Source organism: Enterobacter sp. P82 (assembly GCF_037053385.1).
Taxonomy (GTDB): Bacteria; Pseudomonadota; Gammaproteobacteria; order Enterobacterales; family Enterobacteriaceae; genus Enterobacter.
Genome location: NZ_JBALHX010000006.1, coordinates 56,839 through 113,474 on the forward strand (window position 1 = coordinate 56,839; position 56,636 = coordinate 113,474).

Consider the following 56,636-nt stretch of genomic DNA (forward strand, 5'->3'; position numbering starts at 1 on the left):
CATCCGACGCCATCCGGAAGGCGTTACTCGATATTCTGGATCTGCTCGCGCATTTGCTCAATCAGAACCTTAAGTTCAATCGCTGAGTTAGTTACCTCGGCATTGATCGACTTAGACGCCAGGGTGTTCGACTCGCGGTTGAACTCTTGCATCATAAAGTCCAGACGACGGCCCACAGCTTCTTTCTTCTTCAGGATGTTGTAGGTCTCTTTGACGTGCGCTTCCAGACGATCCAGCTCTTCAGCTACGTCAACGCGCTGCGCCATCAGCACCAGCTCTTGTTCCAGACGGTTATTTTCCAGCTGAACTTCGGCTTCTTCCAGTTTGGCGACCAGGCGCTCGCGCTGCCATTGCAGCACTTCCGGCATATGGGTGCGCACTTTCGCTACTTCAGTGCTAACGCCTTCAAGACGCTGCTCAATCATCGCCTTCAGTGCCTGACCTTCGGTTTCGCGGGCAACGATAAAGTCATCCAGGGTGCTGTCAAGGGCACTGAGAATTTCAGCGGCAATGGCATCCAGGTCCTGCTCACCGGCGGCCATGACGCCTGGCCAGCGCAGAATATCAACCGGGTTGATTTCGCCTTCATCGCTCTGCATTTTGACCCAGTTCGCTGCATTAACGAGCTGTTTTGCCAGTTTTTCGTTGAGGATCAGTTCGCCCTGCGCGCTGGCATCAGGCTCAAAACGCAGGTTACATTCCACTTTACCGCGCGTCAGACGAGTACGAATACGCTCACGTACGACTGGCTCAAGGCTGCGGAACTGCTCCGGCATACGGAAATAGGTTTCCAGATAGCGCTGGTTTACCGAGCGCATTTCCCAGGTAGCGCTACCCCAGCTACCCTTGATTTCACGCCGGGCGTAGGCGGTCATACTGCGGATCATAGATATTCCCGTTTTTAAAGGAGAGATGGGGGGATTATAGCTTTCGGGGGCTTCTCAGGATAGGAATAAGCGTCCTTTATCCGTATAATGCGCAGCCACATTCGTTTCAAGCCGGAGAATTCATCATGCGTCCAGCAGGTCGTAGCGCCAATCAGGTGCGTCCCGTCACCCTGACCCGTAACTATACAAAACACGCTGAAGGCTCCGTGCTGGTTGAGTTTGGTGACACTAAAGTGCTGTGCACCGCGTCCATCGAAGAAGGCGTTCCGCGCTTTCTGAAAGGTCAGGGTCAGGGATGGATCACGGCTGAATATGGCATGCTGCCGCGTGCGACCCATACCCGTAATGCCCGCGAAGCGGCAAAGGGTAAGCAAGGCGGCCGTACCATGGAGATTCAGCGTCTGATCGCGCGTGCGCTGCGCGCTGCCGTTGACCTGAAAACCCTCGGTGAATACACCATTACCCTTGACTGTGACGTGATTCAGGCAGACGGCGGTACGCGTACGGCGTCGATTACTGGCGCGTGCGTAGCGCTGGCCGATGCCCTGAATAAACTGGTTGCAGCCGGTAAGCTGAAAACCAATCCAATGAAAGGGATGGTCGCAGCCGTTTCCGTGGGTATCGTTAACGGTGAAGCGCTTTGCGATCTGGAATACGTGGAAGATTCCGCTGCCGAGACGGACATGAATGTGGTGATGACCGAAGACGGTCGCATCATTGAGGTGCAGGGCACTGCAGAAGGTGAGCCATTCACCCATGAAGAACTTCTTACCTTGCTGGCTCTGGCCCGAGGGGGAATCGAATCTATCGTAACGACGCAGAAGGCGGCGTTAGAAAATTGATTTTAAAGGCGACTGATGAGTCGCCTTTTTTTTGCCTGTAAGACAGAAAAACCAAAGGAGCAAATCCATGAAATCGTATCAGCGCCAGTTTATTGAGTTTGCGCTTAACAAGCAGGTACTTAAGTTTGGCGAATTTACGCTGAAATCCGGGCGTAAGAGTCCCTATTTCTTCAACGCCGGGCTGTTTAATACCGGGCGCGATCTGGCATTGTTAGGCCGTTTCTATGCCGAAGCGCTGGTGGATTCCGGGATTGATTTTGACCTGCTGTTTGGCCCGGCCTACAAAGGCATTCCGATTGCGACCACCACCGCGGTGGCACTGGCAGAACATCATGACCGCGACGTGCCATACTGCTTTAACCGCAAAGAGGCCAAAACCCACGGTGAAGGTGGGAATCTGGTCGGCAGCGCGTTGCAGGGCCGCGTGATGCTGGTCGACGATGTAATCACCGCAGGTACAGCAATTCGTGAATCAATGGAAATTATCCAGGCCAATGGCGCGACGCTTGCAGGCGTGCTGATTTCTCTGGATCGTCAGGAACGTGGTCGCGGTGATATCTCTGCCATTCAGGAGGTGGAGCGCGATTACAACTGTAAAGTGACGTCGATTATCACCCTGAAAGAATTGATTGCGTATCTGGAAGAGAAGCCTGAAATGGCGGACCATCTGGCAGCGGTACGCGCATATCGCGAAGAGTTTGGCGTGTAATGTTATTGCCCGGAAGCGCTACGCTTACCGGGCCTACGGCGTTACTGCAACTGGGCAGTCACTAACGGCCAGCGGGCGTCAAAATCGTCCGTTGGACGGTATTTGAATTCGCTACGTACAAAGCGGGAGAGCATCCCTTCACAAAACGCCAGAATCTGGCTTGCCAGCAGCGTCTCATCCGTGTTGTAACCTTCCCCCTCACGCATTTTCTTCTCGCGCAGAACCTGGCGCAGTTGCGCTTCAATACGCTCGAAAAGTTGGTTAATGCGGCCCTGCAGTCTGTCCTGCTCAAACATCAGGGCATGACCGGTCAGGATACGGGTTAAGCCCGGATTGCGTTCACCAAAGCCCAGGATTAACAGCACAATCAGACGCAGACGCGCAGTGGTGTCTTTTTCGTCTTTCAGAATCAGGTTGATGCGCGTGATCAGGCTGTCTTCGATAAACTCGATCAGACTGTCAAACATCCGGGTTTTGCTGGGAAAATGACGATACAGCGCCGCCTCAGACACGCCTACAGAGGCGGCCAGTTTCGCGGTGGTGATGCGTTGACTGCCATCGCTGGATTCAAGCATCAGAGCCAGAGATTGAAGTATTTCTTCGCGACGATTCCTTTTCGCGGTTTGTTTTTCTGCCATGTTACAAAATACCCCTGAAAATAAGCACTTGCCAGGCTGGCATCCACACAGCGACCGCAAACTGAGGCTTGCGGTTTGTTATTGCATTATGGCGCTGTGGGACGCGTATTTATTGGGCGATTATTTACGCCCGGAATGGCCGAAGCCGCCTTCGCCACGGTCGGTGGCGTCAAAGTCTGCCACCAGGTTAAATTCTGCCTGTACCACAGGTACGAAGACCATCTGCGCGATACGCTCGCCAGGTTCAATGGTGAAGCTGTCCTGACCACGGTTCCAGACGGAAACCATCAGCTGACCCTGATAGTCGGAGTCGATCAGGCCGACCAGGTTACCCAGCACAACGCCATGCTTATGGCCCAGGCCAGAACGTGGCAGGATCACTGCGGCGAGTGATGGGTCAGCAATGTGGATCGCCAGACCCGTCGGGATCAGAGTAGTGGCACCCGGAGCCAGTTCTACGGCGTCATCGAGACAGGCTCGCAGGTCAAGTCCGGCAGAGCCGGAGGTGGCATAGGTTGGCAGCGGAAATTGCTCGCCAACACGCGGGTCCAGAATCTTAACGTCGATTTTTTTCATCATAACGGGTAACGATCTCGTCCAGTAATTGTTGGCCCAGGAGTTCCTTGCGCTCAAGCGGTAAGACTTTATCTCCATCCTGCCAGAAAAGGTGCAGTGCGTTGCTGTCGCTGTTAAATCCTTGCGTGGCCAGCGATACGTCGTTCGCGCAAATCAAATCGAGGTTTTTGCGGGTACGTTTTTGCCGGGCATATTCTTCCACATTATTTGTTTCTGCGGCAAACCCAACAACGTAAGGTCGATGGCTTTTTAGTGCGGCGACACCGGCAACGATATCCGGGTTTTTCACCATTTTTATTGTTAATTCATCACCTTGCTTTTTGATTTTAGCCTCGGCGATGGTCTCGGCGCGATAATCTGCGACGGCCGCACAGCCGATAAAAATCTGTTGGTTTTGCGCATGTGCTTGTACTGCGGCTTCCATTTCCAGCGCGGTAGTCACATCAATGCGCTGAACAAACGGCGGTGTAGGTAATGAGACCGGGCCGCTCACCAGCGTAACGTTCGCACCGCGCTTTGCCGCCGCTGCCGCAATCGCAAAGCCCATTTTACCGGAGCTGTGGTTAGTGATGTAACGCACCGGATCCAGCGGTTCACGCGTTGGGCCCGCGGTAATCATGATATTGAGATGTTGCAGATCGTTGACAGGGGAAAAATGGGCTGCAGCCATATCAACAATAGTCAGCGGGTCGAGCATACGTCCTGGGCCGATATCGCCACAGGCCTGACTGCCGCTATCCGGTCCCCAAATTAACAGGCCACGAGCGGCCAGCGTCTCCAGATTATGCTGGGTGGCGGCATTGCGATACATCTGCTGGTTCATCGCGGGTACGACGGCGACGGGGGCAGGCGTGGCCAGGCAAATGGTTGAGACCAGGTCATTTGCCATGCCGGCCGCCACACGAGCGATTAAATCCGCTGTCGCTGGGGCAAGAATAACCAGGTCAGCCCATTTCCCAAGCTCAATATGACCCATCGCAGCTTCAGCTGCCGGATCAAGCAGGCTGTCAGATACCGGATATCCTGAAACGGCCTGCAGACTCAATGGAGTGATAAAGGCTTTACCGCCTTCGGTGATCGCGACCCGCACATCGGCCCCGCGCTCACGCAGACGACGCACCAGTTCCGGCGCTTTATAAGCAGCAATACCGCCGCTCACGCCAAGAACGATTTTTTTACCGGCCAGGCTCATCATGATTCTTTCCTGTTGGGGGTTCACCAGAGAGCGGGCATTTTATCACAATCCCTAATATGGGGTGATTTTGTCCTTCGGACACTTTGCGAGGCGTTACGCAAGACTGCAACGTCGCCGTCGAGCGCCTGTCTGGCTTGTGGCAGCATGAGAGGAAAAGGGAGAAAGAGCATGGAAGAAGAGGATGAGCAGTTGCTGCCGCGCGAAAAACTGCTGCGTTATGGAGTAACCCTGTTAAAAGACGATGAGCTCCTGGCGCTCTTTTTACGTACCGGCACGCCCGGAAAAACGGTATTTACGCTGGCAAAAGAGCTGATAGGGCATTTTGGTTCACTGTATGGCTTGTTGACTGCCGATCTGGCTCAGTTTAAGCACGTCGAGGGGATCGGCGTGGCGAAATATGCTCAATTGAGGGGCATTGCCGAGCTTGCTCGGCGTTTTTACAATGTCCGTCTGGAAGAAGAGGATCCGGTTCTGACGCCAGAAGGCGCGCGTGAATTCTTGCAAAGCCAGCTGGCCGATGCGGAGCGTGAGATCTTTATGGTGATCTTTCTCGACAACAGAAACCGGATACTGAAACATAGCCACCTCTTTTCGGGCACATTGAGCCACGTTGAGGTACATCCGCGTGAAATTGTGCGGGAAGCGATAAAAGTGAATGCAGCCGGCGTGATCCTCGCGCATAATCACCCTTCTGGCTGTGCACAACCGAGCAAAGCTGACAAAGAAATCACCGAACGCATTATCAAATGCTGTCAATTCATGGACATTCGTGTGCTGGACCATCTGATAATTGGCCGCGGAGAGTACATTTCTTTTGCAGAACATGGCTGGATTTAGGCTATTTCTCGCGATCCATCGGGATCTTTGTCTGTTCGGGACTTGAGCACACCGCCGAGTCAGCGTATACTACGCCACCTTTGAGAATCTCGGGTTTGGCATTTGGGCCTGGCAATCGAGAGTTCACTTAGAACTATGCGATGACCGGGCTGTAAAGCCTGACGAGGCGCCGATACCCCATACGAAGCTCGAGCTAATTTGATTTTTGGAGAATAGACATGTCCCGAGTCTGCCAAGTTACTGGCAAGCGTCCGGTGACCGGTAACAACCGTTCCCACGCACTGAACGCGACTAAACGCCGTTTCCTGCCGAACCTGCACTCTCACCGTTTCTGGGTTGAGAGCGAGAAGCGTTTTGTCACCCTGCGTGTATCTGCTAAAGGTATGCGTGTAATTGATAAGAAAGGCATCGATACAGTTCTGTCTGAACTGCGTGCCCGTGGCGAAAAGTACTAAGTACTTAAAGAGGAAATAAATCATGGCTAAAGGTATTCGCGAGAAAATCAAGCTGGTTTCTTCTGCTGGTACAGGTCACTTCTACACCACCACGAAGAACAAACGTACTAAGCCGGAAAAACTGGAACTGAAAAAATTCGATCCAGTTGTACGCCAGCACGTACTGTACAAAGAAGCTAAAATCAAATAATTTTAGTCTCCTTGTATTGAAAAACCCCGCAACTGCGGGGTTTTTTGCATTCTGTATCTCAACGGAGGAACCATGCCAGAATTACCAGAGGTAGAGACCAGCCGCCGCGGTATTGAGCCGCATCTGGTCGGTGCGACTATTCTTCATGCGGTTGTCCGTAATGGGCGTCTTCGCTGGCCGGTTTCCGATGAGATCCATGCGTTAAGCGACAAACCGATCCTCAGCGTTCAGCGTCGCGCCAAGTATCTGCTGCTGGAGCTGCCCGACGGCTGGATTATTATCCATCTGGGGATGTCCGGTAGCCTGCGTATCCTCACTGAAGAACTGCCAGCGGAAAAGCACGACCACGTCGATCTGGTAATGAGCAACGGCAAAGTGCTGCGTTACACCGACCCAAGACGCTTTGGTGCATGGTTATGGACTAAAGAGCTTGAAGGTCACAGCGTGCTGGCACATCTGGGGCCAGAACCCCTCTCAGAGGCGTTTAATGCGGAATACCTGAAAGAGAAGTGTGCGAAGAAGAAGACCCCGATTAAGCCCTGGCTGATGGATAACAAGCTGGTGGTCGGCGTGGGGAATATCTATGCCAGTGAATCACTGTTTGCTGCCGGGATCCATCCTGATCGGTTGGCCTCTTCACTGTCGGCGCAAGAGTGCGAGCTGCTGGTGAGGGTGATTAAAGCGGTGCTGCTGCGTTCCATTGAGCAGGGTGGAACAACGTTGAAGGATTTCCTGCAGAGTGACGGTAAGCCGGGGTATTTTGCTCAGGAACTACAGGTGTATGGCCGTAAAGGTGAGCCATGCCGCGTGTGCGGAACGCCGATTATCGCAACGAAGCACGCCCAGCGCGCTACGTTTTATTGCCGTCAGTGCCAGAAATAGGGCTATTTTAATTTTTCCATCAACGCCTGATGGACGTTAACCGGCAGGAAATGGGTCACATCACCGTGATGACGTGCAACTTCTTTCACCAGCGTAGAAGAGATAAATGACCACTCTTTGGAAGGCATCAGAAACACGCTTTCCAGCTCCGGCATCAGGTGGCGGTTCATGTGCGCCAGCTGCATCTCGTACTCAAAATCTGCTACTGCGCGTAAGCCACGGATCAGGATATTAGCCTGCTGGGCGCGGGCGAAATTAGCCATCAGGTCACTGAAGCCCACCACCTCAACGTTCGACAGATGAGAGACCGCATCGCTGGCGAGCGCCACACGTTCGTTGAGATCAAACATTGGTTTCTTGCTGGGGCTGGCGGCTATCGCCAGAATCACCTTGTCGAACATACTTGCCGCACGGGTGATGATATCAAGATGACCGTTAGTGATCGGATCAAAGGTACCTGGATAAATCGCTCTTGTGCTCATGGCTCACGTTTTCTCTGAGTAGCCGCGGCTAAGCGCCCACAGCTCGGTGTATTTGTTGAAAGTATACTGGGCATTCACCACCGCCAGTAACCACCCCTGTTTACCATCCAGCACACCACCACGTAGCAGGAGCGTTTTCAAGAACGCGCCCAGCGTGTGGGTGAAGATACCGGTCAACGTGGCCTTCTTGCCGCGCTGATGACGCTCCTGCGCCCATGCAGTGGCATAGTTGAGTTGTTTGCGCTGGAAGCTGGAGAAGTCGCGGCAGGTCAGGTGCAAGAGATCGCCCGTCAGAGGAACGACAGTCGCGTTATCGCATGCCAGGGATTCATGCACCAGGTTATCGTTGTACTGATAACGCTCGCGCTCGTACAGGCGCATCACGCGGTCAGGGTACCATCCGCTGTGGCGCATAAACCGGCCGAGAAAGTAGTTACGACGCGCGATGCTGTACACCGCACCTGGCTGCGGCGCAGAGAGCACACTCTGAATCGCCTGCTGGAGTTCTGGCGTGACGCGCTCGTCGGTATCGAGCATCAGGACATAATCGCCGGTGGCATACTCCTGCGCGCGCTGGCGCTGGATGCCATAGCCTTGCCAGTCTGTGTCGATAAAGACCTTTGCGCCCGCAGCACGGGCAACATCCACCGTGTTGTCCGTGCTGCCGGAATCAAGCACGACAATTTCGTCAGCCCAGGCGACAGAGGCCAGGCAATCGGGAAGCAGGTCGGCGGCGTTTTTGGCGATCATCACGACCGACAGACGCTGAGACATTAGTGGCTCCGCTGAGGCAGATAAGGTTGCAGAAGCTGCAGCAGACGGGTCAGTGCGCCCTGGTTCTGATGCAGCACTTCGACGGCATGGCGACCGTACCACAGACGGTAATCTTCGTCGGTCAGTAAGGTCGAAACCTCTTTGACCACCGAGTCCGCATCGGTCACGGTAATTAAACCATCGGCTTGCTGCAATTTAGCGCAGATATCTTTGAAATTAAATGTATGCGGCCCCATCAGCACCGGAATTGCATGTGCCGCAGGTTCCAGCGGGTTATGACCACCGCGCTCGACCAGACTACCGCCGACAAAGGCGAGGTCGGCAATGCCGTACAGCAGCATCAGTTCGCCCATCGTATCGCCAATCACCACCTGGGTGCTGCTAGACGGGATCTCGCCGCTGCTACGCAGGGTGAAACTGAAACCGCCTTTTTGCACCATCTCGCGGGCGTCTTTGAAACGTTCCGGGTGACGAGGCACCAGAATGAGCAATAAATCCGGGAATTTTTCCAGCAGCTTACGGTGTGCTTGCAGGATGATCGCTTCTTCGCCGTCGTGGGTACTGGTCGCAATCCAGACCTGACGACGCGGCGCCCACTGGCGGCGCAGTGTCACCGCTCGGGCAGCGAGTTCAGGTGTGACCGAAATATCGAATTTCAGACTGCCGGTTACCGCGAGCTGATTGCGCTTAAGACCAAGAGAGACAAAGCGTGCGGCATCTTCTTCATTTTGCGCGGCAATCAGCGTGATCTGGCTCAGCAGGCGGCGCATAAATTTGCCCAGCTTGCCGTACCCTTTCGCCGAGCGTTCTGACAGGCGCGCGTTGGCAATCACCAGCGGAATTTTACGGGCGTGCAGGGCGGAAATCATGTTTGGCCACAGCTCGGTTTCCATCACGATCACAAGCTTTGGGCGAACAGTTTCGAGGAAACGGTTCATGGCGCAGGGCAGGTCGTAGGGCAGATAGACGTGATGCACGTCTTTACCAAATGCGGACATCACGCGCTCAGAGCCGGTTGGGGTCATGGTGGTGACGGTGATCGGCAAAGAAGGATAACGATGGCGCAGGGCGCGTACCAGCGGAATAGCCGCCAGCGTTTCGCCAACGGAAACGGAATGCAGCAAAATACCGTCCGGCGCGACTTTATTGCGGCAGAAGCCATAGCGCTCAGCCCAGCGTTTACGATACGCAGGTGCTTTACGGCTACGAAGCAACAGTCTCAGCCACACCAGTGGCTGAATGATGTAGAGCAGGGCGGTATACAACAATTCCAAGCGATTATCCGTTTTTTTAGTTTCGGCGGGCAAATTCTAAGCATTTAAGCCAGGTAAAGCTATCTCTTATGCCAGATACCGCTTTAAACGGAAATAACGGCGACCCAGGCGCCAGTGCTGGCGAAGCCCACGGGCGTTTTTCCAGATAAGCGTCCAGATCCCGCGATCGAACAGTTCCTGAATAATTTCACGCTTTTTGGTGGCATCACCAATGTTGTTAATCGCGTGCAGGATACCCAGACCCTCTTTCGCGATTTGCCACTGACAGGCAGGTACACGGCGTACGGCATCCGGGTAGCGCTGGTTGATAACGTCCAGCATCTCAAGGATTTTCATATAGTGACGCGCGTTACGCATCCGCGTGTCATCCGTGCCTGGCGTGTGTGATACCGAGGCGGAATGGATGAGATAGTCGTAGAACGTTTCGTCGGTGTACTGAACGCGTTTTGCGGTAAGCAGCACTTCGGTCGTCCACGGGATATCCTGATGACGCAGTCCATGCTCAAACGTGAACCCCTGCGCTTTAATAAAAGCGTGGCGGTAAATATTCAGCCAGGTCACATGCAGGAATTTACGCGAAGCCAGCGCGCGCTGAAGCCAGGTTGGGCCGTCCAGCACGTCGGTGGATTGCAGCTTGTCGGACGGGAAGATTTTTTTCGACGGTCTACCGTCATCATAAATATAGGTGCCGTTACAGGTGGCAACGTCGAGATCGTTTTTCTTCGCCATCTCAAGCAGGCGTGGGTACATTCCCGGATAGATCACATCGTCGATGTCCGGAAACGCGATATATTCGCCAGTTGCCTCTGCCAGACCGGTGTTACGGGCGGCAGAGACGCCCTGGTTGGCCTGTTCGATAACCTTGTAATACGGGAATTCACTGGCATATTGCGCAATGATGGCCGCAGAGTTATCGCTTGACCCATCGTCCACAACGACCAGTTCCAGACTGTCCAGATGTTGAGCTTTGATGCTGTCGAAAAATGCACTCAGGAATTTTTCACCGTTATAGACGGCGACTACAAGGCTCAATAAAGGTGTGTCGGACATGCTTTCTCCGTTGTGTTCAGGGCAGGCCACCCATGTTGGTGGTACCATTCGTGCTGTATTATATCCAGTGGATACTAAAAACATATGCCTGGGGGGACAAAGATCCCCTCAGGCGGCAAATTAGCGTCATGCTGGCGAGATTCTTAACAGGAAATGTATGCATATTGTTCACACTGAAGCAGACGGCGGCAAAGGCGGACAGCCTCTGCGCATTATTAACGAATCGCTCGGGATGATTCAGCGTGGCCATCAGGTGACCCTTCTTTGCCCGGAAACTGCTCCGCTGCATACGCTGGCGCGTGATGCTGGGTTGACGGTTGTCACGATGCCGTTGAAACGTAAGAACCTTAAAAACCTGCAGTTACTGCGCCGCTGGCTGAAGGATAACCGTCAGTCTATTGATGTCATCAATAGCCATAACTCTGCCGATACCTGGCTGGTGGCGCTGGCGAATCTGACGCTCTCTAATCCTGTGCCGCTGGTGCGTACCCGCCATGCTTCAGGCGTACCGCGTAATAACTGGACGACGCGCTGGCTGTTCCGTAAAGCCTGTGCGCATATCGTGACAACCGGCGAAGCGCTGCGTCATCAGGTGGCGAATATTGGTGTTCCGATGTCCCAGAGTACGTCGGTGCCAAGCGGTGTCGATACGCAGCGTTTCCGTCCGGGAGATAAGCACGAAGCCCGTGCGCATTGTGGTTTGTCGCAGGAGGATTTCTGGCTGGGTGTGGTGTCGCATCTGCGTCCGAACAAAGGCCATAGCGTACTGCTTCGCGCCCTGGCGAAAATCGACAATCCGCAGATTAAGCTGGCGATCGTCGGTGAAGGTCCGCATAAAGCGACGCTGGAACAGGAAATTGTCGCGTTGGGATTACAGCAGCGTGTGGTGATGGCGGGGCATCAAAGCGATCCGGAGAGCTGGTTCCCGGCGTTTGATATTGCGCTGAGCCCTTCACACGATATGGAAGGTGTACCCCAGGGCGTCCTGCAATCGCTGGCATCTCGCATTGCCACCATCGCGACCGATGCCGGCGGGACGGGTGATGCGGTGATTGATGGCCAGACCGGGATTCTGGTCGCACAGCGTGATGAAAATGCGCTGCACGATGCCATCGTTAAGCTGTATGACGACGCATCCCTTCGCGAGAAGCTGGCGCAGCAGGGTTATGATTACCTGAGCACCCACTTTACTCGCGAATGTATGCTGGACGCGATGGAGAAAGTCTTCTCTGAAGCGGCTCAGCGCAGCAGATCGCGATAAAGCGCCTGTAACTCTTTTGCCATTCTGTCCAGGGTGTAGGGTTCAGCTGTTGCGCGCGCCGCCGCTGAATAATCAACACCCTGGTCACGGCCTTTCAGCCACTGGGCGATAGCCTGCTGGTAGCCTTCACTGTCCAGCGCATCACGCACCCAGCCGTTCTGTCCTTCAGTTATCCACTCTGCCGCGCCGCAGCCATGGCTGGTGAGCAGCGGCAGACCGCAGGCCAGCGCTTCCACGCAGACATTCGGGAATGGATCGTAGAGCGTCGGCAGGATCAGCGCGTCCGCCGTGCCGTAAACTTCCCGCACATCCGCAACCGGCCCCAGGAAACGCACGCGTGATGCAACGCCGAGCGTCTGTGCCAGCTTTTCAAATTTGCGTGCGTGCTTATCGCGACCGGCAACCAGTAGCCAGACGTCAGAATGCGGGACAATAGCCCGTAGCGCGGTGGTCACGCCTTTACGGCTGAAGCCAGACCCGACATACGCCAGCACTGGCGCATCCTCCGGGATGCTGAGCGCAGTACGCTGCGATAACGAGCGGACATTCGGGCTGAAATGCGCCGTATCCACGCCGTTGTAGATAACGGTCAGTTTGTCATCCGTCAGCGCGAAGCGGCGGGCGATGTCATCGCGCACCATCTTTGAGTTACAGATCACCTTGCGCAGTTGCGGATGGGTAAACATCTGCGCTTCCGCCTGCAAAATATAGCGGTGGTAACGGCTGAATGACTGCGCCCAGCGCGCCAGCGGCGACAGAATGCGGCCATACTGCTCAAGCCAGGTGGCGTGTACGCCGTCGCCTGCGCGGAAAATAGTTGCCCCGGGAATACGCTCATGACTTTGCACAATATCGAACTGAGCAAAATGCGAGGCCGCTTCCACCGCAAACCCGGATTCACGGGCGATACGGTTACGAAACGGCGGATTTACCGTCAGCGTTTTCCAGCCTGACGCATCTTCCCACTGGCGGGCAATCAACGTGACATCCAGGGTGGTGTCCTGGGCCAGCACGTTTAAGGCGCGGGAAACGAAACGCTCCGCGCCGCCGTTGGGGTTGTAGGTCTGTCGGACGATCGCCAGCTTCATGCCGGATATTCCAGCAGAAGGGTATCAATGGCGCTCAGCACCTGTTGCGGGGTAATGGCGGTGATGCAGTCGGAAACGCCTCCATCACCGCAGCCCGCCTTACCGCAAGGCTGACAGGTAAATCCGGCTGTGATCACGCGGTAATTTACCCCCCACGGCGACCACTTGATTGCCCCGGTTGGGCCAAAGATAGCCACGGTCGGGGTCCCCACGGCACTCGCGAGGTGCATCGGCATGGAGTCAACGCCGAAGTAGATACGCGCGTGCTTCATCAGCGCGCCCAGCTCTTTCAGGTTCAGCTGTCCGCTTAAATCAAACACCGGCTGGGTAAGCGCAGCGCGCAGCTCATCCATATACGCGGTTTCTTCTTTCGACGGCGCGGCAGAGAGGATGATCGGCAGGCCACGAGACGCCAGATTATCAATCGTAGCTGCCAGTTTTTTGATATCCCAGGCCTTAAACATCCAGCGCGACGTCGGGTGTACCAGGATGTAGGATTTACTCTCCAGGCCAAACCCGGCCAGTTTCTCAGCGACGGAGGTTTCCGCCGCATCGCCCGGTACAAACAGGGTATGTTTGTCTTCAGATGACTGCGGGTGGATCCCGATCCGGCGCAGGGCGTCCAGGTTCACTTCCACCATATGACGGCTGTTATCCTGAATCGCCGGGTAGAGCGTAGTGAAGGATTTCACCCAGCGACGACGTGCCAGGCCACTGCGTTTATCCGGCTTAAAGCCAACGGAGATGCGCGGCTTCAGTCGACGCGCCAGACGCGCGCCATGCCAGTGTTCGGTCAGGTTAATCAGCACATCGTACTGACGCCCTTTGAGCGTATTGACCAGGACGCGATACAGACGGAATTGCTCGAACCAGCCCTTTTTGCGCCAGTTGCGACCAATGGTATGTACCTGATCGATATGCGGATGGCTGGTCAGCATCGCCTGCGTGTCGTCGTAGACCAGCGCGTCGACTTCAACGTTTGGCCAGTTCTTTTTCAGTACGGTAAAGACCGGTGAGGTAAGCAGCACGTCACCGTGGTGACGCAGCTTAATGATCAGCACGCGCTTCGGTGGGCGCTCCGCTGAGAAAAAATCAGACATAGGCTCTCTCTGCTGCCAGCAAAGGCTCTAATTGTGCAAATACCGCAGCGGCACTAAGGTCGCTCAGCTGCGATGAATGTTCCGGGCGGCAGACATGTTGATTTTTTCCGTAGCCGCCGATAAGACCCGGGTCCGTTGGGCCGTAAAGCGTAATATTAGGTCTATCCAGCGCGGCCGTCAGGTGGCTCAGGCCAGTATCAACCGATACCACTGCCGTAGCCCCCGCCAGCTCTTGTGCCACGCCGTCGAGCTTCATGCGTGGCAAGACGTCCACATAATCAAATCCTTCCGCCAGGCGTCTGGCGCGCGCTTCTTCATGCGGAGCCCCCCACGGCAGTTTGATGCGCAAACCTGCTGTGCACAGTAAACCAATCAGCTCACGCCAGTGGGTTTCCGGCCAGTGTTTGTCATCCCGGGTAGTTGCATGGAGGAAAATCAGATAAGGGGAGCTATTTTGCCGTGAATTGTGAAGAAAATGCTGTGAAATGGCGTAATCACCCTGCACTTCAGGTTTTGTATAGCCCAGGCTTTTGGCAAACAGTTCACGGGTGCGTTCCACCGCGTGCTGCTGCTTTGCGATAGCGTGGCGACGGTTATAGAACAGGCTCGCCAGCGGTTCACGGGCGCTGTGCCAGTCCATGCCGTGCTTTACGCCGCGTGCCAGTCGTGTTACCAGCGCGGCGCTTTTGACCAGCCCTTGCGCGTCGATAATGGCATCGTACTGCTGAGCCTGCACTGCATCGCGAAACGCTTTGCGTTCGGCTTTAATCGGTGCCGAGAACCACGCCTTACGCCAGCGGCGGATAGCCACCGGGATCACACGGTCGACCGCTTCATGCCAGGTGGGGATCTGCGCGAAGCCTTCTTCCACCACCCAGTCAAAACGAATGCCGGGAATGGCCAGCATGGCATCCGTCAGGGACGGCAGCGTATGCAGAACATCGCCCATCGAAGAGGTTTTAACGATCAATACCCGCATCCGTTATCCTTCTTCGCTCAACAGCAGTTCGTTAAGCTCTTCCTGCACGCGTTGTGGCGTGATGTCGATCAGGCTCTGGTGATAGCCTTCCGCCGCATCGCCTTTACGCACTTTGTGGTAGCCGGTGATCAGGCGAATGACACGCGCTTTGTGGGACAGCGGCGGGGTAAAGTCCGGGCTGCTTGGGCCATACAGCGCAACCAATGGGCGATTTAGCGCTGCGGCGACGTGCATCAGACCGGAATCGTTAGTGACCACGGCTTTACAGGCGGCAATCAGGATAACTGCCTGTTCAAGTTGAGTTTCTCCGGCCAGATTACGACACCAGGCCTGTTGTTCAGTGCTGAGCGCGGCGAGGATTTCGTTACCTGCTTCGTGGTCTTTTGCCGAACCGAACAGGACAATTTGATAGCCTTCGTCAATCAGCTGTTTTGCCAGTTCTGCGTAGTGATAGTGCGGCCAGCGTTTTGCCGGACCGAACTCTGCGCCAGGACAGAAGCCGATCATCGGACGTTCAGACGAAATGCCAAAGGCGTTGCAGGTCTGGGATTTTTCACCGTCATTAACCTGCAACTGTGGCCACAGCAGTGGTTGTGGCAGGTCTTTCGCACTGCGCATCACGCCTTTGTCGTAGGCCAGTGCCACATAGCGCTCCACCATCAGCGGCCAGGCCTCTTTATCCAGCACCCGGGCGTCGTTCAGTAGACCGTAACGCATTTCACCACGCCAGCCGGTGCGATGAGGCACGCCTGCAAAGAAGGGCACCAGGGCAGATTTGAAGGAGTTGGGCAGCACGTAAGCGCGATCGTAGCGCTTGTCGCGCAGGCTATGGCCGAGCTTGCGGCGTTCGCCGATTTCCAGCGCCCCGTGGCCGAGCGGCATCGGGATCGCCTCGTTAACTTCCGGCATACGCGATAACAACGGACGGCACCATGCAGGTGCCATCACGTCGATTATCGCCTGGGGATAGCGCGCCTTGAGCGTGCGATAGAGACTTTGCGACATCATCATGTCGCCCACCCATGACGGGCCGATCACCAGTATCTTCATGCTTGTTTCTTACGCGTCGCGGTTCAACCAGACCATATATTCCGTTACGCCTTCGGCAACGGTCTTGAACGGCTTGTCGTAGCCTGCTGCGCGCAGGTTAGTCAGATCAGCCTGAGTGAACGCCTGATAGCGGCCTTTCAGTTTATCCGGGAACGGAATGTACTCAATGCTGCCTTTTTTGTGGTACGCCAGGGTAGCGTCTGCAACAGCCTGGAAGGATTCCGCACGGCCCGTACCCAGGTTAAAGATGCCAGACACGCCGTTTTCCCAGAACCACAGATTCACTGCGGCAACGTCGCCTACGTAGACGAAGTCACGCTTGAAGCCGTCGCTGCCTTCGAACAGTTTCGGACTTTCACCATTATTCAGTTGGGTGTTCAGATGAAACGCGACGCTTGCCATGCTGCCTTTATGCCCTTCGCGCGGCCCGTACACGTTGAAGTAGCGGAAGCCTACAATCTGGGAGTTCGCTTCAGGCAGAACCTGACGAACGTATTCGTCGAACAGGAACTTAGAATAACCGTAGACGTTCAGCGGCTGCTCATATTCGCGGGATTCGATGAAGTCTGACGTGCGACCGCCGTAGGTTGCTGCAGAAGAGGCATACAGGAACGGAATTTCACGCTCCAGGCAGTAGTGCAGGATCTCTTTAGAGTACTGATAGTTGTTGTCCATCATGTACTTGCCGTCCCACTCGGTGGTGGAAGAGCATGCACCTTCGTGGAAGATAGCTTCGATTTCGCCGAACTCTTCACCTGCCATAATTTGGATAAGGAAGTCTTCTTTATCCATATAGTCAGCGATGTTCAGATCCACCAGGTTGACGAACTTGGTGCCATCTTTCAGGTTGTCAACCACCAGGATGTCGGTGATGCCTTTGTCGTTGAGAGCCTTAACAATATTGCTGCCGATAAAGCCTGCGCCGCCGGTAACGATGATCATAACTGTACCTTTGAAGTGTGGGGCCCGGGGACAATCCCGGACGCTAATGTGCTTATCATATCATTAGTATGGCTGCCCTTCAGCCATTCACCGACATAGCGCAAGGGTACACGTGATTTATGCTGCAAAAACGAGAAGAGATAATGTGTCATCTCGTCATGAACTATAGGTTTGGGTAATATGTCCCGAAATTTGCCGAGTCTGGAGAATTGCAATGCGTGGTGATTTTTACAAACAGTTAAATAGCGACCTCGAAACTGCACGTGCAGAAGGGTTGTTCAAGGAAGAGCGTATTATCACGTCTGCTCAGCAGGCGGACATCACCGTTGCCGATGGCAGCCATGTGATCAACTTTTGTGCGAATAACTACTTAGGTCTTGCGAATCACCCTGAGCTGATTGCCGCTGCGAAAAACGGCATGGACACCCACGGTTTCGGTATGGCCTCCGTGCGCTTTATCTGCGGCACACAGGACAGCCACAAGCAGCTTGAGAAAAAGCTGGCGAGCTTCCTCGGAATGGAAGACGCGATTCTGTACTCCTCCTGCTTTGACGCCAACGGCGGTCTGTTTGAGACCCTGCTCGGCGCAGAAGATGCGATTATCTCCGACGCCCTGAACCACGCATCCATCATCGACGGCGTTCGTCTGTGCAAAGCGAAGCGTTTCCGTTACGCCAACAACGACATGGTTGAGCTGGAAGCGCGCCTGAAAGAAGCGCGTGAAGCGGGCGCTCGCCACGTGCTGATCGCCACCGACGGCGTGTTCTCCATGGACGGCGTGATTGCCAACCTGAAAGGCGTGTGCGATCTGGCGGATAAATACGATGCGCTGGTGATGGTTGATGACTCTCACGCGGTCGGTTTTGTCGGCGAAAATGGTCGTGGTTCCCACGAATACTGCGACGTGATGGGGCGTGTGGACATCATCACCGGTACGCTCGGTAAAGCACTGGGCGGTGCGTCTGGTGGCTATACCGCTGCGCGTAAAGAGGTGGTTGAGTGGCTGCGTCAACGCTCCCGCCCGTACCTGTTCTCCAACTCCCTGGCACCAGCCATTGTTTCTGCCTCCATCAAAGTGCTGGAGATGGTGGAATCAGGCGCTGCGCTGCGCGACCGTCTGTGGTCCAACGCCCGTCTGTTCCGTGAAAAAATGAGTGCCGCAGGCTTTACCCTGGCCGGTGCTGACCACGCGATCATCCCGGTCATGCTGGGTGATGCGGTAGTCGCACAAAACTTTGCCCGCGAATTGCAAAAAGAAGGGATTTACGTCACCGGGTTCTTCTTCCCGGTGGTACCAAAAGGTCAGGCGCGTATCCGCACCCAGATGTCTGCGGCGCATACGCCTGAACAAATTGAACGTGCGGTGGAAGCCTTTACCCGCATCGGAAAACAGCTGGGCGTAATTGCCTGAGGACGTGTGATGAAAGCGTTATCCAAACTGAAAGCGGAAGAAGGGATTTGGATGACCGACGTGCCGGAGCCGGAAGTCGGTCATAACGATCTGCTGATCAAAATTCGTAAAACGGCTATCTGCGGTACTGACGTTCACATCTACAACTGGGACCAGTGGTCGCAGAAAACCATTCCGGTACCGATGGTGGTGGGTCACGAATATGTCGGCGAAGTGGTGGGTATCGGCCAGGAAGTAAAAGGCTTCAAAATTGGCGACCGCGTCTCCGGTGAAGGCCATATTACCTGCGGCCACTGCCGTAACTGCCGCGGTGGGCGTACGCACCTGTGTCGTAATACCATTGGCGTGGGCGTAAACCGTCCGGGCTGCTTCGCGGAATACCTGGTGATCCCGGCGTTTAACGCGTTCAAAATCCCGGATAATATCTCTGACGATCTGGCCTCCATCTTCGACCCGTTCGGCAACGCGGTACACACGGCGCTTTCATTTGACCTGGTCGGTGAAGATGTGCTGGTTTCCGGCGCAGGCCCAATCGGGATTATGGCGGCAGCGGTGGCGAAGCACGTTGGTGCGCGAAATGTCGTGATTACCGACGTGAATGAATACCGTCTGTCACTGGCACGCAAAATGGGCGTGACCCGCGCGGTGGATGTCTCTAAAGAGAGCCTGAGCGACGTAATGGAAGAGCTGGGCATGACCGAAGGCTTCGACGTAGGCCTGGAGATGTCCGGCGCGCCACCGGCGTTTCGCACCATGCTGGATACCATGAACCACGGTGGTCGTATTGCCATGCTGGGTATTCCACCGTCAGACATGTCTATCGACTGGAACAAGGTTATCTTCAAAGGGCTGTTCATCAAAGGCATCTATGGCCGTGAGATGTTTGAGACCTGGTACAAGATGGCTGCACTGATCCAGTCTGGCCTGGATCTGTCGCCAATTATCACTCATCGTTTCTCCATTGATGAATTCCAGCAGGGCTTTGACGCAATGCGTTCAGGCCAGTCCGGGAAAGTTATCCTGAGCTGGGATTAACCTGCTCTCAGGCACCCGTTTTTACGGGTGCCCTTACACTTTTTAGCGGTTTGACTTTCCAGGGGTTACTTGTTAACTTCTGGCGAATTTTTCTCCACAGAGTCTTCTCCGCGCGTTCATTCTTGCAGTCATAATGATTACGTCAGGAAAGATTTTGCCAGGCTAATCAGGCTATTATGTCCACATTGTTTTCGCAGAAGTTGGTTAACACCCCTCCACGGCTTGCCGCTTTTTTAACGGTAGTAATTTCTCTGCTAATAGTCATTGGCGTTAATATTATCCATGCCAAATATAATGCGGTGATTAACCGTACGCTGGTTTTTGCACTGATATTGCTGACACTGAAATGTATAAACAATAAATTAATCAGAAATGTACTGGCGATTATTTTATTAATTCCGGTTGCGGCAGATATTACTTTACAGTTATACGCATGGAATAATTTCAATTCAGCGTTTAGCTATGGGTTTGCCCTGAGCGTACTCAACACGACATCAGGTGAAGCAAGTTCGATGCTCGGCTTGTACTGGCGCGATTGTCTGACCTTTATTGCCTTGTCTGCATTATTTATTTATACCGCCAATACCAGCATGTGGCCTGTCGCACCGCGTTTTCGTCGCTGGCCAGCCATCGTACTTGTCGTCACGCTGCTGTCTTTTTATGGTCAGGCGTTACAGCACCAGCTCCGGAAAAGCAGTGTTGAAAGTCTGGCGCAGCGTGTGGTTCAGGCGACGCCTGTTAGCACGGCAAAAGTTTTCATGCAGGCGATTGAAGATAATGCAGTAGTCGCCAACATCGGTAATAACATCCCTGATTATAAGATCGCGCTAACCGAAACCGGCATCGAAAATTATGTGCTGATCATCGGCGAGTCCGAGCGTACGGCAAATATGGGTATCTATGGTTATCAACGAGATACTACACCGGAGCTGGAGAAGCAAAAATCGCAGCTTTTATTGTTCCGTAATGCTGTGACGCCAGCACCGGTTACAATTATGGCCGTGCCACTGGCTTTGACCGCGGATACCGTGAATGCGCGCGATCCGAAAAAATATGGCGATAACGTCATCAATATCGCGAATAAGGCGGGATATGATACTTACTGGTTTAGTCGTCAGGGCAAGGGTGGGGCGCATAACAACGTCATCACCGGAATTGCCATGAACACCAGACAGCATGAATGGATTGACGGCGGCTACGATGAAGACCTCCTGCCTCTGTTGCAGAATGCGCTTAAAACACCGGGCAAAAAACTGATCGTCCTGCATTTATATGGAAGCCACGAGCCTTCCTGTCGACGCTTCCCGGCCAGTGAGGCGGTGTTACACGGTGATAATGAAGCCGATGATTGTTATGACAACTCGGTGCGCTATACGGATAAGTTGATGGGCAAGGTGTTTAGCTTGCTGGAAAACTCACGCTCTTCGGTCATGTATTTCTCCGATCATGGACTGATTCGCGATCCGAAGCGCGCCGTAGCTTACTCTCACGGTAACGTTAATCCTCCGCGAGAAGCTCTGCATATCCCGGCGTTTATCTGGTATGGACAACAGGTTGACTCCGATAAAAAGTATACCGGAGATTACAATACCGTTTGGTCTGCTGATGACGTTAATACGCTTGCTGAACTGTGGCTTGGGATCCACCGTCAGGGAGAGCCTGTTCAGTCGGTACAGTCCTGGCTTGCGGGTTACAATAAGGATGTTACCGTGCTGGACACAACCGGGAAGTCCTATGACTGGCGTAATATTCGTTAACACTGGTGCGGTAAACTTGTTTTTAGCAGTGTGCTAGCCTGCTTTACCTTTTAATAAATGGAATGATGATGATTAATATAGAGCGAGATAGGATCCAATTTGCATTGCTACAATTACTCTTCGGGCTGTGTGCTATTGCTTTTGGTTGCGTAGTGGTTTCACCTAATTTATCCGCTAAGATTTTGGGCCTGGCGGGTATAACCGCATTAGTGATTTTCTTGTTGGATATTAAAAACTTCAGAAAGAATGATGCATTCTGGCTTTGTCTGGTTCTGCTGATCATCGGGGTTTGCGATCTGATCTGGTACCGGATGTATAAGGTTGATAGCGAAGCGATCAACTCGTATCGCGCTTACCTGGAAGTCGGGAAAATCTGCCTGTTTGGGGCTTTCTCCATTTTTGTGTTTGTAAACCGTAATCAGCTCAAAGTAGGCTGCAATAAGATCCATATGTTACTGGTCATCGCATTGCAATTGATGATCGTTGCCTACGCCGGGTACCAACATCTGTTTCTTGAAAACCAAAGGGTAACGCTCTCCCTTGCTGGTGGTGCGGATGCGACAGGCGCCGCTTATACCATTGCATTTATCTCGTTCTACACGATTCTGGTGCTACAACACAGTTCAAGCAGATGGAAAGAACTGTTTATCCTCGGGCACTTTTTTATTACCTTCCTGGTACTGGTGGCGACAGAAACGCGTGCTGCCATTCTGACCTATCCGATTATTTTCTTCGGTTTGCTGGTGGTTAAGCTGTACAAGGAAAAGCATATCCCGTGGAAGGGGGTATCTGTTTTCCTGATCGCTTTGCTGGTTGGTGTGTTCATGATGAAAGACAATCTGATAAAGCGTTATAATGACTTTAACAATGATATTGTTTCCTATGATAAAGCAAACAGTGTCACTTCGGTTGGTGCCCGTTTAGCGATGTGGAAGACGGGGCTGATTGCGTCTAAAAATAATTATTTATGGCAGTCTACAGATGAGAGAAACACCATAATCCGGGAAGAAATAAAAAAGGATCCAAGCTTGTCAGGTGCACTTGGATTCATTCGCGGACATCTTCATAATGAAATCGTTGAAACGCTTTCTGTAAAAGGACCTTCAGGCCTTATTCTTTATATCTTGTTTGTAATATCGCTTGGCTGGTATGCACTGTGTAAACGTAAAAGTATTATTCTTTTCGCTTTCCTCGTTTCGATAGTTATGTTTGGAGTGGGCGGTGTAATGTTCTATTCTAAAACAACCCCTGTAGCCTGGATGCTGACACTTATAATGTCGATCGTTTTCCTGGAACAAAACAAACATCGAACGGTCATTAAGTAATCATTTTGATTCTCCATCGGGAAAAAGGTATTCTCCTGATGGAGAAATACCTTTTACCAGACGAGCCCGCCATGAACGAACTGATTTCAGTAATCATCACCACTTACAACAGAGAGGAGTTGCTGGAACGCGCAATTCGTTCAGTTATTGCTCAGACATATCCTGCGGTAGAACTGGTTATTGTTGATGACTGTTCTAATGAAAAAACCGCACAACTTATTGAGCGTATGCGCGCGGAGTGTGAAGCGCGCTTCGTGCATTTCACCTACGAACGTAATGAGAAGAACAGCGGTTCCAATTTCAGCCGCAACCGGGGTTACGCACTCTCGCACGGCGTGTTTGTCACCGGTCTGGATGACGACGACTATTTCCTCCCTGAGCGTTTATCAAAGCTGGTTTCGCGCTACGATGAAAACTATGCCTTTGTCACGGATACGCCTGCCAGACTGGACAAAACTCACCGCACCTATCCAGATACCAACGATAAAAGAATAATTGGTTTACAGGATATCCTCTGTGAAAACGTGGTGGGTAATCAGGTACTAACAACAAAAGAGAAACTGTCAGGTGTGGGTGGTTTTTCCCCTGAGATTAAACAACAGCAGGATCGCGATGTCTGGATTAAATTAATCCTGAAATATGGTCCTGGTATTAAATACAGTTTTAGCACTGCCATGGTGGATGCTGAGCACGGCAGTAACCGAATTACCTCGCAAATTAAAAAATATAATGCTTACCGGAAGCTCTATTTTAAATATCGTGAGCATATGTCCGATGAAACCAAAAGCAACAACCTGTTCCAGCTGATGTCTTTCCGTGGTTTTAAATCTTCTCGCATGAACTGTTTATTACGCGGGCGTAAAAAAGATGCCAAGCTGAGAATGAAACTGCTGCGCCGGACATTAAAAGAGATGTTCAGGGGTGCATAAGGGCGGAATGATGAATCTCAATCTAATCAATAAACTCATCAAAAAAACACGGCGCTGGCAGAAGAAAACCGGTTTATCTCTTTTCCAGCGTGCGGCTGAGCACTTTGAGCAGAAGAAGAAAGAGACGCTGTTTGACGTTATTGATGCGCTGAAAATTCAGCCGGAATCCGCGAGTAACACTGAACCTGCACAGTCGCGTATCATCTGGGTCTGCTGGTTTCAAGGGCTGGAAAGCGCGCCAGAGCTGGTTAAACGTTGCATCGAATCCGTGCAACGAAATACGCCAGACGCTCAGGTTGTCATCCTGACGGATGACAATATTCCTGACTACCTCTCATTACCGGATCACATTAAAGTCAAATATCAGGCCGGGCTTATCAGCAAAGCGCAGTATTCCGATATTGTTCGTTGCTCTTTACTGTATCAGTACGGTGGAATCTGGATGGATGCCACCGTCTTTATGACGAAAGCCGTGCCTGAGTCTTTCTATGAAAATAGCTTCTCATCGCTGCGTTTTGACTCGGGTGAAAATGCGACAAGCCAGGGATTCTGGACGGCTTATTTTCTTGCCTCACAAAAGGGCAATACCCTGGTGAAACTGGTCAGGGATATCCTTTATCGCTACTGGCAACATCACGATATCCTGCTCGAATATTTCTTAATTGATTACAGCTTCTTGTATGCACGCGAACGTTATCCTCAGTTTCGCGAGCTCATGAATGCACAGCCGGTGACGGGAAATAATCGCTTTTTGATTCGCCAGTTTATCTCTGCCGCACCTGATGCTGCGGCAGTAGAGACACTGAATCGCGATCCTGTGGGTATCTATAAACTCTCCCACAAGGAACAGTATCGTACTGCGGATAACGGTAAGCCGACGCTGTACAGCCAGATCCTCGACGATACCTTCCGTCTGTAATGATAAAAAGCCACCCTTACAGGTGGCTTTTTGTTATCAGGATTTCTTACCCCATCCCTGCCATTGCTGCTGAACGTATTTCACCAGCGTGCTTTCTCCAATGCTTTCGCCAATCACCGAGAAGAAGCGGGTCGCGTAGACCGGCGCTGGCGGCTGTTTTGGTTTGCAACTCTTCACGCCGCGGAACGGATTACGTGGAGCTGTCGGAGCGGGCTGGGCAGAATTCGGTGTAGAGGTGTCCACCTGCGGTTCATTCAGCAGGTCGCTCGGACGCACCAGCGTGATGTCAGACGGTAATGTCGGCAGCATCTGTTGCAGAACACGGACGGTAGACGGATGCGGGTGACCGATAGCAATAGCTGAGCCATTGCGTCTGGCCAACTGCACGGCACGATTGAACTGCACGCGAATGTCCGCTTCGTTTTGCGTATCATCCAGGAACACCTTGCGCTTAATCACCTTCACACCTGTTCCCTGAGCGGCGCGCATCGCCTGGCTGTTGCCGATGGTCATGCTGTCGAGGAAGTAGAGATTGTAGCGTTCCAGCGCCTGCATCACCTTGAGCATTCCATACAGGCTCGATGTCATCGCGCTGCCCATGTGGTTGTTCAGCCCTACGGCATACGGCACTTTGTTGTATGCGTCGCGGATGATGCGCTCGATCTCATCGCTGCTCATATCCGGGCGCAGGGTATCTTTTTCCAGTGGCTGCTTGCTGAGTGGTGCCATCGGCAGATGGATGAGAACCTGATGTCCACTGTTATGGGCTTTGGTCGCCATTTCGCGCGCGTGAGGCGCATTGGGGAGGACGGCAACAGAGATGGCTGACGGCATGGCCAGCACCTGGTTTTCAGTTTGCGGACGATAACCGAAGTCATCAATCACAATGGCGAGTTTACCGGCGTATACCGGTGCAGCCAGCGCCAGTACGCTGGCGACGGAGAAAACAATTCGACGAAATTGAAGCAAAACTTATCTTCCCAACCACGGCTGTGGATTGACCGCCTGACCCTGGCGACGAATTTCGAAATAGAGTGACGGGCGGCCCTGACCGCCACTGCTGCCCACAAGGGCGATGGGTTGGCCAGCGCGCACCTGCGTGCCGACGCTGACCAGCGCGCTCTGGTTGTAGCCGTAAAGACTCATATCACCTTTACCGTGTTCGACCACCACCACCAGCCCGTAACCCTGCAGCCAGTCGGCCAGGATCACGCGGCCATCGGCAATGGCTTTCACTTCGCTACCTTCAGACGCACCGATAACTATCCCTTTCCAACGTAGCTCACCCTGCAGTTGTTCGCCATAACGATGCAGAATTGAACCACGTACGGGCCAGTACGCCTGGCCGCGAGGAGAGCCTAAACCACCGGTTCGTGACATCAGGGAACGTTCGCTTTCGCTTGGTTTGTAGGTTGTCCCTTTGCGGGACGCTTCCTGCTGTTTGTCACGAACGGCTTGCGCCTCGCGGGCCTCTTTGTCGGCGCGAGCTTTCGCTGCGGCTTCCGCCCGGGCGATGCTGTTGCGCAGTTTTGATTCGTTGGCACGCATTTCGCTCAACTGGCTCTGCCCTTCCTGAATGGAGGACTCAAGGCCAGAAAGCGTTTTCTTACGCTCGTTACGTGCCTGCTCGAGTTTTGCCTGCTGGGCCTGCTGATCGTAGAGCAGCGTCTGTTGCTGGCTCTGCTTTTCTTCTAGCTCGGCTTTTTGCGTGGTGACCTCTTCGCGCGTCTGTTTCAGCTGCGCGATAGTCTCCTGACGCGCCTGGTTCAGATAGCCAAAGTAAGCCTGCAGGCGCTGACCACGCTGGCTCTCTTCTCCGCTGAGGATCAACTGAAGGCCGGTGTGCTCACCCTGGCGGAATGCGGCATCAAGCTGCGCTGCAAGGTTGCGTTCCTGCGCATCACGCTGACGTTCCAGTTTGGCAATCGACGCGTTCATCTCGTCGATCTGTTTATTCAACTGGGCGAGGGTGTTTTGCGTTTCACGGAGTTTACGTGCGGCGGCGGAGATCGCCTCTTCCTGCTGTTTAAGCTGGGCGAGCAGTGCGGAGCGTTGCTGTTGTTGCTGACGTACCGCACGCTCTTTGGCGGCGATATCGGCCTGAATAGATTTGAGCTGGTCGCGGTCATCCGCGTGGGCGGATGCGGCGCACAGCAATACGCCAGCGCTGAGTGCGCTGGCGTAAAACAGAGGTCTGACTGATAACCTAAGCGGCTTCACGACCCATGTGATTGAAAAAATCGCCTTTCCCCTCATGGGGAGCGATTATTCCACGATGAACAGCGGCTTACCAGTCATCTCTTCAGGGATCGGCATACCCATCAGCGACAACATGGTTGGCGCGATGTCAGAAAGCTTGCCGCCTTCCACTGCTTTCAGGGCTTTATCACCGACATAAATCAGTGGAACAGGCAGGTTGGTATGGGCAGTGTGTGCCTGGCCGGTTGCCGGGTCACGCATCTGTTCAGCGTTACCGTGGTCAGCGGTGATCAGGAGCTGACCGCCAACAGATTCAACAGCTTTCGCGACCTGATCAACACAATGATCCAGCGCTTCAACAGCTTTTACCGCCGCTTCCATGACCCCGGTATGGCCAACCATGTCGCCATTTGGGTAGTTACAGATGATGGTGTCGTACTTACCGCTCTCGATAGCCGCAACCAGTTTTTCGGTCAGTTCCGCAGAGCTCATTTCTGGCTGCAGATCGTAGGTGGCGACTTTCGGCGAGTTGATCAGAATACGGTCTTCGCCTTTGAATGGCTCTTCCACACCGCCGTTGAAGAAGAAGGTCACGTGTGCGTATTTTTCAGTTTCGGAGATACGCAGCTGCGTTTTGTCGTTCTTCGCCATCCACTCACCAAAAGTATTGGCCAGCGAGGCTGGTGGATATGCGCATGGGGCTTTGATGTCTGCCGCGTATTCAGTCAGCTGGATGAAATCGAGGTTGACCACTTTCTTACGGGCAAAACCGTCGAAATCGCTGTTAACGAACGCACGGGTGATTTCACGCGCACGGTCAGCACGGAAGTTCATGAAGATCAGCGCGTCGCCATCTTCCATGGCGGCATCAGCCTGGCCTTCAGCACGGATCACGGACGCTTTCACGAATTCGTCGTTTTCATCACGCGCGTAAGCCGCTTCCAGGGCTTCAACGGCGGTCGCGAACTGGAACTCACCTTTTGCCAGGGTCATCAGGTCATAGGCCTGTTCAACGCGATCCCAGCGGTTGTCGCGGTCCATGGCATAGTAACGACCAATAATGGACGCCACACGGCCTTTGCCTAATGCGGCAAATTTGTCTTCGAAGGCTTTCAGCGAACCTTCAGCGCTGCGTGGTGGCGTATCGCGACCATCCAGGAAAGCGTGCAGATAGATTTTTTCCGCACCGCGCTCAGCGGCCAGTTCAACCATCGCCATGATGTGATCTTCGTGGCTGTGAACGCCGCCAGCAGAGAGCAGGCCCATGATGTGAACGGCTTTGCCTGCAGCCACGGCTTTATCTACCGCGCCAGACAGAACAGGGTTGGAGAAGAAGGTACGTTCTTTTATTTCAACGTCCAGGCGGGTCAGATCCTGATACACGATACGGCCCGCGCCCAGGTTCACGTGACCCACTTCGGAGTTACCCATCTGGCGATCCGGCAGACCGACTTCCAGGCCGGATGCGTCAATCAGGGTATGGGGACGTTTTGCCCACAGTGCATCCATGACCGGGGTTTTGGCGTTGAAAATGGCGTTATCCTGTTGATCTTCACGGTAGCCATAGCCATCCAGAATCACCAGTACCATAGGTTTTTTAGAAACCGACATTGCGACAACCTCATGCTCAAGAGACAAAAAATTTGCGTAATTTTACTACAGCTGAATCGATCAAATAGCCGCAGAAGATCAAAGAATGCGTAGGGGCGAGGCGCTTCTCTGGTCATTTTGAGGCTTTTTTTTCGTGGCATGCCGCAGAAAATGGATTAGCTTAATGTCGCTGGCTGTATTTGCCACAACGCACAGGTATACTCCTGTCCTGGTTTTTTTAATCACTTAGTCGGGAGTTGTTACCCCCCATGCAAGAAATTATGCAATTTGTTAGCCGCCACCCGGTTCTGAGCATCGCGTGGATTGGTCTGCTGGCCGCTGTGCTGTTCACCACCTTTAAAGGGCTGACGTCTAAAATTAAGGTGATCACCCGTGGTGAAGCCACGCGCCTGATCAACAAAGAAGACGCTGTGGTTGTCGATCTCCGTCAGCGTGATGATTTCCGCAAAGGCCACATCGCAGGTTCTATCAACCTGCTGCCTGCTGAAATCAAAGCGAATAACGTTGGTGAGCTGGATAAGCATAAAGCTCAGCCAATTATCGTCGTGGATGGTACTGGCATGCAGGCGCAGGAATCGGCTAACGCACTGCACAAAGCAGGTTTCGAAAACGTAACGGTACTGAAAGAAGGCATTTCCGGCTGGAGCGGGGAAAACCTTCCTTTGGTTCGCGGTAAATAAGGAGTTCAGTGATGGCCAATATTGAGATCTACACCAAGGCAACCTGCCCGTTCTGCCATCGTGCGAAAGCACTGCTTAACAGCAAAGGCGTCACGTTCCAGGAAATGCCGATCGACGGTGACGCGACAAAACGCGAAGAGATGATTCAACGTAGTGGTCGCACGACGGTTCCGCAGATTTTTATTGATGCGCAGCACATTGGCGGCTGTGATGACTTGTATGCGCTCGACGCACGTGGTGGACTCGATCCCCTGCTGCGCTAAGAGACTTTAGGACAATTAAAAAGGGTTTTTCCATGTCAGAACAAAACAACACCGAAATGACTTTCCAGATCCAGCGCATCTACACCAAGGATGTCTCTTTCGAAGCGCCAAATGCGCCACACGTTTTCCAGAAAGATTGGCAGCCAGAGGTTAAACTTGATCTGGATACCGCATCCACCCAACTGGCGGATGATGTGTATGAAGTCGTACTGCGTGTGACTGTTACCGCTTCTCTGGGCGAAGAAACGGCTTTCCTGTGTGAAGTTCAGCAGGGCGGCATCTTCTCCATCGGCGGCATTGAAGGCAACCAGATGGCGCATTGCCTGGGTGCATACTGCCCGAACATCCTGTTCCCGTATGCGCGTGAATGCATCACCAGCCTGGTTTCTCGCGGTACATTCCCGCAACTGAACCTTGCGCCAGTAAACTTTGATGCGCTGTTCATGAACTATCTGCAGCAGCAAGCTGGCGAAGGTGCTGAACAACATCAGGATGCCTGATGAGCACTGTTAATGCGTCAATGACTGTGATCGGTGCCGGCTCATACGGCACCGCTCTTGCCATCACACTGGCAAGAAATGGTCACGATGTGGTTCTGTGGGGCCACGATCCAAAACATATCGCGACGTTGCAACATGACCGCTGCAACGTGGCGTTTCTCCCTGACGTGCCGTTCCCTGACACCCTGCATCTGGAAAGCGATCTTGCGACCGCACTGGCAGCCAGCCGCAACATTCTGATTGTGGTGCCAAGCCATGTCTTTGGCGAAGTGTTGCGTCAGATCAAGCCGCTGATGCGTCCGGATGCACGTATTGTATGGGCGACGAAAGGACTGGAAGCCGAAACCGGACGTCTGCTGCAGGACGTTGCCCGCGAAGCGTTGGGCGATACCATCCCGCTGGCCGTCATTTCCGGGCCGACGTTTGCCAAAGAGCTGGCCGCTGGCCTGCCAACAGCGATTTCGCTGGCTTCAACCGATCAGGCGTTTTCCGACGATCTTCAGCACCTGCTGCACTGTGGTAAGAGCTTCCGCGTCTACAGCAACCCCGATTTTATCGGTGTACAGCTGGGTGGCGCGGTGAAGAACGTGATTGCGATTGGTGCCGGGATGTCAGACGGCATTGGTTTTGGCGCCAACGCACGTACGGCGTTGATCACCCGTGGTTTGACAGAAATGTCCCGTCTGGGAGCGGCACTGGGTGCTGATCCGGCGACCTTTATGGGGATGGCAGGTCTGGGCGACCTGGTGCTGACCTGTACCGACAACCAGTCGCGTAACCGCCGCTTTGGCATGATGCTCGGACAGGGCAGCGATGTAAAAGGCGCGCAGGAGAAGATTGGTCAGGTGGTTGAAGGCTACCGCAATACCAAAGAAGTTCGCGAACTTGCCCATCGGTTTGGCGTTGAAATGCCAATAACCGAGGAAATTTATCAGGTATTGTATTGCGGAAAAAATGCGCGCGAGGCAGCATTGACCTTATTAGGTCGTGCGCGCAAGGACGAGCGCAGCAGCAACTAGTCGCAGGGAACCGTTGTCACCCAACGATACGGCCAGCAGAGACTGGCCGATCGTACTATTACGTCTGGAGTAAGCAATGCCGTGTGAAGAACTGGATATCGTCTGGAACAATATTAAAGCCGAAGCCCGGGCATTGGCCGACTGCGAGCCTATGCTGGCCAGTTTCTACCACGCGACGCTACTCAAGCACGAAAACCTCGGCAGCGCCCTGAGCTATATGCTTGCCAACAAACTGGCCTCCTCAATTATGCCTGCCATCGCCATTCGCGAAGTGGTAGAAGAGGCCTACGCCGCAGATCCGGAAATGATCGCCTCTGCCGCCTGTGATATCCAGGCTGTGCGCACGCGTGACCCGGCTGTCGATAAATACTCTACACCGCTGCTGTACCTGAAAGGCTTCCATGCGCTTCAGGCCTACCGCATTGGTCACTGGCTGTGGAACGAAGGCCGCCGCGCGCTGGCCATCTTCCTGCAAAACCAGGTGTCTGTGACCTTTCAGGTTGATATCCACCCGGCGGCGAAAATTGGCCGTGGGATTATGCTCGACCATGCCACCGGCATTGTTGTCGGTGAAACGGCGGTGATTGAAGATGACGTCTCTATTCTGCAATCGGTCACGCTGGGCGGTACGGGCAAAACCAGCGGCGATCGTCACCCGAAGATCCGTGAAGGGGTGATGATTGGCGCAGGTGCCAAGATCCTCGGGAATATCGAAGTAGGGCGCGGGGCGAAGATTGGTGCGGGTTCAGTCGTGCTTCAGCCAGTTCCGCCGCACACCACCGCCGCTGGCGTACCGGCACGTATTGTCGGCAAGCCAGACAGCGATAAACCGTCAATGGATATGGATCAGCACTTCAACGGTATCCACCATACTTTCGAGTATGGGGACGGTATTTAACTTCTGAGAATGGCGCCCGGGTATCCCAACTGGCGCCATGCTTCATACACCACCACTGACACCGCATTTGACAGGTTCATGCTGCGGCTGTCCGGCATCATTGGAATACGGATTTTTTGCTCTGCGGGCAGGGCGTCCAGGATGATTGCGGGCAGGCCACGGGTTTCCGGGCCAAACATCAGATAATCCCCTTCCTGATAGCTCACCGCGCTGTGTGCAGGCGTCCCTTTCGTGGTCAGGGCGAACATACGATGTGGCTTTTCGCTTTCCAGAAACGCGGCGTAATCATGATGACGCACCACGGCAGTAAATTCATGATAATCCAGCCCCGCGCGCCGCAGACGTTTGTCGTCCCACGTAAAACCCATTGGTTCAATGATATGCAGGCGAAAACCGGTGTTCGCACACAAGCGGATGATGTTGCCGGTATTCGGCGGGATTTCTGGTTCGAATAAAACGATGTTAAGCATGCTGCCCCCTTAATTGCGGGGGCAGAATAGCAGAAAAGAGAGGAACTACGCGACGCCGGGTTCCTGCGAGCGGCTATACAGCATTTTGTAGACGGTTGCCGCAGCGGCCACCAGGGCGGGCACGCTGAGGATCATTAAAATACTGTCTGCCTGCCACTGCATGGAAAGAAGCTGGGCGCTGGTCATTGTTCCCGCCACCCCGCCAAAGCGGCCGATCCCCTGCATCCAGGCGATGCCTGTCGCGCGGCACTCTGTAGGGTAAAAGGTCGCGGCCAGGGTCTGCATGCCCGATTGTGCACCGTTCATTGCGATCCCCATCAGGAAAATCAGTCCGCCAAACAGGGCGATATGGTTATGCTCAAGGCCGAGTAACAGGATCAGTCCCATTGTCAGGACAAATCCCCCGGCGACCACCTTGTGCGCTTCCCAGCGGTCCATCATCCAGCCCGCGAGCAGAATGCCTGCGGTACCGCCGAAGGTGAACAGCGAGGTGAGCCAGGCGGATTCCGCCAGAGCATAACCCATCCCCTGCATCAGCGTTGGCATCCAGCTCAGCAGGACGTAGTAAATGACCAGCCCCATAAAATAGGTCACCCACAGCATCAGGGTACCGGGCAGCCAGGGCATAGAAAACAACTGCGCCACGCTCCCTTTTTTAGACACGAATTTCTCCTCCGCCAGGAAAAAGCCTGTGACGCTCTCCAGCGTGCTGCGGGCGAACCGGCTGGCGATACGGCGGACCTGCATGACGTCTTTCCCGCGCTGTACCAGAAACTTCACTGACTCCGGTAAAAGCAGCGCCAGCAGCAGCGTTAAAATCAGCGGAGCAATTGCGCCGGTCAGCAGCACGCTTCGCCAGCCGTGGTGGGGGATAAGCCAGGAAGAGATCGCACCACCGCCTGCCGCACCCAGAGGGAAGCCGCAGTACATGGTGTTAATCGCCATGGCGCGGCAGCGCTGGGGGGCAAACTCGGAGATCAGCGTGATGGCGTTAGGCATTGCTGCGCCGAGGCCCAGACCCGTCAAAAAGCGCCACAGCGTGAGCGTATTCAGACTTTGCGCCCAGGCCGTTCCCAGGCTCGCAAGACCGAAGAACAGACACGAAAAGACCAGTACGCGCTTGCGTCCCATCCGGTCCGATACCGGACCGGCGATAAGTGCCCCCAACGACAGCCCCAGCAGCGCTGCGCTCAGTACCGGCCCCAGATCCTGTTTGTGTATCCCCCATTCTGCCGACAGCGTAGGCGCGATGTAACCCATCGCCGCCGTATCAAAACCATCAATCGCCAGAACCAGAAAGCCCAGCACGATAAGAAGCCAGTGAAACCCTGAAAATGGACTCTCATCGATCACCTGCTGAATATCCACCTTACCTGAATACGTCATACGCTCCCCTCTGATGTGATGTTGTTTTTGTGTTCTTGTATTTGCTTGTCTATACAATTGCGCGGAGCAGGTTGATGTCAAATTTTCTTATCCAATATGTTATCTGGATGTTATTTTTGGTATAAAAAAGCGCCCGAGAGGGAGATCGGACGCGTGAGAATGAGAGTTTAAAGTGGGTGAGAATTCAGGCTGCGTTTCCCTGAGCAAGGGGAGCCAGCGTCGCCGATAATTTATTAAATTCTTGCACCAGAGAATCTCTGCTGATTTCACCGATCGTTTTCGCGCCGGTCAGCGTCATCGCCACCTTCATCTCTTTTTCGATCAGGTTAAGCAGGTTTGCCACACCTGCCTGGCCCGCCGTCGCCAGGGCATACAGATACGCACGCCCCAGCAGTACGCTGTCAGCGCCCAGCGCGATCATACGCACCACGTCCAGCCCGCTGCGGATGCCGCTGTCGGCCAGGATAGCGATGTCGCCTTTCACTGCATCGGCAATCGCAGGCAGGGCTCGTGCGGAAGAGAGCACACCGTCAAGCTGGCGTCCGCCGTGGTTAGAAACAACAATCCCGTCAGCGCCAAAGCGTACTGCGTCGCGGGCATCTTCCGGGTCGAGGATCCCTTTGATCACCATCGGGCCGTCCCAGAATTCGCGGATCCACTCCAGGTCTTTCCAGGAGATGGACGGGTCGAAGTTATTCGCCAGCCAGCCGATGTAATCTTCCAGCCCGGTAGGTTTACCAAGGTAAGCCGAGATGTTCCCCAGATCGTGTGGACGGCCGTTCAGACCGACATCCCAGGCCCATTGCGGATGCGTCACCGCCTGCCAGTAACGGCGCAGGGCGGCATTCGGGCCGCTCATGCCTGAGTGAGCATCACGGTAGCGTGCGCCGGGGGTTGGCATATCGACGGTAAAGACCAGCGTTGAGCAACCCGCCGCTTTGGCACGCTCCAGCGCATTACGCATAAACCCGCGATCGCGCAGAACGTACAGCTGGAACCACATTGGGCGCTTGATGGTTGGAGCGACTTCTTCAATCGGGCAGACGGAAACGGTGGAGAGGGTAAACGGAATGCCTTTGGCATCTGCAGCCGCGGCCGCCTGTACTTCGCCACGACGAGCGTACATGCCGCACAGGCCAACGGGGGCGAGGGCGACAGGCATTGAGAGCGTTTCATTGAACAATTTCGTCTCAAGGCTCAGGTCAGACATATTCTTCAGCACGCGCTGGCGCAGAGCCACTTCCGACAGGTCTTCCACATTGCGACGCAGGGTGTGCTCGGCATAGGCCCCGCCGTCGATATAGTGAAACAGGAAAGGTGGCAAAATGCGCTGCGCCGCGGCGCGATAGTCACTGGCTGCTGAAATAATCATGCTTTGTTCTCCCTGGAAATATCACTGTCGCCAGGCAGACGGGTAATACGCGCCTGTCGGGCCTGATCTTCATCGAATCGTTTAATGGTGGTGTGTACGAAGCCCAGATGCGCCATCATCGCTTTTCGCGCGGCCTCGGCATCACCGGCCAGAATGGCGTTAAGTACCGCCTCGTGTTGTTCGGTCAGCTGGGCAAACACCGGTGGAACCAGATACATACGCTGGCGGCTCTGCTTCACGGAGGATTGCAGCAGGTCGAAGAAACCGCGCATGGTCTGCAGCAGAACCACGTTGTGTGATGCCTCGGCAATCGCCAGGTGAAAGCGCACGTCCGCCTGGGAGGCGATATCCGGGTCACTGCTTTGCGTGGCCTCAAAACAGGCTCTTAGCTTCTCTTTATCGGCCTCGGTTGCCCGCATGGCTGCATGCCAGGCGGTACTGGTTTCGATGGCGTGACGCGCTTCAAGGATGTCGAAGCTGTAGTCCGGGTCGTTCTCCATCAGCGTTTTCAGTGGCTGAACGATGTTTTGCTCAGACCAGTCATCATGCTGCCAGCGGACAAAGGTGCCACCACCGCGGCGGCTTACCAGTACCCCTTCGCTGACCAGTGTCGCCAGTGCCTCACGCAGCGAATTACGTGATACACCAAGCTGGGCGGCGAGTTGGCGTTCGGCGGGCAATTTCATGCCCGCTTCCAGCTGTTGTTCTTCAATCAGCGCCCGCACGCGAGAGGCGATCTCGTCGGACAGGCGTCTGGGCATCACTATCATGGAATCATCCAGGTTAAGACATAGGCCTGCAGGGTGGTGATCACCCCGACCATGCAGGTGAATATCAGGCTGTGTTTCACGGTAAAGCGGAACAGGTCCGACTCTTTACCGACCAGTCCCACCGCCGCACAGGCAATGGCGATGGATTGCGGGGAGATCATTTTCCCGGTTACGCCACCAGTGGTGTTAGCCGCCACCAGAAGGACGTCTGACACGCCAATCTGTTGGGCCGCCGTCGCCTGCAGCGCGGCAAACAGGGCGTTAGACGAGGTATCTGAACCGGTCAGGAACACCCCCAACCAGCCGAGGAACGGCGAGAAGAAGGTGAATGCGTGACTGGTATGCGCCAGCGCCAGAGCCAGCGTTGATGACAAACCGGAATAGTTTGAGATAAACGCGAACGCCAGCACCATGCCGATGGAGTAAATCGGCAGCATCAGCTCTTTAATGGTCGCCGCAAAGGTCTGTACTGCGGCGACAGGCTTCATGCGCAGCCAGACAACAGAAAAGATAGCGGCAAACAGAATCGCCGTACCGGTCGCGGAGAACCAGTCGAATTTGTACACCGCGGCATACGGCGTTGCGGCGTGGACCACTGGCGGCATACGGGCGACCATCTTGTCGAGGAACGGTACGGAAATGTTAATCACCATGTCGTACAGTGCCCCGCCCGGGGCGAAGAGGGCTTTAAACGGTGGGATGCTCCACAGCGTCACCGTTGCGGTCAGGAACAGGAACGGTGACCAGGCACGGATCACCTGTCCTGCCGTATAGCCTGTACGCGCCAGGGTTTGATCGACCTGAGAGGCGCCCATATCGGCAAAACGGAAAATACGTACCGGCTGCCAGCGCTTCAGGAACAGCGTCAGACAAACCAGCGAAACCAGCGAAGAGATAATGTCCGGCAGTTCAGGACCGAGGAAGTTGGAGCTGAGATACTGGGCGATGGCGAACGAACCACCCGCCACCATCACCGCAGGCCAGGTCTCCTTCACACCGCGCCAGCCGTCCATAATCGCCATGATCCAGAACAGCACGATAATAGTCAGGAACGGCAGCTGGCGGCCCACCATCTGGCCAATCTCAAAGCTGTCCAGCCCGGTCACCTGTCCGGCCACCAGAATCGGAATGCCCATCGCACCAAACGCGACGGGGGCGGTGTTCACGATCAGGCACAGACCTGCGGCATACAGCGGGTTAAAACCCAGACCGACCAGCAGCGCGGCGGTGATCGCCACCGGTGCGCCAAAACCTGCTGCCCCTTCCAGGAACGCCCCAAAGGAGAAGCCGACAATCAGCATCTGCAGGCGCTGGTCAGGGGTAATTGAGAGAATCGACGAACGGATGATGTCGAACTGTCCGGTTTTCACCGAGATTTTATAGACAAAGACCGCGGCAATGATGATCCACGCAATCGGCCACAGGCCATAGAAGAAACCGTAGACCACAGAGGCCAGAGCACGGTCGACCGGCATTTTGTAGAACAATAATGCCACCATCAGCGCAATGGCAACGGTGATGGTGGCGGCAAGGTAGCCCTTCAACTTGAGCTTAATCAGCGCAAAGAAGAAGAACAGGATCGGAAGCGATGCGATCAGGCTCGACAGCCAGATATTTCCGGCCGGGTCGTAGTTTTGTTGCCAGAGGCTCATGCAGGTCTCCTGGGGACCAGACAGTCTGCGTTGCGGGTGAGTCTCCGCTCATCTCTGCATCACAGTCTGTGTAAAAGTGGTCCTGCCAATGTTGTGTTGTAGGGGTAATGACAACAAATGGTTAACCAGATGTTATGAGCTGGCAATGGTTTTGTGAGCAGAAATGATGGATTTGTGAAGCGGGGAAGAAAGAAATAGGGGATTGGTTGGGCCAATTTGAAGCGGGGTGGAGCCTGATGCCCTCACCCCGATGCTCTCCCACAGGGAGAGGGGGAATGATCAGAACGCGGTCTTACAAAAACCCGTCATCTCTTTCAGGCCCATTTCACGGCCCAGCTCGGTCATTGGGTGCACCACCACCAGACCACGAACGCTTTTCTTCAGCTTGCCCATGTCGGCCTGCTCTTTTTTGGTGATCGTACGGCGGTGCGGCATGTTCATCAGTTTCTGCGCTTCTTTGCTCAGCTTCTGGCCTTTGACTTCGCGCAGGCGCTCGATTTCGGTTTCCAGCGTGGCGACCTCTTTTTCCAGCTCAGCGTACTTCTCGGCGGAATCGACCAGTGACAGGCCAGCCATCTGGTGGCGGATCAGATCCAGGCGGTCGCTCAGGCGTTTAATTTCGTTCTTTTCGACTTCTTTCATGACAAATAACTCTGAAAACGGGGAATTTACAGGGAAGGATACACCAATGTGAGCAGGCTTACTTCTGAAACGCTTTTTTTAAGCTGATTCGGGAAATCAGCTCAGTCAGGGAGAGAACCATCGTGGAACGGACAACCTGTTGATAACGCAGCTTTTGCATCGCATAGAGCTCAGGATCGCTGTTATCAAACTGCGGTGCCGGAGGAAGCGCGGTGACGCAGTGCAGCTCGCCGAACGGCCCCAGGATTTCATCGTCGGTAAAGGTGTATTCATTACCGTCATGATTGAGTTCTTCGCGCAGCGCCATTAGCAGCTCCGCATCTTCATACTCTTGTCGGTTCAGCACGCCAAGACCATAAATCAGCTTCAGACGCACGGATAAATCGCCCAGCGGTCCGTCTCCGTCCAGTAACGGTTCTACAGCATATTTTACCGCGTAGTCGTCTTTGCGAAACACCTGAAGCACCAGGATATTCACCGCCTCGGTTAACAGCTCGACGGCGGCAATCAGGAAACTTCGTACGGTTTTGCCAGCATTCAGACGCTCAAGCACACGATTTTCAAAGGCCTGGGTTTGTTCCATTATTGCCTGCATATCTGACAATCTGTAATCAGGGCGCAGGGTTACCTGCGCCACACTCTGCATCATTTGGTTGCGTTATATGCGTTAACCGCCTCCACAACCACGTCGCTGTTGGCGTCCAGACCTGAAATCTGCGCCAGCGCAGCCTGCGCGCCTTTATCGTCAATCAGTTGAGCCAGTTCCTGCGCCTGCGGATCCTGCTCGCTGCGGTAGTGCATTGCGGCGGCAATCCCCTTCACCAGGTTGGCGTGCGGCAGGCCGTATTCCAGCGTGCCCAGCAGCGGCTTAATCAGGCGGTCGCCCGCGCTCAGCTTACGCAGCGGCTGGCGGCCCACGCGCTCAACGTCATCTTTCAGATACGGGTTTTCAAAGCGACCGAGGATTTTCTGGATGTATGCTGCGTGTTTATCCGCATCGAAACCGTAGCGTTTAATCAGCACCGCGCCGCTCTCTTCCATTGCCCCTTTTACCACCGCGCGGATCTTCTCATCGAGGATCGCGTCACGAATGGTCTGATGACCGGCCAATTTTCCGAGGTACGCGGTTATAGCATGCCCGGTGTTCAGCGTGAAGAGTTTGCGTTCGACAAATGCCATCAGGTTATCGGTTAATTCCATTCCCGGAATGGTCGGCAGCGCGCCTTTAAACTGCGTTTTATCGACGATCCACTCGCTGAAGGTTTCTACAGTCACTTCCAGCGGATCGTGGGTAGCGGATTCTGACGGTGGGACGATACGGTCAACGGCGGAATCAACAAACCCCACGTGCGCTTCAACCCAGGCTTTATCTGCGTCAGCAACAGCGGCGAGCACATGGCCTTTCAACTGCGTGGTGCCGCGCACCATGTTTTCACAGGCGATGATGTTCAGCGGGGTATCAATGCCCTGCGCTTTACGTTTGGCGAGGCCTTTCGCCACCGCAGGAGCGATACGCTCAAGCACGACCGGACCCACAGCAGTGGTAACCAGGTCAACGCTGGCAATAAGGTCGATAACGTCGTTGCCAATGCTGCTTACGGCATTCACACCTGAAACCGTTTCAACCTGCTCGTTTTCTCCCACTACGTGAACCTGATAGCTATGACGGGCATTCAGGGCGTCTAGCACCACCTGGTTCACATCGGCGAATGTCAGCGTAATGCCCGCGTCTGCCAGCAGTTTGCCGATAAAGCCACGACCGATATTACCTGCGCCAAAATGTAATGCTTTCATAGTATTAACCTTCATCAATGTTTTTACCCGAGAGGGCTGGGGTGAGGAACCGCATAACTTTCCCCTCACCCTAGCCCTCTCCCCAGTGGGGAGAGGGTGGAAATGCGCTTACTTATTCAGCAGTGCCAGTACTTCTTCCACGCTGCTGGTGCTGGCCAGACGCTCAATGACAGACTCATCATCCAGGGCGTTGGTCAGACTGGTAATTACCTGAATGTGCTCGTTGTTACGAGCGGCGATACCAATCACCAGACGGGCGATGTCGTCTTCTTCTTCACCGAAGCGCACACCCTGCGGATACTGACAGAATACGACGCCGGTTTTCAGCACGCGATCTTTCGCTTCAACCGTACCGTGCGGAACCGCGATGGATTCACCCAGGTAGGTTGGTGTCAGTTTTTCACGTTCCAGCATCGCATCAACGTATTCAGGTTGAACGTAGCCACCTTTCACCAGTTGCTCACCGGCAAAGCGAATCGCCTCTTCTTTGGTAGCAGCAGTACGACCGAGGAAGATGTTCTCCGCACCCAGTTTGAACAGGTGGGCGTTGCTCTCGTCGAAACTGTCCTGCAGGCTGGAGCGCACTTTCACTTCGTTGTCTTCGTGACGCTGCGCGGCAACCAGACGCTCGGTCAGGCTGGTGTACAGGCCGCTGTCGAGGAAGTTGGTCAGCGAAATATGCTGTGCCTGCGGAACCTGACGCATGGCGCGTTCGGTCAGATCGCGGTGCGTGATAACCAGGTCCACATCCGGTGGCAGGCTGTTAATGGCGCTGTTGGTCACAGAGATGTTAGTCAGACCCGCATCCTGCACTTTCTTACGCAGCACACCTGCACCCATTGCGCTGGAACCCATACCGGCGTCACAGGCAACGATGATTTTACGCACGTGGCTCAGGTCGTTAGAGACATCACCAGCCGCCAGCGGTGTCGCACCTTTGGATTCCGCTTTCATGTCGTGCATACGACGGGTAGCCGCTTCGATATCATCATCTTCTTTCACTTTGCTGGTTTTCAGCAGAATAGAAGAGACCACGAAGGAGACCGCCATTGCTGCACAGATAGCCGCGATGTTTGCGAAGTAAGCCCCTTTTGGCGTCATCGCCAGTACCGCCAGGATAGAACCCGGAGACGCCGGAGAAACCAGACCACCGCCCAGCACGCTCAGGGTGAACACACCAGTCATACCGCCGAGGATAACGGCCAGGATCAGACGTGGATTCATCAGCACGTACGGGAAGTAAATTTCGTGGATACCACCCAGGAAGTGAATGATAGCCGCACCGCCAGCAGACTGCTTCGCGCTACCGCGACCAAAGAACATGTACGCCAGCAGAACACCCATACCCGGGCCCGGGTTCGCTTCAATCAGGAAGAAGATGGATTTGCCAAGCTCATGAGACTGCTGAATACCCAGCGGTGAGAAGATACCGTGGTTGATGGCGTTGTTAAGGAACAGGATTTTCGCCGGTTCAACAAAGATAGACGCCAGCGGCAGCATGTCGTGCACAACCATGAAGTTAACGCCTGCTGCCAGAATTTTGGACAGCACTTCAACCGCAGGGCCAATGCCGAGGAACGCCAGAATCGCCAGGATCATACCAATGATGCCTGCGGAGAAGTTGTTCACCAGCATTTCGAAGCCAGAGCGAATCTTACCGTCTACCCAGGAATCAAAGTGTTTGATTGCCCAACCGCCCAGAGGACCCGCAATCATTGCGCCCAGGAACATTGGCATATCCGCACCGACAATCACACCCATGGTTGTGATTGCACCCACTACACCGCCACGGTCACCGCCCACCAGACGACCACCGGTGAAACCGATGAGCAGCGGCAGCAGATAAGTAATCATTGGGCCAACAAGTTTCGCCAGCGTTTCGTTTGGCAACCACCCTGTCGGAATGAATAATGCGGTGATGATACCCCACGCGATAAACGCGCCGATATTTGGCATCACCATGTTGCTGAGGAAACGACCAAAGCTTTGTACTTTGATCTTGAAATCGGATGACATAAAACACCCCTTCTTCTGTTTACGCTTAGGCTTGCGGCCCGAGGTTTATTGTTAATGTGAGGCGGCAGAGGTAGCCGGGCCCTGTTCATGCTGTGAAATCTGGCACTGAATCGTTCAACTGTCCAGATGACGAAAATTTGTGTGATATGCGTCACGTAAATGTAGGGGGTGTGGATATCAATGTGGTGATCTGAATCACAAAGTAAGTGGGCAAAAAAAATACGATGACGAAAAATAGAGCAGAAATGACCCCTTTTTGTGATTTTTGTCACATTTGATCCTGACGGGTTTGTCTCTGTATTGTGACTTGTTTCACAAAATATTTTTATGCAGAATTCTCCGGCTGTGATCGTCAACAAATTCTGTCTTGCGATTTAGCGTCAGGATGGCATGAGGCGACACAGAAAGCTAAAAAACCACTTTTCATATGTGGTATGGCGAAAAGTTAAAACGTGGATTACTCTCATATTGTAAGGTTAAGTCTATTATTATTCAGGTTATATTTTGACACGTTTATAAACTTGCATGGAGATATTATAAAAACCCATACTCCCCGGCTGCTGAAATAGCAAGTGATTCCTGTGCCTATAAAAATTAATTAGGTTGCGTACCGTTTTATTAATTTAATGAGTTGACGTTGTTTAAGTGAGGAGAATATGTTTCTCAACTATTTTGCGCTGGGCGTATTGATTTTTGTTTTCCTGGTCCTTTTTTACGGCGTCATCGCCATTCATGACATCCCGTATAATATGGCCAAAAAGCGTAACCATCCCCATGCCGATGCGATTCATACGGCAGGATGGATCAGCCTGTTTACGCTCCATGCCATTTGGCCGTTCCTGTGGATCTGGGCCACGCTGTACCGTGAAGATCGCGGCTGGGGGATGCAGAACCACATCGTGAAGCCTGATGAGGTTCCCGGCATGGATGCACTGACCAAACGCGTGGCGGAGCTTGAACAAAAGCTGGCAGCGGTACAACCCACTGCTGATAAGAACACGCGGGAGCGCTAATCATGGATCTGTTGATTATTCTGACCTATGTGGCATTTGCCTGGGCCATCTTTAAAATATTCCGTATTCCCGTTAACCAGTGGACGCTCGCCACCGCGACATTAGGCGGGATATTTATTGTCGCCGGACTTATCCTGCTAATGAACTATAACCACCCGTATACCTTTACGGCTCAAAAGGCGGTTATTTCTATTCCGATTACGCCGCAGGTTACCGGGGTGGTCAGTGAAGTGACTGATAAAAATAATCAGCTCATTAAAAAGGGTGAAGTGTTATTTAAACTTGATCCAGGCCGTTACCAGGCGCGTGTAGACAGACTCCAGGCTGACCTGGTGACTGCGACGCACAATATCGACAACCTGAAGGCACAACTGTCGGAAGCGGTCGCCAATACCACGCGGGTGTCTGCGGAACGCGATCGTCTGTATAAAGATTATCAGCGCTACCTGAAAGGCAGCCAGGCAAAGGTTAACCCGTTCTCTGAAAGCGATATCGACAATGCGCGCCAGAACTATCTGGCACAAGACGCGCTGGTTAAAGGCTCTGTAGCCGAACAGACGCAAATCCAGACTCAGTTAGACAGCATGGTTAACGGTGAGCAATCTCAGGTTGCCTCTCTGCGCGCCCAGCTTGCCGAAGCCAAATACAACCTGGAACAGACCGTAGTGCGTGCACCGAGCGATGGCTATATCACCCAGGTACTGATTCGTCCAGGGACCTATGCCGCCGCGCTGCCTCTGCGTCCGGTTATGGTCTTTATCCCGGAACAGAAACGTCAGATTGTGGCGCAGTTCCGTCAGAACTCATTGCTGCGTCTGAAACCGGGTGATGAGGCTGAAGTGGTGTTCAATGCCCTGCCGGGGCAGGTCTTCTCAGGTAAGCTCACCAGCATTCTGCCGGTAGTGCCGGGTGGATCATATCAGGCTCAGGGTGCGCTGCAGTCTCTGACAGTGGTTCCGGGTACGGATGGCGTGCTGGGGACTATCGAGCTTGACCCGAATGCCGATGTCGATGCACTGCCAGACGGTATTTATGCTCAGGTGGCGGTTTATTCGGACCATTTCGCCCATGTTTCGGTGATGCGTAAGGTGCTGCTGCGTATGACCAGCTGGATGCACTACCTCTATCTCGATCACTAATCCTTCCAGGGCAGGAATGCGACATGCAGACCTGCCCTTTTTTCGTCGCTTGATCCATACTGATTTTTTTCCGGCATCAAGGATCAGGCAATGAAACTCATCGGTAGCTACACCAGTCCCTTCGTGCGAAAAATCTCGATTCTCCTGCTGGAGAAAGGGATTGAATTTGAATTCGTCAATGAACAGCCTTACAACGCCGAAAACGGCGTCGCGCAGTACAACCCGCTAGGTAAAGTCCCGGCACTGGTGACGAACGAGGGTGAATACTGGTTTGATTCCCCGATTATTGCGGAGTACATCGAGCTGCTGGGCGTCGCCCCGGCAATGCTACCGGCTGACCCAAAAGCCGCGCTGGCTGTGAAGCAAATTGAAGCCCTGGCCGATGGCATTATGGATGCGGCGTTAACTTCCGTACGCGAGCAGGCAAGACCCGCCGCCCAACAGTCGGAAACAGAACTGCTACGCCAGCGGGAAAAAATCAGCCGCAGCCTGGATATGTGTGAGCAGCTCATCCGGGAGGGAAAAATCCAGCCCGACAGACTGGATCTGGCAACAATAGCGATCGCCTGCGCCATCGGTTATCTCAACTTCCGTCATGTTTCCCCTGGCTGGTGCGTCGACCGCCCGTTGCTGGTAAAACTTGCCGAAACGCTTTTTAGCCGTGAGAGTTTTGCCCGCACCGAACCGCCAAAGGCTTGATGCGGGTTATAACACTTCGCTGCCGGAGGCGGTACAATCCCTCCACATGTTAACTCCCTCTCCCGTCGGGAGGGGGGATGATATTTACTCGCCAGGCGCTTTCATGACTACTCATCATTCGCTGTACAGCCAGATTCCCGCTACCGACCGTCTTCTTCGCGAGCCTCGCATTCATGCTGCAGTTGAGCGTTTCGGCCATACCGCGACGGTTGAGATGTTACGGTTGCTTCAGGACGAAGCCCGACACCACATTCAGGCAGAAAACGCCTTGCCTGACTGGTGCGCGGTGTGGGAGCAGGAAGTTGAAAAGCGGCTGGATGAGAAAACGCAAAGCGCACTTCGTCCGGTGATTAACCTGACGGGTACGGTACTGCACACCAACCTGGGGCGCGCGCAACAGGCCGAAGAGGCGGTTGCTGCGGTCGTGCAGGCCATGCGAATGCCTGTGACGCTGGAGTACGATCTGGACGGTGCAGGGCGCGGACATCGTGATCGCGCACTGGCGGACCTTCTCTGCCAGCTGACCGGCGCGGAAGATGCCTGCATTGTGAATAATAACGCCGCTGCGGTGCTGTTAATGCTGGCGGCCACCGCCAGCGGCAAAGAGGTGGTGGTTTCCCGCGGTGAGCTGGTTGAGATTGGTGGCGCGTTTCGCATTCCGGACGTGATGCGTCAGGCAGGCTGTTCGCTGCATGAAGTGGGCACCACTAACCGCACTCATGCCAAAGATTATCGTGCGGCGGTCAATGAAAATACCGCCCTGCTGATGAAGGTTCATACCAGCAATTACCATATTGAAGGTTTCACCAAAACCGTTGAAGAAGCTGAACTGGCGGCGATTGGGCGCGAGCTGAATATTCCGGTGATTGCCGATCTCGGTAGTGGTTCCCTGGTCGATCTCAGCCAGTACGGTTTGCCAAAAGAGCCGATGCCACAAGAGATGATTGCGGCGGGTGTCAGCCTGGTGAGCTTTTCCGGCGACAAACTGCTGGGGGGACCGCAGGCGGGGATCATTGTGGGTAAGCGCGAGCTGATTGCACAGTTGCAGCAGCATCCGCTCAAGCGAGCCCTGCGCGCGGATAAAATGACGCTCGCGGCACTGGAGGCGACATTGCGGCTCTATCTGCATCCGGAGAAACTGGTTGACCGCCTGCCTACGCTGCGTCTGCTAACCCGGGATGCTGCTTCAATTCGTGCACAGGGTGAATTGCTGTTACCCCGCGTTGTCCCTCATTACCCTGATTTTGACGTTCGCATTGAACCTTGCCAGTCGCAGATTGGCAGCGGTTCATTGCCAGTGGACAGACTACCGAGTGAAGCGCTCACGTTCACCCCGCGTGACGGGCGCGGTAGCCACCTTGAAACCCTGTCGTCGCGCTGGCGCGCGTTGCAGACGCCGGTTATCGGGCGGATTTACGACGGTAGAATGTGGCTGGATCTACGCTGTCTTGAAGATGAAGAGCGATTCCTGGAGATGTTGTTGAAATGATTATTGCCACCGCCGGTCACGTCGACCACGGAAAAACCACGTTATTGCAGGCGATTACGGGCGTAAATGCCGATCGTCTTCCGGAAGAGAAAAAGCGCGGCATGACCATCGATCTGGGCTATGCCTACTGGCCGCAGCCTGATGGTCGCGTGCTGGGCTTTATTGATGTTCCGGGGCATGAAAAGTTTCTTTCAAACATGCTGGCGGGCGTGGGGGGGATCGATCATGCCCTACTGGTGGTGGCCTGTGATGACGGTGTAATGGCGCAAACGCGCGAGCATCTGGCGATCCTGCAGTTGACGGGCAACCCGCAGCTAACCGTTGCGCTGACCAAAGCCGATCGCGTGGATGAGGCGCGCATCAGTGAAGTGCGCGCAACGGTACAGGCGACCTTACGTGAATATGGTTTTGCGGATGCACCGCTTTTTGTCACTGTAGCGACTGAAGGTCGCGGTATCGACGATCTTCGCCGCCATTTGCAGCAATTGTCGTCGCGCGACCACGCCAGCCATCATCGTTTCCGTCTGGCGATTGATCGGGCGTTTACCGTTAAAGGTGCGGGTCTGGTCGTCACGGGTACGGCGCTGAGCGGCGAAGTGAGAGTAGGTGACAGTTTATGGCTGACGGGCGTTAACAAACCGATGCGCGTGCGCGGTTTACATGCGCAAAACCAGCCCGTAGAGCATGCTCATGCCGGGCAGCGAATCGCACTTAATATTGCCGGTGATGCGGAAAAAGACCAGCTTAACCGTGGTGACTGGCTGCTGGCTGGCACTCCTCCAGAACCGTCTGAGCGCGTGATCGTCTCTCTGCAGACGCACTTGCCGCTGACTCAATGGCAACCGCTGCATATTCACCACGCGGCCAGCCATATTACCGGACGTATCTCGCTGCTGGAAAACGACCTTGCCGAGCTGGTTTTCGATTCGCCACTCTGGCTTGCAGATAATGACCGTCTGGTTCTGCGTGATATTTCAGCGCGGGAAACGCTGGCCGGGGCGCGGGTGGTGACACTCCACTCACCGCGACGTGGCAAGCGTAAACCTGAGTATCTGCATTGGCTGGCTGCGCTGGCGCAGGCGACGGATGATAAAACAGCGCTGCTGGCTCATCTCGAGCGCGGTGCGGTGAATCTTGCTGATTTTGCATGGGCTCGCCAGTTGAGTGAGGGAGGTTTACGTCAGCTGACTCAGGAGCCGGGCTTTATTCAGGCTGGCAACAGTCTGCTGAACGCCCCGGTGGCGGCACACTGGCAGCGTAAAATATTGAACACGCTTGCGACTTACCATGAACAGCATCAGGATGAACCGGGCCCTGGTCGCGAGCGTCTGCGACGCATGGCGCTGCCGATGGAAGACGATGCGCTGGTGCTGCTGTTGATTGAAAATATGCGCGAAACGGGGGTGATTAAAAGTCACCACGGTTGGCTGCATCTGCCGGATCACAAAGCCGGGTTTACCGCTGAGCAAGAGGCAGTATGGCAAAAAGTGGCATCACTGTTTGGCGATGAGCCGTGGTGGGTTCGCGACCTGGCCCGCCAAACGAACACTGACGAGCAAGTGATGCGCCAGGTATTGCGCCATGCGGCTCAGCAGGGGCTTATCGTCGCGATCGTGAAAGATCGTTATTATCGTAACGATCGCATTGTTGCGTTTGCCAACTTGATCCGCGAGCTGGATCAGGAACGAGGCTCTACCTGTGCAGCTGATTTCCGTGACCGGTTGAATGTTGGCCGCAAGCTGGCGATCCAGATCCTGGAATATTTCAACCGTATCGGGTTTACCCGTCGTCGTGGGAATGATCATTTATTACGCGACTCACTATTATTTCCGCAAACATAAAACAGGAATTAATACAAAAATAGAATAGATAGAAAGAGATTTAAATATTAATTCACACCTTCGCAGAGTTAAATTTATTCAACCTGCGAAGGTCTTCGCAAAATCATATTTTTGATCATGTTTTTTGCGTAATCTTTACCTTATGCTGCCGACAAATTTTATCTCTTTGAGGAAATATCATGGCTGCATCCGTATTTTATATTCCTTCCGTGAATATTATTGGCTCTGATTCATTAAACACCGCAATGGATACCATGCGCGACTACGGCTGGCGCCGTGCGCTGATTGTCACCGATACCATGCTGAGCAAGCTGGGTATGGTCGCCAGTATTCAATATGCTCTGAAAGAACGTGATATTTCCAGCGTTGTGTATGACGGCACGCACCCTAATCCGACGACAGCAAATGTGGCGGCAGGTCTGGAAATATTAAAAGCAAATCAGTGTGACTGTATTATTTCACTGGGTGGTGGTTCACCTCACGATTGTGCAAAAGGTATTGCGCTGGTGGCAGTGAACGGCGGTGATATTCGTGATTATGAAGGTGTCGATCGCTCTGCAAAACCCCAATTGCCGATGATTGCGATTAATACTACCGCGGGTACGGCTTCGGAAATGACGCGTTTCTGTATTATTACTGATGAGACGCGTCATATTAAAATGGCGATAGTGGATAAGCACGTTACGCCAGTACTGTCCGTTAACGATTCCTCGCTCATGTCAGGAATGCCACCCTCACTGACAGCGGCAACCGGTATGGATGCCCTGACGCACGCGATTGAAGCTTATGTGTCTGTGGCGGCCACACCTATTACCGATGCCTGCGCGCTGAAAGCGGTGACGATGATTAGTGAAAACCTGGTGCATGCCGTTGAAGATGGCAGTAACGCTCAGGCGCGTGAAGCGATGGCCTATGCGCAATTCCTCGCTGGAATGGCGTTTAACAATGCTTCACTAGGCTATGTACACGCGATGGCACATCAGTTGGGTGGTTTCTACGATCTGCCGCATGGCGTCTGTAATGCTGTACTGCTTCCACACGTTCAGGTGTTTAACAGCAAGGCTGCGGCGGGGCGTCTGCGCGACTGTGCAAAAGCCATGGGCGTGAATGTGAGTGAGATGACCGACATGCAGGGGGCCCAGGCCTGCATCGTTGAGATCCGTGCGCTGGCCCGCAAGGTCAATATCCCGGCGGGTCTTCGCGAACTGAACGTCAAAGAGGAAGATATTCCGGTCCTGGCAACCAATGCGCTGAAGGATGCCTGTGGGTTCACCAACCCGGTTCAGGCGACCCATGAAGAGATAATGGAAATTTACCGCGCCGCGATGTGACTCTTGTCTTAAACCCGCCACCGGCTGGCGAGAAAATCGTCAGTCGGGACTACCCTTGTTGTACACCAACAGCAAGGAGACGGTCATGACAAACAATCCTCCCTCATCGCGTATCCAGCCTGGCGAGTATGGTTTTCCCCTCAAGCTGAAACCCCGTTATGACAACTTTATTGGCGGTGCCTGGGTGGCTCCCGTCGACGGCGAATACTATTCCAACCTGACACCTGTCACTGGCCAGCCATTGTGTGAAATAGCCAGCTCCGGCAAGCGTGATATCGATCTTGCGCTGGATGCGGCGCATAAAGCGAAAGATAAATGGGGCCATACTTCCGTTCAGGACCGGGCGGCCATATTGTTCAAAATCGCCGACCGAATGGAGCAAAATCTGGAGCTGCTGGCGACGGCGGAAACCTGGGATAACGGCAAGCCTATCCGGGAAACAATGGCGGCAGATGTGCCGCTGGCCATTGACCACTTCCGCTATTTTGCCTCCTGTATTCGTGCTCAGGAGGGCGGAATCAGTGAGGTCGACAGCGATACCGTGGCGTATCACTTCCACGAACCTTTGGGCGTGGTGGGGCAAATTATTCCGTGGAACTTCCCGCTGCTAATGGCGAGCTGGAAAATGGCACCTGCGCTGGCTGCCGGGAACTGTATTGTGCTTAAACCGGCGCGCCTGACCCCGCTGTCGGTCCTGTTATTGATGGAAGTGATTGGCGATCTGCTGCCACCGGGGGTGGTCAACGTGGTGAACGGTGCCGGAGGTGAAATTGGTGAATATCTGGCAACCTCAAAACGTATCGCCAAAGTGGCATTTACCGGATCGACGGAAGTGGGTCAGCAGATCATGCAGTACGCGACGCAGAACATCATTCCGGTAACGCTGGAGCTGGGCGGTAAGTCTCCGAATATTTTCTTTGCCGATGTGATGGATGAAGAAGATGCCTTCTTCGATAAAGCCCTGGAAGGGTTTGCTCTGTTTGCCTTCAATCAGGGGGAAGTGTGCACTTGCCCGAGCCGGGCGCTGGTTCAGGAGTCTATTTACGAGCGCTTTATGGAGCGCGCGATCCGTCGTGTGGAGTCTATCCGCAGCGGTAACCCGCTTGATAGTGTCACCCAGATGGGCGCGCAGGTCTCTCATGGGCAACTGGAAACGATCCTCAACTATATTGATATCGGCAAGAAAGAAGGGGCAGATATTCTGACCGGTGGCCGCCGTAAAGTGCTCGGTGGGGATCTGCAGGAAGGGTATTATCTTGAGCCGACGATCCTGTTCGGTAAGAACAATATGCGAGTCTTCCAGGAAGAAATTTTCGGACCGGTTCTGGCCGTGACGACCTTCAAAACGATGGAGGAGGCACTGGAAATTGCGAATGACACACCGTATGGGCTGGGGGCGGGGGTCTGGAGCCGCAATGGAAATCTGGCTTATAAAATGGGAAGAGGCATTCAGGCCGGGCGCGTATGGACTAACTGCTACCATGCCTATCCGGCGCATGCGGCATTTGGTGGTTATAAGCAATCTGGTATCGGGCGTGAAACGCACAAGATGATGCTGGAGCATTACCAGCAGACAAAATGTCTATTGGTTAGTTATTCCGATAAACCTCTGGGACTGTTCTAATCACTCAGCTCAGGCTGTCCATGGGCGGCCTGAGCAATTTGCTGGCGCAGGCAGTTTAGTACGCCATCCAGGACGTATTGCACACGCCAGGGCTGATATTCACGCTTGCGGAATATAGTCGTCAGGTCGAGCCACCACTCCTCCTGATGCGGGAAGCAAGGGACTAACATGCCCTGCGTTAATTCTTTTTTCAGACTCTCTTTGGGAGCGAAAACAATTCCAAGATTATTTCTTGCCAGTTCCAGAGCCGTCTGCGTGTTGTCGCAAATATAGTTCCCGGTCACTCTGTAATCATGGACCTCATCGCTACCATGCACGCGGAAACGCCAGATGTTTGCATCATCAACCAGCATGGAGTCTATAAGAATACAGGAGTGGTTAATTAAATCTTCAGGTCCCGTTAAGGGGTGTTTATTTAAATACTCTTTGGTTGCAAATGCTGTAACCGAATATTTTGTTAAAACACTCGCAACCAGACTTTCGTCTTTTGGTTGCGCATAGGTAATTAAAATATCGCAGTCATCCGGAAAGGAAACACCTTCTGAATATTCATTACGATCCAGGTTGTATGTTTTCAGGGAGATGCGGATATCACCGATGTCCTCTATCTTGTGGATCACGTGTCGCGAGAGGTAGGTTACAATGCCCGTTGGGGCATAGATTGTCACTTTTCCACGTTTTTCGTGCTTGTAATCAGCAATAAAATTAACAAGTTGGCTGTTTTTGTCCAGCGAGGCGTTAATGTAAGGGAGTAATGCTTCACCGAACTGGGTCAGGGCCAGCTGGCGCGTGGTGCGCTCAAAAACCTTAAGTCCAACCCGTGTTTCAAAATCAGACAGATATTTACTGACGTTGGCCTGCGCCATACCCAGCAGGGCGGCGGCATCGCCAATACTGTGGGTTGCTGCGATGACGGATATAATTTTTAATTCGCGTGGTTTTAGTTGTAATTTGCTCATCATGCACACCAATCTATATGATTTTATATATAATATTATATAAAGCGCAGCGTTGCATTGACAAATTTGTAACCATTATTATTCGCCTCGCTTGTTTGGCGTTTAAATGGATTACATGTAATGACTATTAAATACAATTTACTCATCGCTGCCACGTTATTTGCAACATCATCTGCAATGGCCGGTGACTTTTCACTTGGAGCGGGGGCTGTATTTAATGAGTCTCCTTACAAAGGATATAACGAAAATACTACCGCAGTACCGTTAATTAGCTACGAAGGCGATCGTTTCTACGTGCGCCAGACCACAGGAGGGTGGATCCTGTGGAAAGATGAAAAAAATGAATTCAGCCTGACTGCATCCTGGATGCCGCTCCACTTTGATCCTGATGACAACGACGACCATCAGATGAAAAAGCTTGATGAGCGAAAAGCCTCTGCCTTCCTCGGTGGTGCATACTACCGCCATGAAAGCTGGGGTTCGCTGAAAGTGGCGGTCTCTGGTGATGCCACGGATGAAAGCGGCGGCGTGATCGGTGAGGTATCCTACTTCCGTCCAATCCGTATGGAACGCCTGACACTGACGCCATCTGTCGGTATTTTCTATAGCGATGAGAGCTATAACGACTACTACTACGGTGTATCCGGCAGTGAGTCTCGTCGTTCAGGCCTGGACGAATACACCGCGGGTGACAGCTGGACGCCATACGTTGGTCTGGCGGCTAAATATCAGTTAACCCAGAAACTGTTCCTCAATGCCAGCGCGGTTTATACCGTATTACCTGATGATGTGAAGAACAGCCCGATGATTGACCGTGACGACAGCTTCGCGCTAATGACCGGCCTGACCTGGCGTTTCTGATGCGGTAAAGCCTCTTTCCTCCCTCTCCCGTGGGAGAGGGTCGGGGTGAGGGCAACAGGCCGCAGAAATTCAGCCTTCATCCACCCAAATCCGCATTTCTCCTTCTCCCCGGTTAGCCCAGCTAAACCAGGGAATAAAGGTCAGCGTCTGGGGCTGACGTTGTACCGGCGAACGGTCATACTGCCACAGCGCATCCTTGTCCTTCACGTGACAGCCAATCCCCTCTGCCTGTATCAGCATCTTGTGCGCGAAAATCCCTTTCCCTTCAAAGACCCGGAACTCGCTGTCTTGCGGCAAGGAAAGGTTATGCAGATTGGCACCGTTATCCGCTTCTTCCAGGCAGTAAACCAGCGGTCCGCGCTGTAGCGCGACTTTCCCTGCCTGCTGGCGTACCTGCGGATTTCCATACACCCGGCGAACGGGCATCGGTAGCGTCAGCGTGACGACATCACCTTCTTGCCAGTTTCGGGTCAGGTAGAGATATCCCCGTGAAATTTCACCTGTAGTGTCTTCACCGTTCAACGATACGCCAGGCGCCGCGCACCAGTCCGGCAGCCGCAGGGCTAGCGTATGCGTGACGGGAACAGGTGAGGTAATTTCGATTTTTACCTGTTCATGCCACGGGTAGTTACCGCTAATCCGCAGCGCCAGGGTTTCATCGCCAACCGGAATGACGACATCGTTGCCGACGTAGAGATTAATAAAAAGCGCATCCTGGCGAACGGTATAAATATAATGCCCCAGCGATGTCAGCACGCGAGCGATATTCGGCGGGCAACAGGCGCAGCCAAACCAGCGCTGGCGGACGGGTTTCACGTGATCGTATATATGGTTGAACGTCAGGGTTTTCGGATGTACTTCCAGCGGGTTTACATAGAAGAAGTGCTTACCGTCCAGCGCCATGCCGCCGAGTACCGTGTTATATAGCGCGCGCTCCATCACGTCGGCGTAGTGACCGTCGGCCTCCATTTCCAGCATCCGGCGGGCAAACATCATCAGACCGATGGAGGCGCAGCTTTCGGCATATACCGTATCGTTGGGCAGATCGTAATCGCTGCTAAAGGCTTCCCCGCTGCTTTGCGACCCAATCCCGCCGGTAATGTACAGCTGGCGCTGGGCCATGTTGTTCCACAGCCGCAGGCAGTCCTGGCGTTTTCCTTCGTCATGACTCAGGCGCGCCAGATGCGCCATGCCCGCCATCAGGTAGACAAAACGCACCGCGTGGCCGATGGCCGTTTGTTGTTCAGCAAGTGGCTGATGCGCCTGGCTGTAGGCTTTGTCCTTGACCATCCAGGCGGGCCCGTAGGTGTTCCAGTATGATGTTCTGCCGCGCTTCTCGTATTCGATATCATAGAAGTGAGGCTGTACACCGCGTTGTTCGATGAAATATTTCACCAGTGCCAGGTAGCGTGGCTCCTGCGTGATGTCGTACAACCGCATCAGCGCCAGCTCTATTTCCGGGTGACCCGGATAACCGTGTAGCTGGTTCTCGCCGGGGCCAAACACGCTGTCGATGTGATCGGCCAGTTTGCACACCACCTCCAGCAGACGGCGTTTTCCGGTTCCCTGAAAATATGCCACGCCAGCTTCAATCATATGTCCGGCACAATACAGCTCGTGGCATTCAGCCAGATTCGTCCAGCGCGCTTCAGGGGCTTTCACCGTGAAATAGGTGTTGAGATAACCGTCTTCGCATTGTGCCGCCGCAACCAGTTCAATTACCTCATCAGCAGTTTTTTCCAGGTCTGAGTCAGGCTTCTGACACAGGGACCACGCTACGGCTTCCAGCCATTTTGCTACGTCACTGTCCTGAAACACCATGCCGTAGAATTCGCCTTTCTCCAGACCCGCCGCAATACGGAAGTTGGTGATGGCGTGGCTGGGTTCGGCTTCCGTCACGCGATCGTTCAGCGCATCCCACTGGTAGGGGATCACCACATCGCGTACCAGCCGTTGATATTGCCCGAGAAACGGGTCGTTAATTTTCAGTTTATGCAGGTCGGCTTCCATTATGGACATCTTGTTCTCCTCAGGACTGTACGTGACGCTGGCGCAGGTCGGTGGCAATGCGCGACATCATTGGATTGTTGAGTCTGCACCAGCGAATTGAGACAGCCAGCAGCAGGTGGAAAAGAGCAGGGAGTAATGTCTCCATGGCGGTGATACCTTGCAGAGATGCCGGCGTCTGGTTACCGGCACCAGGTTGATAGGCTACGGCGATAAACACCAGGCTGATGATCCCGGCGCTGGAAGCCCATGCGAGCTTGATGAAAAACAGGTTAAAGGCGAAGTTCATGCCCGACGAGCGCACGCCGTTTTTCCATTCGCCGTAGTCGTCGGCGAAGGCCATCAACGAGAAGTGCAGCGGCAGCGTAAAACCCAGGATGACGCCGTTGCTCAGGATCACAATCAGCCAGAGCGTCTGGTAATTTGGTCCGCCGGGCAGGAACCACATTCCCGCCGCGAGCACGGCCAGCACCAGGTTGGTGTAATAGTAAAGTTTGACCGTATCAAAACGGCGGGACAGCGGGTTAACGATCACCGCCCCAAGAATGGCCGCAAAGGTCACCATGGTAAAAAACAGTGAGGTGTAGGCGGTGCTGCCCTGAAGCACGTAGGTGATGAAATACATGTACCCGCTGCCGCGGATGTTAAAAACGTTGATCAGCAGGAAGGACATCACCAGCATTAACAGCAGTTGGTCGTTTTTACGCAGGCCAGCCAGGTGCTCGCGCAGAGTGAATTTACCCATCAGTGCCAGCGGGACACGCTCACGTACCCAGAAAAAGCAGCACAGGAACATCACCACGGCGACGGCGCACAGCACGCCCACGCCAAGCTGATAACCCTTCGCGGTATTACCCTGGCCTAATACGGATACCAGCCACGGCAGACCAACAGACACTAAAAATCCGGCAACGCCGCACAGCACAAAACGCCATGACTGGCAGGAGAGCACCTCGTTGTGCCGGGTTGTCATGGTGTTGATCAGCGCGCAGTAGGGCACGTTGATGGCGGTATAGCCTACGGATAACAGTAAATAGGTACCGAACGCCCAGGTAATTTTGACTCCCATGCTGGCTTCCGGGACGGTGAAGGTCAGTACGCCGATGATCCCAATCGGGAACGCGACCCACAGTTGCCAGGGGCGGAAACGTCCCCACCGGCTTTGCGTGCGGTCCGCAATCACGCCCATTACCGGGTCGGAGATGGCATCAAACACGCGTAATGCAATAAATAGCGTGCCGACAAGGGCGGGTGTCAGACCAAAGATATCGGTATAGAAAAAGGTGAGAAAGTTCATGATAAGACAGGTAATGACCGTGCCGCCCGCGTCACCCAGGCCATAGCCTATTTTTTCGCGAACTGACAGGCGGTCATCTATTGCCGGTTGTGCAACGTCAGATTCTGTAATCGGTGTGGAAGTCATGAGATAACTCCTCGGTAATCGATTTTTATCGTATTTATGCAAGGTACCCCATTTATTCTGCACCGAACGACAGGGCCAACAAGGGAAGGGAAAAGTATAAAAAGATGACAATTCCGACCTGATGCTAAAAATGTGAGTTGGATCGGGAAGGGACATTAATATTTATTAATAATCAATGAATAAACTCAATTTCCATGACGATAAAAGCGGGATAGTGAATACCGATGCTTGAATTATCCATAGCGCTTCCGATTAAGGTACAAAATGGCGGGTTATTTATTTCCCGAGGTGTGGGTCGTCATCCGGCGCGAAAGCTGGCGTCGTGGGAAATAATTTTTGTCGAAAAAGGGACGTTAACGATCCTGGAGGAAAACACCCTTTTTGAGGTGAA

The 56,636-nt window shown here is 53.8% G+C and carries 55 protein-coding genes (1 of these 55 running past the window's edge); 27 read left to right on the top strand and 28 right to left on the bottom strand.

All coding sequences use genetic code 11. The annotated features are described in order from the left end of the window. Positions 1–23: 23 nt before the first annotated feature. A complete protein-coding gene (locus WB237_RS20185; protein WP_028017852.1) occupies positions 24–887 on the bottom strand; it encodes a YicC/YloC family endoribonuclease in 864 nt (287 codons plus the stop codon). Positions 888–1,012: 125 nt separating this feature from the next. On the opposite strand from WB237_RS20185, the gene rph reads away from it, so the two are divergent. Beyond that, positions 1,013–1,729 carry a ribonuclease PH gene (gene rph, locus WB237_RS20190; RefSeq protein WP_028017853.1) on the top strand — a complete coding sequence of 239 codons (717 nt, stop codon included), beginning with the start codon at positions 1,013–1,015 and terminating at the stop codon, positions 1,727–1,729. 67 nt (positions 1,730–1,796) lie between these two features. Continuing rightward, positions 1,797–2,438, top strand: coding sequence for an orotate phosphoribosyltransferase (gene pyrE, locus WB237_RS20195; protein WP_114978984.1), 642 nt, complete (start codon positions 1,797–1,799; stop codon positions 2,436–2,438). Positions 2,439–2,479: 41 nt separating this feature from the next. Here pyrE and slmA read toward each other — a convergent pair whose 3' ends face one another. The 3 genes from slmA to coaBC all read right to left on the bottom strand — a co-directional run bounded on the left by slmA (position 2,480) and on the right by coaBC (position 4,844). Next, positions 2,480–3,076, bottom strand: coding sequence for a nucleoid occlusion factor SlmA (gene slmA, locus WB237_RS20200; protein ID WP_336215830.1), 597 nt, complete (start codon positions 3,074–3,076; stop codon positions 2,480–2,482). A gap of 120 nt (positions 3,077–3,196) precedes the next feature. Continuing rightward, positions 3,197–3,655 (bottom strand): dUTP diphosphatase, encoded by a 459-nt coding sequence (gene dut / locus WB237_RS20205; RefSeq protein ID WP_015570042.1) that lies wholly within the window; start codon positions 3,653–3,655, stop codon positions 3,197–3,199. Continuing rightward, positions 3,633–4,844, bottom strand: a complete 1,212-nt coding sequence (coaBC, locus tag WB237_RS20210) for a bifunctional phosphopantothenoylcysteine decarboxylase/phosphopantothenate--cysteine ligase CoaBC (RefSeq protein ID WP_028017856.1) — start codon at positions 4,842–4,844, stop codon at positions 3,633–3,635. The genes dut and coaBC overlap by 23 nt, the downstream gene beginning before the upstream one ends. Before the next feature lie 171 nt (positions 4,845–5,015). On the opposite strand from coaBC, the gene radC reads away from it, so the two are divergent. The 4 genes from radC to mutM all read left to right on the top strand — a co-directional run bounded on the left by radC (position 5,016) and on the right by mutM (position 7,211). After that, on the top strand, positions 5,016–5,684 hold the full coding sequence (gene radC, locus WB237_RS20215; RefSeq protein ID WP_336215835.1) for a RadC family protein: 669 nt from the start codon (positions 5,016–5,018) through the stop codon (positions 5,682–5,684). 218 nt (positions 5,685–5,902) lie between these two features. Continuing rightward, on the top strand, positions 5,903–6,139 hold the full coding sequence (gene rpmB / locus WB237_RS20220; RefSeq protein WP_002436699.1) for a 50S ribosomal protein L28: 237 nt from the start codon (positions 5,903–5,905) through the stop codon (positions 6,137–6,139). Between the two features lie 22 nt (positions 6,140–6,161). Further along, a complete protein-coding gene (gene rpmG, locus WB237_RS20225) occupies positions 6,162–6,329 on the top strand; it encodes a 50S ribosomal protein L33 (RefSeq protein ID WP_003024094.1) in 168 nt (55 codons plus the stop codon). Positions 6,330–6,401: 72 nt separating this feature from the next. Then, positions 6,402–7,211 carry a bifunctional DNA-formamidopyrimidine glycosylase/DNA-(apurinic or apyrimidinic site) lyase gene (gene mutM, locus WB237_RS20230; protein ID WP_119936365.1) on the top strand — a complete coding sequence of 270 codons (810 nt, stop codon included), beginning with the start codon at positions 6,402–6,404 and terminating at the stop codon, positions 7,209–7,211. A 2-nt stretch (positions 7,212–7,213) separates the two neighbouring features. Here mutM and coaD read toward each other — a convergent pair whose 3' ends face one another. From coaD to WB237_RS20250, 4 genes are all read right to left on the bottom strand, one after another. After that, positions 7,214–7,693: a pantetheine-phosphate adenylyltransferase gene (coaD, locus tag WB237_RS20235; protein ID WP_114978980.1), complete on the bottom strand. Its 480-nt coding sequence runs from the start codon at positions 7,691–7,693 to the stop codon at positions 7,214–7,216. Between the two features lie 3 nt (positions 7,694–7,696). Next, the gene (locus WB237_RS20240; RefSeq protein ID WP_336215840.1) at positions 7,697–8,467 is read right to left on the bottom strand and encodes a glycosyltransferase family 2 protein; all 771 of its coding nucleotides are present in this window, start codon (positions 8,465–8,467) and stop codon (positions 7,697–7,699) included. Further along, the gene (gene waaA / locus WB237_RS20245) at positions 8,467–9,741 is read right to left on the bottom strand and encodes a lipid IV(A) 3-deoxy-D-manno-octulosonic acid transferase (protein WP_028017861.1); all 1,275 of its coding nucleotides are present in this window, start codon (positions 9,739–9,741) and stop codon (positions 8,467–8,469) included. Before waaA ends, WB237_RS20240 begins: the two co-directional genes overlap by 1 nt. 66 nt (positions 9,742–9,807) lie before the next feature. Continuing rightward, entirely contained in the window at positions 9,808–10,791 is a 984-nt protein-coding gene (locus WB237_RS20250; protein ID WP_028017862.1) for a glycosyltransferase, read from the bottom strand. Positions 10,792–10,948: 157 nt separating this feature from the next. Here WB237_RS20250 and WB237_RS20255 point away from each other — a divergent pair, with 157 nt between their 5' ends. Next, on the top strand, positions 10,949–12,052 hold the full coding sequence (locus WB237_RS20255) for a glycosyltransferase family 4 protein (RefSeq protein ID WP_049006988.1): 1,104 nt from the start codon (positions 10,949–10,951) through the stop codon (positions 12,050–12,052). Here the strand turns inward: WB237_RS20255 and WB237_RS20260 are convergent. Genes WB237_RS20260 through rfaD form a run of 5 tightly spaced genes read right to left on the bottom strand, consistent with a single transcriptional unit; the run spans position 12,031 to position 17,211 of the window. Beyond that, positions 12,031–13,140 (bottom strand): glycosyltransferase family 4 protein, encoded by a 1,110-nt coding sequence (locus WB237_RS20260; protein WP_336215845.1) that lies wholly within the window; start codon positions 13,138–13,140, stop codon positions 12,031–12,033. The genes WB237_RS20255 and WB237_RS20260 overlap by 22 nt on opposite strands. Continuing rightward, a complete protein-coding gene (gene rfaQ, locus WB237_RS20265; RefSeq protein ID WP_336215847.1) occupies positions 13,137–14,240 on the bottom strand; it encodes a putative lipopolysaccharide heptosyltransferase III in 1,104 nt (367 codons plus the stop codon). Before rfaQ ends, WB237_RS20260 begins: the two co-directional genes overlap by 4 nt. Continuing rightward, positions 14,233–15,219: a lipopolysaccharide heptosyltransferase RfaC gene (gene rfaC, locus WB237_RS20270; protein WP_336215849.1), complete on the bottom strand. Its 987-nt coding sequence runs from the start codon at positions 15,217–15,219 to the stop codon at positions 14,233–14,235. Before rfaC ends, rfaQ begins: the two co-directional genes overlap by 8 nt. Positions 15,220–15,222: 3 nt before the next feature. Beyond that, positions 15,223–16,269, bottom strand: a complete 1,047-nt coding sequence (gene rfaF / locus WB237_RS20275) for an ADP-heptose--LPS heptosyltransferase RfaF (protein WP_336215851.1) — start codon at positions 16,267–16,269, stop codon at positions 15,223–15,225. A gap of 9 nt (positions 16,270–16,278) precedes the next feature. After that, complete coding sequence (rfaD, locus tag WB237_RS20280) at positions 16,279–17,211, bottom strand: ADP-glyceromanno-heptose 6-epimerase (RefSeq protein ID WP_028017868.1); 933 nt, start codon at positions 17,209–17,211, stop codon at positions 16,279–16,281. Positions 17,212–17,425: 214 nt separating this feature from the next. Between rfaD and kbl the strand changes: the two genes are divergently transcribed. The 6 genes from kbl to WB237_RS20310 all read left to right on the top strand — a co-directional run bounded on the left by kbl (position 17,426) and on the right by WB237_RS20310 (position 24,587). Continuing rightward, a complete protein-coding gene (gene kbl, locus WB237_RS20285) occupies positions 17,426–18,622 on the top strand; it encodes a glycine C-acetyltransferase (protein ID WP_128348858.1) in 1,197 nt (398 codons plus the stop codon). 9 nt (positions 18,623–18,631) lie between these two features. Then, positions 18,632–19,657: an L-threonine 3-dehydrogenase gene (gene tdh, locus WB237_RS20290; protein ID WP_028017870.1), complete on the top strand. Its 1,026-nt coding sequence runs from the start codon at positions 18,632–18,634 to the stop codon at positions 19,655–19,657. 176 nt (positions 19,658–19,833) lie between these two features. Then, entirely contained in the window at positions 19,834–21,414 is a 1,581-nt protein-coding gene (locus tag WB237_RS20295) for a phosphoethanolamine transferase (RefSeq protein WP_336215856.1), read from the top strand. 62 nt (positions 21,415–21,476) lie between these two features. After that, a complete protein-coding gene (locus WB237_RS20300) occupies positions 21,477–22,739 on the top strand; it encodes an O-antigen ligase family protein (protein ID WP_336215858.1) in 1,263 nt (420 codons plus the stop codon). Between the two features lie 71 nt (positions 22,740–22,810). After that, entirely contained in the window at positions 22,811–23,668 is an 858-nt protein-coding gene (locus tag WB237_RS20305) for a glycosyltransferase (protein WP_028017873.1), read from the top strand. Between the two features lie 7 nt (positions 23,669–23,675). Further along, a complete protein-coding gene (locus WB237_RS20310; RefSeq protein ID WP_336215861.1) occupies positions 23,676–24,587 on the top strand; it encodes a capsular polysaccharide synthesis protein in 912 nt (303 codons plus the stop codon). Positions 24,588–24,623: 36 nt separating this feature from the next. Here WB237_RS20310 and WB237_RS20315 read toward each other — a convergent pair whose 3' ends face one another. From WB237_RS20315 to gpmM, 3 genes are read right to left on the bottom strand one after another with little or no spacing between them, the layout of a single operon-like run. Further along, entirely contained in the window at positions 24,624–25,556 is a 933-nt protein-coding gene (locus tag WB237_RS20315; protein WP_028017875.1) for a divergent polysaccharide deacetylase family protein, read from the bottom strand. Positions 25,557–25,559: 3 nt separating this feature from the next. Further along, on the bottom strand, positions 25,560–26,819 hold the full coding sequence (envC, locus tag WB237_RS20320; RefSeq protein ID WP_336215990.1) for a murein hydrolase activator EnvC: 1,260 nt from the start codon (positions 26,817–26,819) through the stop codon (positions 25,560–25,562). A gap of 33 nt (positions 26,820–26,852) precedes the next feature. Then, positions 26,853–28,397, bottom strand: a complete 1,545-nt coding sequence (gene gpmM / locus WB237_RS20325) for a 2,3-bisphosphoglycerate-independent phosphoglycerate mutase (RefSeq protein WP_336215863.1) — start codon at positions 28,395–28,397, stop codon at positions 26,853–26,855. Between the two features lie 248 nt (positions 28,398–28,645). On the opposite strand from gpmM, the gene WB237_RS20330 reads away from it, so the two are divergent. The 5 genes from WB237_RS20330 to cysE all read left to right on the top strand — a co-directional run bounded on the left by WB237_RS20330 (position 28,646) and on the right by cysE (position 31,757). Beyond that, the gene (locus WB237_RS20330; RefSeq protein ID WP_114978963.1) at positions 28,646–29,077 is read left to right on the top strand and encodes a rhodanese-like domain-containing protein; all 432 of its coding nucleotides are present in this window, start codon (positions 28,646–28,648) and stop codon (positions 29,075–29,077) included. An 11-nt stretch (positions 29,078–29,088) separates the two neighbouring features. Further along, positions 29,089–29,340 carry a glutaredoxin 3 gene (gene grxC, locus WB237_RS20335; RefSeq protein WP_114978962.1) on the top strand — a complete coding sequence of 84 codons (252 nt, stop codon included), beginning with the start codon at positions 29,089–29,091 and terminating at the stop codon, positions 29,338–29,340. 32 nt (positions 29,341–29,372) lie between these two features. Then, entirely contained in the window at positions 29,373–29,840 is a 468-nt protein-coding gene (secB, locus tag WB237_RS20340; protein ID WP_003860835.1) for a protein-export chaperone SecB, read from the top strand. Further along, positions 29,840–30,859, top strand: a complete 1,020-nt coding sequence (gene gpsA, locus WB237_RS20345; RefSeq protein ID WP_114978961.1) for an NAD(P)H-dependent glycerol-3-phosphate dehydrogenase — start codon at positions 29,840–29,842, stop codon at positions 30,857–30,859. Before secB ends, gpsA begins: the two co-directional genes overlap by 1 nt. Before the next feature lie 76 nt (positions 30,860–30,935). Further along, entirely contained in the window at positions 30,936–31,757 is an 822-nt protein-coding gene (gene cysE / locus WB237_RS20350) for a serine O-acetyltransferase (RefSeq protein WP_008502718.1), read from the top strand. Here the strand turns inward: cysE and trmL are convergent. The 9 genes from trmL to WB237_RS20395 form a co-directional block, all read right to left on the bottom strand. Further along, positions 31,754–32,227, bottom strand: a complete 474-nt coding sequence (gene trmL / locus WB237_RS20355; protein ID WP_049006964.1) for a tRNA (uridine(34)/cytosine(34)/5-carboxymethylaminomethyluridine(34)-2'-O)-methyltransferase TrmL — start codon at positions 32,225–32,227, stop codon at positions 31,754–31,756. The genes cysE and trmL overlap by 4 nt on opposite strands. Before the next feature lie 45 nt (positions 32,228–32,272). After that, the gene (locus WB237_RS20360; protein ID WP_336215869.1) at positions 32,273–33,613 is read right to left on the bottom strand and encodes an MFS transporter; all 1,341 of its coding nucleotides are present in this window, start codon (positions 33,611–33,613) and stop codon (positions 32,273–32,275) included. Between the two features lie 184 nt (positions 33,614–33,797). Beyond that, positions 33,798–34,985: an FMN-dependent L-lactate dehydrogenase LldD gene (gene lldD / locus WB237_RS20365; RefSeq protein ID WP_114978959.1), complete on the bottom strand. Its 1,188-nt coding sequence runs from the start codon at positions 34,983–34,985 to the stop codon at positions 33,798–33,800. After that, complete coding sequence (lldR, locus tag WB237_RS20370) at positions 34,982–35,755, bottom strand: transcriptional regulator LldR (RefSeq protein ID WP_028017883.1); 774 nt, start codon at positions 35,753–35,755, stop codon at positions 34,982–34,984. The genes lldD and lldR overlap by 4 nt, the downstream gene beginning before the upstream one ends. Then, the gene (lldP, locus tag WB237_RS20375) at positions 35,752–37,407 is read right to left on the bottom strand and encodes an L-lactate permease (RefSeq protein WP_336215872.1); all 1,656 of its coding nucleotides are present in this window, start codon (positions 37,405–37,407) and stop codon (positions 35,752–35,754) included. Before lldP ends, lldR begins: the two co-directional genes overlap by 4 nt. A gap of 279 nt (positions 37,408–37,686) precedes the next feature. Beyond that, the gene (locus WB237_RS20380) at positions 37,687–38,049 is read right to left on the bottom strand and encodes a YibL family ribosome-associated protein (protein ID WP_336215874.1); all 363 of its coding nucleotides are present in this window, start codon (positions 38,047–38,049) and stop codon (positions 37,687–37,689) included. 58 nt (positions 38,050–38,107) lie between these two features. Then, positions 38,108–38,698 (bottom strand): mannitol operon repressor MtlR, encoded by a 591-nt coding sequence (gene mtlR, locus WB237_RS20385; RefSeq protein ID WP_336215876.1) that lies wholly within the window; start codon positions 38,696–38,698, stop codon positions 38,108–38,110. Continuing rightward, positions 38,695–39,843: a mannitol-1-phosphate 5-dehydrogenase gene (gene mtlD / locus WB237_RS20390; RefSeq protein WP_336215878.1), complete on the bottom strand. Its 1,149-nt coding sequence runs from the start codon at positions 39,841–39,843 to the stop codon at positions 38,695–38,697. Before mtlD ends, mtlR begins: the two co-directional genes overlap by 4 nt. Before the next feature lie 108 nt (positions 39,844–39,951). Continuing rightward, a complete protein-coding gene (locus tag WB237_RS20395; protein WP_336215880.1) occupies positions 39,952–41,859 on the bottom strand; it encodes a PTS mannitol transporter subunit IICBA in 1,908 nt (635 codons plus the stop codon). Positions 41,860–42,515: 656 nt separating this feature from the next. On the opposite strand from WB237_RS20395, the gene WB237_RS20400 reads away from it, so the two are divergent. The 7 genes from WB237_RS20400 (at position 42,516) to aldB (ending at position 50,995) form a co-directional block, all read left to right on the top strand. Continuing rightward, positions 42,516–42,872: a DUF3302 domain-containing protein gene (locus WB237_RS20400; RefSeq protein WP_336215882.1), complete on the top strand. Its 357-nt coding sequence runs from the start codon at positions 42,516–42,518 to the stop codon at positions 42,870–42,872. A 2-nt stretch (positions 42,873–42,874) separates the two neighbouring features. Next, positions 42,875–44,011, top strand: a complete 1,137-nt coding sequence (locus tag WB237_RS20405) for an HlyD family secretion protein (protein ID WP_256068174.1) — start codon at positions 42,875–42,877, stop codon at positions 44,009–44,011. 90 nt (positions 44,012–44,101) lie between these two features. Further along, complete coding sequence (locus WB237_RS20410) at positions 44,102–44,710, top strand: glutathione S-transferase (RefSeq protein WP_336215888.1); 609 nt, start codon at positions 44,102–44,104, stop codon at positions 44,708–44,710. A 103-nt stretch (positions 44,711–44,813) separates the two neighbouring features. Continuing rightward, the gene (gene selA, locus WB237_RS20415) at positions 44,814–46,199 is read left to right on the top strand and encodes an L-seryl-tRNA(Sec) selenium transferase (protein WP_336215891.1); all 1,386 of its coding nucleotides are present in this window, start codon (positions 44,814–44,816) and stop codon (positions 46,197–46,199) included. Beyond that, the gene (gene selB, locus WB237_RS20420) at positions 46,196–48,040 is read left to right on the top strand and encodes a selenocysteine-specific translation elongation factor (protein ID WP_336215893.1); all 1,845 of its coding nucleotides are present in this window, start codon (positions 46,196–46,198) and stop codon (positions 48,038–48,040) included. Before selA ends, selB begins: the two co-directional genes overlap by 4 nt. Positions 48,041–48,219: 179 nt before the next feature. Further along, complete coding sequence (gene yiaY, locus WB237_RS20425) at positions 48,220–49,371, top strand: L-threonine dehydrogenase (RefSeq protein WP_336215896.1); 1,152 nt, start codon at positions 48,220–48,222, stop codon at positions 49,369–49,371. Positions 49,372–49,456: 85 nt separating this feature from the next. Continuing rightward, positions 49,457–50,995 (top strand): aldehyde dehydrogenase AldB, encoded by a 1,539-nt coding sequence (gene aldB / locus WB237_RS20430; protein ID WP_028018230.1) that lies wholly within the window; start codon positions 49,457–49,459, stop codon positions 50,993–50,995. Here aldB and WB237_RS20435 read toward each other — a convergent pair. Beyond that, complete coding sequence (locus tag WB237_RS20435) at positions 50,992–51,957, bottom strand: LysR family transcriptional regulator (protein ID WP_336215900.1); 966 nt, start codon at positions 51,955–51,957, stop codon at positions 50,992–50,994. The two genes, aldB and WB237_RS20435, sit on opposite strands and share 4 nt — an antisense overlap. Positions 51,958–52,074: 117 nt before the next feature. On the opposite strand from WB237_RS20435, the gene WB237_RS20440 reads away from it, so the two are divergent. Then, positions 52,075–52,815 (top strand): MipA/OmpV family protein, encoded by a 741-nt coding sequence (locus WB237_RS20440; protein ID WP_049006241.1) that lies wholly within the window; start codon positions 52,075–52,077, stop codon positions 52,813–52,815. Between the two features lie 69 nt (positions 52,816–52,884). Here the strand turns inward: WB237_RS20440 and WB237_RS20445 are convergent, their stop codons facing one another. Both WB237_RS20445 and WB237_RS20450 read right to left on the bottom strand, forming a co-directional pair. Beyond that, a complete protein-coding gene (locus WB237_RS20445; protein ID WP_336215902.1) occupies positions 52,885–54,834 on the bottom strand; it encodes a glycoside hydrolase family 127 protein in 1,950 nt (649 codons plus the stop codon). A 10-nt stretch (positions 54,835–54,844) separates the two neighbouring features. Next, the gene (locus WB237_RS20450) at positions 54,845–56,245 is read right to left on the bottom strand and encodes an MFS transporter (RefSeq protein ID WP_336215905.1); all 1,401 of its coding nucleotides are present in this window, start codon (positions 56,243–56,245) and stop codon (positions 54,845–54,847) included. Positions 56,246–56,469: 224 nt separating this feature from the next. On the opposite strand from WB237_RS20450, the gene WB237_RS20455 reads away from it, so the two are divergent. Continuing rightward, positions 56,470–56,636: the start of an AraC family transcriptional regulator gene (locus WB237_RS20455; protein WP_128348595.1), read on the top strand. Its footprint extends 643 nt past the window's final position; only the first 167 of its 810 coding nucleotides appear in the window; the start codon lies at positions 56,470–56,472; the stop codon falls past the right edge of the window.

What these genes read in the sequence shown, in the direction of transcription:
- selB (WP_336215893.1), top strand. Translation starts at nt 46,196, where the DNA reads ATGATTATTGCCACCGCCGGTCACGTCGACCACGGAAAAACCACGTTA.
- WB237_RS20360 (WP_336215869.1), bottom strand. Translation starts at nt 33,613, where the DNA reads ATGACGTATTCAGGTAAGGTGGATATTCAGCAGGTGATCGATGAGAGT.
- lldR (WP_028017883.1), bottom strand. Translation starts at nt 35,755, where the DNA reads ATGATAGTGATGCCCAGACGCCTGTCCGACGAGATCGCCTCTCGCGTG.
- WB237_RS20440 (WP_049006241.1), top strand. Translation starts at nt 52,075, where the DNA reads ATGACTATTAAATACAATTTACTCATCGCTGCCACGTTATTTGCAACA.
- WB237_RS20395 (WP_336215880.1), bottom strand. Translation starts at nt 41,859, where the DNA reads ATGTCATCCGATTTCAAGATCAAAGTACAAAGCTTTGGTCGTTTCCTC.
- WB237_RS20400 (WP_336215882.1), top strand. Translation starts at nt 42,516, where the DNA reads ATGTTTCTCAACTATTTTGCGCTGGGCGTATTGATTTTTGTTTTCCTG.
- WB237_RS20310 (WP_336215861.1), top strand. Translation starts at nt 23,676, where the DNA reads ATGATGAATCTCAATCTAATCAATAAACTCATCAAAAAAACACGGCGC.
- coaBC (WP_028017856.1), bottom strand. Translation starts at nt 4,844, where the DNA reads ATGAGCCTGGCCGGTAAAAAAATCGTTCTTGGCGTGAGCGGCGGTATT.
- WB237_RS20410 (WP_336215888.1), top strand. Translation starts at nt 44,102, where the DNA reads ATGAAACTCATCGGTAGCTACACCAGTCCCTTCGTGCGAAAAATCTCG.
- WB237_RS20435 (WP_336215900.1), bottom strand. Translation starts at nt 51,957, where the DNA reads ATGATGAGCAAATTACAACTAAAACCACGCGAATTAAAAATTATATCC.
- WB237_RS20295 (WP_336215856.1), top strand. Translation starts at nt 19,834, where the DNA reads ATGTCCACATTGTTTTCGCAGAAGTTGGTTAACACCCCTCCACGGCTT.
- mtlD (WP_336215878.1), bottom strand. Translation starts at nt 39,843, where the DNA reads ATGAAAGCATTACATTTTGGCGCAGGTAATATCGGTCGTGGCTTTATC.
- mutM (WP_119936365.1), top strand. Translation starts at nt 6,402, where the DNA reads ATGCCAGAATTACCAGAGGTAGAGACCAGCCGCCGCGGTATTGAGCCG.
- radC (WP_336215835.1), top strand. Translation starts at nt 5,016, where the DNA reads ATGGAAGAAGAGGATGAGCAGTTGCTGCCGCGCGAAAAACTGCTGCGT.
- dut (WP_015570042.1), bottom strand. Translation starts at nt 3,655, where the DNA reads ATGATGAAAAAAATCGACGTTAAGATTCTGGACCCGCGTGTTGGCGAG.
- tdh (WP_028017870.1), top strand. Translation starts at nt 18,632, where the DNA reads ATGAAAGCGTTATCCAAACTGAAAGCGGAAGAAGGGATTTGGATGACC.
- kbl (WP_128348858.1), top strand. Translation starts at nt 17,426, where the DNA reads ATGCGTGGTGATTTTTACAAACAGTTAAATAGCGACCTCGAAACTGCA.
- WB237_RS20305 (WP_028017873.1), top strand. Translation starts at nt 22,811, where the DNA reads ATGAACGAACTGATTTCAGTAATCATCACCACTTACAACAGAGAGGAG.
- lldD (WP_114978959.1), bottom strand. Translation starts at nt 34,985, where the DNA reads ATGATTATTTCAGCAGCCAGTGACTATCGCGCCGCGGCGCAGCGCATT.
- lldP (WP_336215872.1), bottom strand. Translation starts at nt 37,407, where the DNA reads ATGAGCCTCTGGCAACAAAACTACGACCCGGCCGGAAATATCTGGCTG.
- rfaC (WP_336215849.1), bottom strand. Translation starts at nt 15,219, where the DNA reads ATGCGGGTATTGATCGTTAAAACCTCTTCGATGGGCGATGTTCTGCAT.
- WB237_RS20450 (WP_336215905.1), bottom strand. Translation starts at nt 56,245, where the DNA reads ATGACTTCCACACCGATTACAGAATCTGACGTTGCACAACCGGCAATA.
- secB (WP_003860835.1), top strand. Translation starts at nt 29,373, where the DNA reads ATGTCAGAACAAAACAACACCGAAATGACTTTCCAGATCCAGCGCATC.
- WB237_RS20405 (WP_256068174.1), top strand. Translation starts at nt 42,875, where the DNA reads ATGGATCTGTTGATTATTCTGACCTATGTGGCATTTGCCTGGGCCATC.
- WB237_RS20330 (WP_114978963.1), top strand. Translation starts at nt 28,646, where the DNA reads ATGCAAGAAATTATGCAATTTGTTAGCCGCCACCCGGTTCTGAGCATC.
- WB237_RS20380 (WP_336215874.1), bottom strand. Translation starts at nt 38,049, where the DNA reads ATGAAAGAAGTCGAAAAGAACGAAATTAAACGCCTGAGCGACCGCCTG.
- WB237_RS20300 (WP_336215858.1), top strand. Translation starts at nt 21,477, where the DNA reads ATGATGATGATTAATATAGAGCGAGATAGGATCCAATTTGCATTGCTA.
- WB237_RS20445 (WP_336215902.1), bottom strand. Translation starts at nt 54,834, where the DNA reads ATGTCCATAATGGAAGCCGACCTGCATAAACTGAAAATTAACGACCCG.
- gpsA (WP_114978961.1), top strand. Translation starts at nt 29,840, where the DNA reads ATGAGCACTGTTAATGCGTCAATGACTGTGATCGGTGCCGGCTCATAC.
- coaD (WP_114978980.1), bottom strand. Translation starts at nt 7,693, where the DNA reads ATGAGCACAAGAGCGATTTATCCAGGTACCTTTGATCCGATCACTAAC.
- cysE (WP_008502718.1), top strand. Translation starts at nt 30,936, where the DNA reads ATGCCGTGTGAAGAACTGGATATCGTCTGGAACAATATTAAAGCCGAA.
- rfaF (WP_336215851.1), bottom strand. Translation starts at nt 16,269, where the DNA reads ATGAAGATACTGGTGATCGGCCCGTCATGGGTGGGCGACATGATGATG.
- WB237_RS20255 (WP_049006988.1), top strand. Translation starts at nt 10,949, where the DNA reads ATGCATATTGTTCACACTGAAGCAGACGGCGGCAAAGGCGGACAGCCT.
- mtlR (WP_336215876.1), bottom strand. Translation starts at nt 38,698, where the DNA reads ATGATGCAGAGTGTGGCGCAGGTAACCCTGCGCCCTGATTACAGATTG.
- gpmM (WP_336215863.1), bottom strand. Translation starts at nt 28,397, where the DNA reads ATGTCGGTTTCTAAAAAACCTATGGTACTGGTGATTCTGGATGGCTAT.
- rpmG (WP_003024094.1), top strand. Translation starts at nt 6,162, where the DNA reads ATGGCTAAAGGTATTCGCGAGAAAATCAAGCTGGTTTCTTCTGCTGGT.
- rfaD (WP_028017868.1), bottom strand. Translation starts at nt 17,211, where the DNA reads ATGATCATCGTTACCGGCGGCGCAGGCTTTATCGGCAGCAATATTGTT.
- pyrE (WP_114978984.1), top strand. Translation starts at nt 1,797, where the DNA reads ATGAAATCGTATCAGCGCCAGTTTATTGAGTTTGCGCTTAACAAGCAG.
- rph (WP_028017853.1), top strand. Translation starts at nt 1,013, where the DNA reads ATGCGTCCAGCAGGTCGTAGCGCCAATCAGGTGCGTCCCGTCACCCTG.
- WB237_RS20250 (WP_028017862.1), bottom strand. Translation starts at nt 10,791, where the DNA reads ATGTCCGACACACCTTTATTGAGCCTTGTAGTCGCCGTCTATAACGGT.
- selA (WP_336215891.1), top strand. Translation starts at nt 44,814, where the DNA reads ATGACTACTCATCATTCGCTGTACAGCCAGATTCCCGCTACCGACCGT.
- aldB (WP_028018230.1), top strand. Translation starts at nt 49,457, where the DNA reads ATGACAAACAATCCTCCCTCATCGCGTATCCAGCCTGGCGAGTATGGT.
- yiaY (WP_336215896.1), top strand. Translation starts at nt 48,220, where the DNA reads ATGGCTGCATCCGTATTTTATATTCCTTCCGTGAATATTATTGGCTCT.
- trmL (WP_049006964.1), bottom strand. Translation starts at nt 32,227, where the DNA reads ATGCTTAACATCGTTTTATTCGAACCAGAAATCCCGCCGAATACCGGC.
- slmA (WP_336215830.1), bottom strand. Translation starts at nt 3,076, where the DNA reads ATGGCAGAAAAACAAACCGCGAAAAGGAATCGTCGCGAAGAAATACTT.
- grxC (WP_114978962.1), top strand. Translation starts at nt 29,089, where the DNA reads ATGGCCAATATTGAGATCTACACCAAGGCAACCTGCCCGTTCTGCCAT.
- WB237_RS20185 (WP_028017852.1), bottom strand. Translation starts at nt 887, where the DNA reads ATGATCCGCAGTATGACCGCCTACGCCCGGCGTGAAATCAAGGGTAGC.
- WB237_RS20240 (WP_336215840.1), bottom strand. Translation starts at nt 8,467, where the DNA reads ATGTCTCAGCGTCTGTCGGTCGTGATGATCGCCAAAAACGCCGCCGAC.
- WB237_RS20260 (WP_336215845.1), bottom strand. Translation starts at nt 13,140, where the DNA reads ATGAAGCTGGCGATCGTCCGACAGACCTACAACCCCAACGGCGGCGCG.
- rpmB (WP_002436699.1), top strand. Translation starts at nt 5,903, where the DNA reads ATGTCCCGAGTCTGCCAAGTTACTGGCAAGCGTCCGGTGACCGGTAAC.
- rfaQ (WP_336215847.1), bottom strand. Translation starts at nt 14,240, where the DNA reads ATGTCTGATTTTTTCTCAGCGGAGCGCCCACCGAAGCGCGTGCTGATC.